The sequence below is a fragment of the Bacteroides pyogenes genome, assembly GCF_014196225.1.
Taxonomy (GTDB): Bacteria; Bacteroidota; Bacteroidia; order Bacteroidales; family Bacteroidaceae; genus Bacteroides; species Bacteroides pyogenes_A.
In genome coordinates, this window is record NZ_JACIDI010000002.1 from 173,014 (window position 1) to 230,684 (window position 57,671).

The 57,671-nt window shown below is 48.4% G+C and carries 33 protein-coding genes (2 of these 33 only partly in view); 19 read left to right on the plus strand and 14 right to left on the minus strand.

Features of this window, described 5'->3' with window-relative positions; genetic code table 11:
- The 3 genes in view from GGR07_RS01825 to GGR07_RS01835 are tightly spaced (at most 35 nt apart) and all read left to right on the plus strand, a layout consistent with a single transcriptional unit that may run on beyond the window.
- Window positions 1-1,136, plus strand: partial view of a SusC/RagA family TonB-linked outer membrane protein gene (locus GGR07_RS01825; RefSeq protein ID WP_034542306.1) — the 3' end only. 2,032 nt of this gene lie to the left of the window's left edge; only the last 1,136 of its 3,168 coding nucleotides appear in the window; its start codon lies off the left edge, out of view; the stop codon is at window positions 1,134-1,136.
- Between the two features lie 24 nt (window positions 1,137-1,160).
- Window positions 1,161-2,942 (plus strand): RagB/SusD family nutrient uptake outer membrane protein, encoded by a 1,782-nt coding sequence (locus GGR07_RS01830; protein WP_122056406.1) that lies wholly within the window; start codon window positions 1,161-1,163, stop codon window positions 2,940-2,942.
- Between the two features lie 35 nt (window positions 2,943-2,977).
- Complete coding sequence (locus GGR07_RS01835) at window positions 2,978-4,021, plus strand: DUF5017 domain-containing protein (protein ID WP_034542229.1); 1,044 nt, start codon at window positions 2,978-2,980, stop codon at window positions 4,019-4,021.
- 700 nt (window positions 4,022-4,721) lie between these two features.
- Here GGR07_RS01835 and GGR07_RS01840 read toward each other — a convergent pair.
- From GGR07_RS01840 to GGR07_RS01850, 3 genes are all read right to left on the minus strand, one after another.
- The gene (locus tag GGR07_RS01840) at window positions 4,722-6,344 is read right to left on the minus strand and encodes a sulfatase family protein (protein WP_034542304.1); all 1,623 of its coding nucleotides are present in this window, start codon (window positions 6,342-6,344) and stop codon (window positions 4,722-4,724) included.
- A 127-nt stretch (window positions 6,345-6,471) separates the two neighbouring features.
- The gene (locus tag GGR07_RS01845; RefSeq protein WP_122056408.1) at window positions 6,472-8,142 is read right to left on the minus strand and encodes a RagB/SusD family nutrient uptake outer membrane protein; all 1,671 of its coding nucleotides are present in this window, start codon (window positions 8,140-8,142) and stop codon (window positions 6,472-6,474) included.
- Between the two features lie 22 nt (window positions 8,143-8,164).
- On the minus strand, window positions 8,165-11,362 hold the full coding sequence (locus GGR07_RS01850; protein ID WP_122056409.1) for a SusC/RagA family TonB-linked outer membrane protein: 3,198 nt from the start codon (window positions 11,360-11,362) through the stop codon (window positions 8,165-8,167).
- A gap of 624 nt (window positions 11,363-11,986) precedes the next feature.
- Here GGR07_RS01850 and GGR07_RS01855 point away from each other — a divergent pair.
- Together GGR07_RS01855 and GGR07_RS01860 are read left to right on the plus strand one after the other, a co-directional pair.
- Window positions 11,987-12,940: a tRNA-dihydrouridine synthase family protein gene (locus tag GGR07_RS01855; RefSeq protein WP_034542302.1), complete on the plus strand. Its 954-nt coding sequence runs from the start codon at window positions 11,987-11,989 to the stop codon at window positions 12,938-12,940.
- Window positions 12,941-13,615: 675 nt separating this feature from the next.
- Entirely contained in the window at window positions 13,616-14,866 is a 1,251-nt protein-coding gene (locus GGR07_RS01860; RefSeq protein WP_034542300.1) for a hypothetical protein, read from the plus strand.
- Window positions 14,867-15,233: 367 nt separating this feature from the next.
- Here the strand turns inward: GGR07_RS01860 and GGR07_RS01865 are convergent, their stop codons facing one another.
- From GGR07_RS01865 to GGR07_RS13850, 3 genes are all read right to left on the minus strand, one after another.
- Window positions 15,234-18,311, minus strand: coding sequence for a chondroitinase family polysaccharide lyase (locus tag GGR07_RS01865; protein WP_395954812.1), 3,078 nt, complete (start codon window positions 18,309-18,311; stop codon window positions 15,234-15,236).
- Between the two features lie 581 nt (window positions 18,312-18,892).
- Window positions 18,893-19,453, minus strand: coding sequence for a hypothetical protein (locus GGR07_RS01870; protein ID WP_034542228.1), 561 nt, complete (start codon window positions 19,451-19,453; stop codon window positions 18,893-18,895).
- 514 nt (window positions 19,454-19,967) lie between these two features.
- Window positions 19,968-21,530 (minus strand): DUF2851 family protein, encoded by a 1,563-nt coding sequence (locus GGR07_RS13850; RefSeq protein WP_256680537.1) that lies wholly within the window; start codon window positions 21,528-21,530, stop codon window positions 19,968-19,970.
- A gap of 83 nt (window positions 21,531-21,613) precedes the next feature.
- Here GGR07_RS13850 and dapB point away from each other — a divergent pair, with 83 nt between their 5' ends.
- The 4 genes from dapB (at window position 21,614) to GGR07_RS01895 (ending at window position 25,616) form a co-directional block, all read left to right on the plus strand.
- Window positions 21,614-22,345, plus strand: a complete 732-nt coding sequence (gene dapB, locus GGR07_RS01880; protein WP_034542226.1) for a 4-hydroxy-tetrahydrodipicolinate reductase — start codon at window positions 21,614-21,616, stop codon at window positions 22,343-22,345.
- Between the two features lie 15 nt (window positions 22,346-22,360).
- Window positions 22,361-23,842, plus strand: coding sequence for a signal peptidase I (gene lepB / locus GGR07_RS01885; protein WP_122056411.1), 1,482 nt, complete (start codon window positions 22,361-22,363; stop codon window positions 23,840-23,842).
- Window positions 23,843-23,915: 73 nt separating this feature from the next.
- On the plus strand, window positions 23,916-24,878 hold the full coding sequence (lepB, locus tag GGR07_RS01890; RefSeq protein ID WP_122056412.1) for a signal peptidase I: 963 nt from the start codon (window positions 23,916-23,918) through the stop codon (window positions 24,876-24,878).
- Window positions 24,879-24,980: 102 nt separating this feature from the next.
- Window positions 24,981-25,616 carry a WbqC family protein gene (locus tag GGR07_RS01895; protein WP_027325754.1) on the plus strand — a complete coding sequence of 212 codons (636 nt, stop codon included), beginning with the start codon at window positions 24,981-24,983 and terminating at the stop codon, window positions 25,614-25,616.
- Between the two features lie 295 nt (window positions 25,617-25,911).
- Here GGR07_RS01895 and bglX (GGR07_RS01900) read toward each other — a convergent pair whose 3' ends face one another.
- The 7 genes from bglX (GGR07_RS01900) to GGR07_RS01930 all read right to left on the minus strand — a co-directional run bounded on the left by bglX (GGR07_RS01900) (window position 25,912) and on the right by GGR07_RS01930 (window position 39,743).
- Window positions 25,912-28,164: a beta-glucosidase BglX gene (gene bglX / locus GGR07_RS01900; protein WP_021646709.1), complete on the minus strand. Its 2,253-nt coding sequence runs from the start codon at window positions 28,162-28,164 to the stop codon at window positions 25,912-25,914.
- 11 nt (window positions 28,165-28,175) lie between these two features.
- A complete protein-coding gene (locus GGR07_RS01905) occupies window positions 28,176-29,282 on the minus strand; it encodes a family 16 glycosylhydrolase (protein ID WP_021646708.1) in 1,107 nt (368 codons plus the stop codon).
- Window positions 29,283-29,347: 65 nt separating this feature from the next.
- Window positions 29,348-31,246 (minus strand): hypothetical protein, encoded by a 1,899-nt coding sequence (locus GGR07_RS01910; RefSeq protein WP_021646707.1) that lies wholly within the window; start codon window positions 31,244-31,246, stop codon window positions 29,348-29,350.
- 18 nt (window positions 31,247-31,264) lie between these two features.
- On the minus strand, window positions 31,265-32,779 hold the full coding sequence (locus tag GGR07_RS01915) for a RagB/SusD family nutrient uptake outer membrane protein (RefSeq protein ID WP_021646706.1): 1,515 nt from the start codon (window positions 32,777-32,779) through the stop codon (window positions 31,265-31,267).
- Window positions 32,780-32,806: 27 nt separating this feature from the next.
- Window positions 32,807-35,980 carry a SusC/RagA family TonB-linked outer membrane protein gene (locus GGR07_RS01920; protein WP_021646705.1) on the minus strand — a complete coding sequence of 1,058 codons (3,174 nt, stop codon included), beginning with the start codon at window positions 35,978-35,980 and terminating at the stop codon, window positions 32,807-32,809.
- 611 nt (window positions 35,981-36,591) lie between these two features.
- Window positions 36,592-38,298 carry a DUF6377 domain-containing protein gene (locus GGR07_RS01925; protein WP_021646702.1) on the minus strand — a complete coding sequence of 569 codons (1,707 nt, stop codon included), beginning with the start codon at window positions 38,296-38,298 and terminating at the stop codon, window positions 36,592-36,594.
- A 224-nt stretch (window positions 38,299-38,522) separates the two neighbouring features.
- A complete protein-coding gene (locus GGR07_RS01930; RefSeq protein WP_021646701.1) occupies window positions 38,523-39,743 on the minus strand; it encodes a M16 family metallopeptidase in 1,221 nt (406 codons plus the stop codon).
- Between the two features lie 105 nt (window positions 39,744-39,848).
- Here GGR07_RS01930 and GGR07_RS01935 point away from each other — a divergent pair, with 105 nt between their 5' ends.
- The 6 genes from GGR07_RS01935 to GGR07_RS01960 all read left to right on the plus strand — a co-directional run bounded on the left by GGR07_RS01935 (window position 39,849) and on the right by GGR07_RS01960 (window position 46,203).
- Window positions 39,849-40,382 (plus strand): LOG family protein, encoded by a 534-nt coding sequence (locus tag GGR07_RS01935; protein WP_021646699.1) that lies wholly within the window; start codon window positions 39,849-39,851, stop codon window positions 40,380-40,382.
- Window positions 40,383-40,386: 4 nt separating this feature from the next.
- Window positions 40,387-40,992, plus strand: coding sequence for an SIS domain-containing protein (locus GGR07_RS01940; protein ID WP_021646698.1), 606 nt, complete (start codon window positions 40,387-40,389; stop codon window positions 40,990-40,992).
- Window positions 40,980-41,903, plus strand: coding sequence for a carbohydrate kinase family protein (locus GGR07_RS01945; RefSeq protein ID WP_021646697.1), 924 nt, complete (start codon window positions 40,980-40,982; stop codon window positions 41,901-41,903). Before GGR07_RS01940 ends, GGR07_RS01945 begins: the two co-directional genes overlap by 13 nt.
- A 114-nt stretch (window positions 41,904-42,017) precedes the next feature.
- Complete coding sequence (locus GGR07_RS01950) at window positions 42,018-43,085, plus strand: tyrosine-protein phosphatase (protein WP_034542225.1); 1,068 nt, start codon at window positions 42,018-42,020, stop codon at window positions 43,083-43,085.
- A 331-nt stretch (window positions 43,086-43,416) separates the two neighbouring features.
- Entirely contained in the window at window positions 43,417-45,270 is a 1,854-nt protein-coding gene (locus GGR07_RS01955; RefSeq protein ID WP_034542224.1) for a DEAD/DEAH box helicase, read from the plus strand.
- 18 nt (window positions 45,271-45,288) lie between these two features.
- A complete protein-coding gene (locus GGR07_RS01960; protein WP_034542223.1) occupies window positions 45,289-46,203 on the plus strand; it encodes a glutaminase in 915 nt (304 codons plus the stop codon).
- Window positions 46,204-46,603: 400 nt separating this feature from the next.
- Here GGR07_RS01960 and GGR07_RS01965 read toward each other — a convergent pair whose 3' ends face one another.
- Window positions 46,604-49,468, minus strand: coding sequence for a helix-turn-helix and ligand-binding sensor domain-containing protein (locus GGR07_RS01965; RefSeq protein WP_256680539.1), 2,865 nt, complete (start codon window positions 49,466-49,468; stop codon window positions 46,604-46,606).
- A gap of 641 nt (window positions 49,469-50,109) precedes the next feature.
- Here GGR07_RS01965 and GGR07_RS01970 point away from each other — a divergent pair.
- The 4 genes from GGR07_RS01970 to bglX (GGR07_RS01985) form a co-directional block, all read left to right on the plus strand.
- Window positions 50,110-53,142 (plus strand): SusC/RagA family TonB-linked outer membrane protein, encoded by a 3,033-nt coding sequence (locus GGR07_RS01970; protein ID WP_021646690.1) that lies wholly within the window; start codon window positions 50,110-50,112, stop codon window positions 53,140-53,142.
- A gap of 66 nt (window positions 53,143-53,208) precedes the next feature.
- Window positions 53,209-54,675: a RagB/SusD family nutrient uptake outer membrane protein gene (locus GGR07_RS01975; protein ID WP_021646689.1), complete on the plus strand. Its 1,467-nt coding sequence runs from the start codon at window positions 53,209-53,211 to the stop codon at window positions 54,673-54,675.
- Between the two features lie 920 nt (window positions 54,676-55,595).
- On the plus strand, window positions 55,596-56,951 hold the full coding sequence (locus GGR07_RS01980; protein ID WP_395954814.1) for a glucoamylase family protein: 1,356 nt from the start codon (window positions 55,596-55,598) through the stop codon (window positions 56,949-56,951).
- A 345-nt stretch (window positions 56,952-57,296) separates the two neighbouring features.
- Window positions 57,297-57,671, plus strand: the 5' portion of a protein-coding gene (gene bglX / locus GGR07_RS01985; protein WP_122056670.1) for a beta-glucosidase BglX. Its footprint extends 1,911 nt past the window's final position; only the first 375 of its 2,286 coding nucleotides appear in the window; the start codon lies at window positions 57,297-57,299; its stop codon lies beyond the right edge, outside the window.

The window sequence follows — 57,671 nt, forward strand, 5'->3', positions numbered from 1 at the left end:
TCGAGAACAATACCGGCAATGTAGGCGTAGTACCCATCTCACTCAGAAACAGAGACCTGAAGTGGGAAACGACCGAACAATGGAACGTAGGACTCGACCTCAGCTTCCTGCAAGAACGTATCGGTGTGACTATGGACTGGTATCGCAAAACAACCCGCGACTTGCTGCTGAATGCCATACTTCCTTTCTCTTCAGGCTACACAAGCTCCATGAAGAATATCGGAAAGGTGCGCAACCAAGGATTCGAGTTCACGCTGAACACTACCAATATCAAGAAAAGGGACTTCAGCTGGACAACCAATTTCAACATCGCTTTCAACAAGAATAAAGTATTGGCGCTATCGGAGAATCAGACTTCGATGCTGAGTTTCGGCAAGTTCGACCAAGACTACAATTCGCAATACAACTACATCGCCAAAATCAACCATCCGATGGGTATGATGTACGGATTTATCTACGAAGGCACTTACAAATACGAAGACTTCAACAAAGAAGGAGACAACTATACGTTGAAGCGCAACGTTCCCCGCTATACGGCAGAGAACAACACGAAGCCCGGCATGCCGAAATACGCCGACCTGAACAAAGACGGAGTAATCGATGACAATGACCGCACGATGATTGGCAACGGACTACCGAAACACACGGGCGGTTTCACAAACTCGTTCAATTACAAAGGATTCGACCTGAACGTATTTATGCAGTGGTCGTACGGCAACGACATTCTGAATGCCAACCGCCTGATATTCGAAAGCTCCAACAACCTGAAACGCGACTTGAACCAGTTTGCCAGCTATGCCGACCGCTGGACACCGGAAAACCCGAACAGCAACATTCCGCGCGCTACAAACTCAAGTTCAAACCGGGTATTCTCAAGCCGTGTCATCGAAGACGGCTCATTCCTGCGCCTGAAGACGGTGACGCTGGGATATTCGCTTCCCGGCAAGCTCACCAAGAAATGGAATTTGGACAAAGCACGCATCTACGTGGCTGCCCAGAACTTATGGACCATCACCGGCTATTCAGGTTACGATCCTGAAGTTTCTATCCGCGAAGGAGCCTTGACTCCCGGATTGGACTACTCTGCTTATCCTCGCGCTTACTCTGTCAGCCTTGGTGTAAACATCGGTTTTTAATCATTCATCAAACGAAAATCCATTATGAAACTTATCAAGATATTCATTGTATTGTTTACTCTCGGACTGGGCGTTTCTTCCTGCGACTTCCTCGACAAAGAACCGTATCAGATTACTCCGAAGAACTTCTTTAAGAACAAGGACGACGCTTACTCTTTCCTCACGGGAGTATACGCCACGCTGCAACAAGCACCTTTCTATGGAAACTCCTACCTTTTCCTCGTCGGAGGAGACGACCTCGGACACTACGGAGGTTCCGGACGCCCGCCTTATAAAACGGGATTGATTTGCAACAATGCCAACAGCAGCGACCCGGACGTTACTGCCCTCTGGTTCAACCTTTATGCAGGCATCAACCGTGCCAATCTGTTTCTGGCGAATATTGATGCCGTGCCTGACATGAAAGATGAAGAGCGCCTGCAATATAAATCGGAAGCCCGCTTCCTTCGCGCTTTCTATTACTTCACGCTGGTGCAGTGCTGGGGCGATGTTCCCTTCAAGACTGTTTATACCGAAGAGGCAAAGAATCTGTCGATACCGCGGACTGACAAACAGGAGATTTATGATTTCATCCTCACCGAAATGGCAGGATGCGCCAACAACCTGAGTTCGGCGGCAGAGTTAGGATACAAGCCCGGACGCATCTCCAAATCGGCTGCATGGGGAATGATGGCAAGAGTATATCTGTTCAGAGCCGGCGAGCACTACCGCGACAAGGTAGCCGCCAATCCGGAGGCACAGAAAGAATACTTCAAGCAAGCAAGCCATTACGCGCAGTTGGTGATGAAAGAAGGCCACTCGCTCGCCCCTTATTATTGGAGCTATTTCATCGACATCTGCTCCGACCAGTACAATACAACGGCTAACGAAAGCATCTGGGAAGTAGAGTTTGCGGGCAATCGCTCCAACGACATCCGCTCGGAAGGACGTATCGGGAACACCATCGGCATAAACTGCTGGGACTACTCTTCACAGACCAATGTATTGGGGAAAGAAGACCCCGGATTCGGATACGGATTTATCTACGCTACTCCCAAGCTGCTCGAACTCTACGAAGCCAACGGAGACATCAACCGTTGCAACTGGAGCATCGCGCCGTTCACCTATACACGTTCCTCCAACAGCGGTACGGTAGACGGACGCTACTTTGAGTTCGGCAAGTTGGCGGAAGTAAAGAAACAATACTTCGACGAATCTTACAGCTACGGACCGGCAGACGATAAGCAAAAAAAAGGCGACCGCGAAAAGACCAAGCAAGCTTCGGACAACAACCGGAACAGGGTATGCGCGAAGTATCGCCGCGAATACGAAAACACCAAAAGCACCACGCTTGTCAAGAAGAGCAAGAACGATACATCCATCAACTTCCCGCTTCTGCGCTACTCGGATGTGCTGCTGATGATTGCCGAAGCCGAGAATGAGCTGAACGGCGGACCGAACGCTTTGGCTTACGACTGCATCAATAAAGTAAGAGAACGCGCCCGCCGGAACAAGAATGGCATGGAAGCTACTCCCGCCGATTTATCAGGACTCGACCAGGAAGGCTTCCGGAATGCGTTGAAAGATGAGCGTGCCATGGAGCTCTGTTTTGAGTACACCCGCCGATTCGACCTCATCCGCTGGGGAGAGTACATCGAAAAGATGAACGAACTTGCGCCCGTTGCGCAAGCCGGAGGTTCGTGGACATTGGGAGCATCGAACGTATACACGTACTTCCAAATTTCACAGGCTTACAACTACTTCCCTATTCCGGCAAGCGAAATAGCGGTGAACAAACAGATTAACCGCAACAACCCGGGATGGTAAACCCAAAAAAGAATACTTAAAAAAAGAAGCAAAAGATGAAACGATATAAATTAGCAATCTTAGCAGGTGTCATGGGAGCCTTTGTCGCTTCCTGCGACAAAGAGCTGAAAGAAGACACCAAGCTGCACGTAAGCGTGGCAGCGGAAGAGAACGTCGGTTTCGACGGAAAGACCGTAACCGTAAAGAAGGGTACGCCCGTTACGTTCAACTTCAGTGGCGACCCCGACTTCATCACTTTCTTCAGCGGAGAAACCGGATATGAGTACGCGCACAAAGACCGCACGGAAATGACCGAAGCCGATGTGTTGAAGTGTAACCTTACATTCAGCATATGGGCGCAGAACGGCAAGGCGGAGAATATTCTATCGATGTATATAGCCGACTCCTTCCCCGGCATTGCCAAAAACAATTTCGAGGCAGACTCGACATTGGTAGAGAAGTTTGCATGGTCGGAACTGATTCCGAAACACCAATTGCCGCAGAAAGTGGTGAACAGTGCCGACAAAGCGACTCCTTACGACATAGATTTGAAGCCTTATCTCGGCAAGAAGATTACGCTTGCCATTTGCTATAAAGGGGTATCCAACACCGACCCGCAATCGAGATTCAACTTCCTTGACATGCAAATAGAAAAGGCTTTCAACAACGGACAATCTGAAGCAAAGCCGGCAAACAGCTTCGGGTTCACTCCTGTCAACATGGATAACAAAAAGAATTTCAAAGATCAGGAGAAAGCTTCATACAAGCCGAAGAAAGAAAACAAAGAGTATGGCTACGTGACCAACAATATAGCCGGTATCTGGAATCTGGCCAACCTGACGAAGTTCTTCATCCATTCGTCTAATAAAGGAACGGATTTGAAGTACAGCTGGCTGGTATCCGACCCCATCTCTATCGACAATCTTTGCAATCCGGACATGGGTGTAGGCATCAAGAACATCACCCAGTCGCTGACGAGCTATACACATACCTATAAAGAAGCAGGTACATACACCGCCACGTTTGTAGCCAACAATGCGAACTACCTCCACCACGGCGGAGAAGTGGTTCGGGAGCTGACGATTCATGTAACTGAATAAAGATATATTTTACCCCCAAGCAGATTAAAGAATCTAAAAAATCGACTTTAATCAAATTATCGCAAGAGAGGAACCGTGAGGCTCCTCTCTCTTTTTGACGGCAGGCCGGATTGACAAATCTGCACGAAGGTTTATAAAGCAGGCTTACCGTGAATAGACCTTCGCAAGTAGGAGAGCGCCCCCCGTAAAAACAACTTGATAAGATTTGGCTCTTTGTTTCCTGCGCGGCTATTTCCCACGCGCTTCATCCGCTAACAACCCAAATCGTTTTTTATCCGGCAAAAGATGGCACAGAAGAAAAAAGTTCTTTACATTATTCTGCCGTATGAGGTACTTATTCAGCCATCCGGCAATATAGACTATCCGGCAAAACATTTCTTGAAACTGAATGAAAAATACCCGCCTTTTTGCATATATATATCCACCACGCTGGACATATATGGCTACCGTGGTGAGTATATATGGCTACCGCGGTGAGTATATATGGCTACCACGGTGAGTATATATGCACACGGAAACAGCAAAATATGCGTACTGGATCGAAAATATAAACCACTGAACAACAACGAAATAAGAAAATCGAAGAAAAAGGATACGGGAAGGAGAAGACGCACATTTGCTCGCGGGGGCCGCTCCGGCTATCGGTGTATGAAGAGAACGGAAAAGCCGTAACCGGAAGCGGCGAGAAGCGATGAACATCTCATGGAAGGAAACGATTTTTATTTACAAAACGTCTATCGCCCTTAAACAGTTCTTTTACTTTCTCATCGGGGTCGTTGTCGTTGTATTGCTCCTGAACATCTTTCAGCAGCGATATAAGTTCCGCCTGTTTGTCCGCATATTCCGGTTTTCCGAATACATTATTCAGTTCGCCCGGGTCGTTCTTCAAGTCATACATTTCCCATTCGTCTACATCATTGTAGAAATGAATCAGCTTAAACTCCGCCGTCCGGATTCCGTAATGCCGCTTTACCGAATGCTCTGCCGGATACTCGTAATAGTGGTAATAAGCCGCTTTTCTCCAGCCGTCGGGTATTTTGCCTTCATTGGTCAGAACAGGTTTCAGAGATTCCCCCTGAATGTCTTCCGGTATAGCCGCTCCTGCAAAATCCAACAGCGTAGGAGCGAAATCGACATTCATGGCAATGGCCTTCGAAACACTACCGGCTTTTATGGCCTTCGGATAACGGATAATCAGAGGCATACGTTGCGATTCTTCATACATAAAACGTTTATCGAACCACCCGTGCTCACCCAGAAAGAAACCTTGATCTGATGTATAAATGACAATCGTATTATCCAGTTCTCCGGTTTTCTCCAGATAATCCAGCAAACGCCCTATATTCTCGTCCACAGCGACTGTCGTAGCCAGATAGTCACGCATATATTGCTGGTATTTCCAGCTTACCAGTTCCTTTCCTTTCAACTCGCCGCTACGGTATTCGGCGATTCGCTGCACATAAGCGGAGTCCCATCTATCCTGCACATGAGCGGGCATACGCTTATAAACCCGATACAGACGGTTGGTGGTATCTTTCAGCATATCTTCACGGGTCAGCAGTTTCAAATCCCAATCGTCGGTCAGCGTATGTTCAACAGACATATCCTGCCCTTTGGCCGCCGACCCTCTGTTTGCGTACGTATCGAAAAGCGTGGCAGGTTCGGGAAAGGTTGTATTGTTGAACATCCCCAAATGACGGGGCGCAGGCATCCAGTTGCGATGAGGAGCTTTTTGATGATACATCATACAGAACGGTCTACTCCTGTCTCTGTGTTCCAGATACTCAATAGCCTTGTCTGTAATAATATCTGTGACATAACCCTGCTCCACAATCTGCCGTCCATTCTCATTGAAGTCGGGATTATAATAATCTCCCTGTTCATGCTGCCCGGTCAGGATACACCAATAATCAAATCCCTGAGGCTCTGTAATTAAATGCCACTTCCCGACAATCGAAGTCTGATAGCCTGCCTTTTGCAGCAACTTGGGAAAAGTCTGTTGGTTGCCGTCAAAAATGCTGGCATTGTCGGTGAACCCGTTGACATGGCTGAACTTACCGGTCAATATACAAGCCCTTGACGGCCCGGAGAGGGCATTGACCGCATAGCAATGATCCAAGCGGATTCCTTCGTTGGCAATTCTATCCATATTCGGTGTTTGAATAAAGCGTCCTCCGTAGCAGGACATGGCTTGCGTAGTATGATCATCCGTCATCATAAAAATGATGTTCGGACGCTTCGCCTCCTCTTTCGGTTTGCTCGAAGCACAAGCACCCACACCGACGGCTGAAAGGGGCAGGAAGAGCAATGACAGGCGGTTCATTTCATGTAGCTTTAATCTGTTATCCATCTATGATTTTTTTTTCAAAAGTACGATGGAGAGAGTATAGACCCGGCGCTACAACCTCTCCATCCATGCTATATGATAATCAATGCAGTATTTCGTAGCTTTATTCGTAGCCCGGATTATTCCGATTGTTCAATGCCGGATTAGATTGCAACTCTCCCAAAGGAATCGGAAAAAGCTCGTGCTGACCTTTGATAAACTTCTCGCCGGCCACATATTTTCCTTTAAGCGATTTATCCATCTTTTCTTGGAAGAGCTTTAATGTACTATCCAAGATTCCCCAGCGCAGCAGGTCGTACTTGCGCTGCCCCTCGAAAGCCAATTCAAAGCCGCGCTCCCAATAAAGAGCCGTACGGAACTTGCCGGCAGCATCTCCATCGTCGATATAGGGCAGATCATACACATGAGGAGCTTTCAGCAACGCGGCGTAGTTGGCATCTGTGACAGGAGTCGCTTTTGCGCGGACACGCACCGTATTCAGCAAATTCCAAGCCTCCGGAGTATTACCGGTTTCATTATACGCTTCGGCAGCCATCAATACGACGTCAGCATAGCGTAGCGGACAGTAGTTCACCCCTGTATTATTAGGATCTACAAATCCTCCGGGCATCCACTCTCTGCGCCACTTGCCCGGATACCAATCGGCGGATTTTGCATTCTCAACTTTCTTATGGGTTGCATTCTTCGCATCCCATTTATATTGGTAGGTACATACCATTACATCTCTTCGTTCATCACCGGCTTCGAAGAAATTCTTCCATGCGGGCATCACACGGAAAAAGGCATTGGCACGCCCCCATGCATTGGAAGCAGCGTTCTTTCCCGGCGCTTCCACTTTCGGACCGTTATACGTTCCCCAAGTACCGGCATTATCCCTGTATGCCGTTCCGGTCGGGTTAAAAGCAATCTCCCATAAGCTTTCTTTCGAATTCAAAACACCGGCCGAATAATCCATAAACAATTGTTTGAAACCTCCTCCATAAAAGCCATGATAGCCTTTACTGCGGAAAGCGCTCCATTCGGCAATTACAGCATTGAAATATTCGTTTCTCTTAACCTCGTCGGGACGGGTCAGGCTGCCGTCCTGCTGCAAGCTGTAACCGGCGCGCTGCAAGTAAACACGCATCAGTAATGCATGGGCGGCTCCTTGTGAAGGAACTTCGGGCGAAAGTGAAGCGCTTCCTTTCTGCAGGTTTTCTTTGGCGAAAGTCAAATCGGCAATAATCTGATTATAGATTTCCTCACGGCTCACACGCCCATTAAAAGCGCTCTCGTATCCGGAAGTATAGGTCGTTTTAAACGGTACGTCGCCCCAATACTTAATTAAATCGAATGCCAAGAAAGCGCGCAGGAAACGAGCTTGCGCCACCAGTTCCTTTAAATAGGCGTCTCCCTCGAAGCCCGGCATCTTCTCGATTCCTTCAATAGCAAAATTGGCACGGTCGATGCCCAGATACTTGTATTCCCAAAGAGTCGCAATCCACGTATTGGTCGGTTTCACCATATAATGAGCGATGTCGCGTCGGGTATTGTCCGTACCTGTTCCTTGTATATAATAGGTATCGTCCGAAGCGGGCATAGCCATCTCAAACTGTCCGTAATGCTTGTCTATAGACAAACAATCGTAAATACCTGTCACAGACATTTTCGCCTGATCCTTGGTTCGGAAATAAGTATCTTTCTCGTAGTAGGAAACAGGTTTTTCAGTCAGTTCGCAAGCGCCGAATCCTACTGCTAACAGTGCGCCGAGCGCAATCATTTTATATTTTTTCATTGTATTCTCCTTTTAAGGTTCATTAGAATGCTAAATTAACACCAAACACAAACGAGCGACTCTTGGGATAAGCACCGAAGTCAACGCCCGGAGTCAGACTATGCCCCATTGTGGAAACTTCTGGGTCGAAGCCTGAATATTTGGTCCATGTCAGCAAGTTAGCTCCCGTAGCATAAATGCGCAGTTTGCTTAAGCCGGCTTTACCGATCACTCTCTTAGGGAAAGTATAACCTAAGGTAATATTGCTCAGCTTCAGGAAAGACCCGTCTTCCACAGCCCATGAATGAATATAGGTATCACCCACTTCGTTGTCATAAATGGCGGCAACGGTCTTTCCTCTGTTGATAGCGGCCATCTCCTGCGGATCTGTAATCAATTCACCGGATTTGTTGACCAGCTCCCAGCGGTTCTCAGACGCGGCCACAGACAAAACGTTCTTGTTCTGCAAGGCTGTTTTGGTATTGGTCAGCTTGGTTGCATTGAGGACATCATTACCGAGACTGTAAGTCAGGAAGATGCTTAAATCGAAGTCTTTGTAAGTAAAGGTATTGTTGATACCGCCATAGACTTTCGGATAAGCGTTGCCGATGACGGTTTTGTCTGCTTCGGTAATCTTATTGTCTTCACTGCCGTCTATGTTCTTAAACTTCCACATTCCCGGTTTTACATTGGCTTTATCACCGGCATGCGCAACACCGTCTTTAAGATGATAAGTCTTGGTTGCCGCATCATAATCGAAGTCGGATACCTCGTACAAGCCTTCTGTCACATATCCGTACATTTGCCCCAATGGCTGGTGCACACCGATGATGTGGGTATTCTGATTGTACCCGAAATTAGCTTCCCACAACTGTACATCTTCACCGGTCAGCCTCTTTACAGAGTTCTTGTTGTGAGACAAAGTTACGGCAGTATTCCACGTAAAGCTTTTAGTGACGATATTGGCCGAATTGACAGTCAGGTCAATACCCTTGTTTTCCGTTTCACCGGCATTGATCACCATACTGTTATATCCCGATGAAGTGGGCAGTTTCGCATTCAGCAGCAAATTGCTGCTGCGATTTATGTAGAACTCCGGAGAAATTGTCAGGCGTTGGTTGAAGAATCCGAAGTCAAGGCCAAAGTTAAACGTCTTATTGGCTTCCCATTTCAAATCCGGATTAGGGATTTGTTTGGAGACATAGCCCGACTGTGTGGAGTCTCCATTGGGATAAGTGACCGAATTCAAGACCGCCAGGCTAAGGTAATTGCCAATACGGTTGTTACCTGCCATACCATAACCCAAACGAACCTTCAAGTCAGAGAACACGTTCAGTCTTTTCATAAATTCTTCTTCTCCCAAGCGCCAAGCGGCGGAGAATGCCGGAAAGTAACCCCATTTATTGTTCTTGCCGAATTTAGAAGAGCCGTCGGCACGAACCGAGGCAGTAAGCAAGTATCTATCTTTGAAACTATAGTTGAAACGGGTAAAGAAAGAAAGCAGTTTATCATCGTAATTTTCGCCCGATGCAACTTCGGTAGGCAATCCCAATGAAAGGTCTGCCAAGCCTATGTCGTCGTTCGGGAAGTTGGCAGCCGCTGCTTTAAAATGGCGGTTCCAACGGTTCACATACTCCTGACCTACCATAACAGTCACATCGTGTCCTTTCCCGGAACATTTATAGTTCAATACATTCGATGTTTGGAAACTTCCGTTCTCCAGATTTTGAATACTGCCATTAATGCTGGAACGCTTGGCTATTATCGACTTGTCGCCATAGAAAATACCGTTGCGACGTGTCTGATAGCGCATACCTGTGGTATTACGGAATGAGAGACCTTTAAGCAGTTTCCATGTAAAGCCTCCGTTAGCTTGGAACGTACGATATTCACGATCATTTGTCTCCTCTGCCGCAGAAAGCAAGGGATTTTGCATTACATTCCCCGCATCGTCCAAGAAAATAGGGTCTTCATCCTCCAATAACATATCATCCGTTCCATTGATTCCTATGGTAGGACGATACTGTAAAATATGCTGCATCTTATTGAAGCGGTCGCCTCCTTCGGAAGTACCCATACCGTAAATCTTCATCTGGTCGTAGCTGATACGGGCATTAACGCTTAAACGATTGTTCAATTTGTGATTCATATTGAACGAAATATTATGCTTTTTGCTCCCGCTATATACCATGGCTCCTTCTTCATCGTAATAAGAATATCCCAGATTATAGTTCAGTTTATCCGTACCTCCGGAAACCCCTACGCGGTAGTTCTGTGTCAATGCCGTACGCCCCAAAGTCTCTTTCTGCCAATCCAAACCTTTACGATCAGCATAATTCGCTTCAATCTCACTATATTTCCCGTAAAGATTCTCAAAAGCCTTTGTTGCTTTATCCCAGTCTTCGGGGGTAGTAGCGCTGTAAACGCGACGCTCATAATCCAGCATGGCAAATTCGGAAGTAGAAAGTACGTCCAGCTTCTTCGCTATCTTCTTAAAGCCTATGTAGCTGTCGAATGTTACCGTAGATTTACCGCCTTTGCCTCCGCTCTTAGTGGTAATTACCACAACTCCATTGGCGCCCCGCGCGCCATAAATGGCTGTGGCGGAAGCATCTTTCAATATGTCGATGGTTTCAATTTCCGCCGGATCGAGAGTTGACATGCCATCTTCACTAGGAAAACCGTCGATGATGTACAACGGCTCATTGCTTTGAGTAATAGAAATACCTCCACGAACACGGATAGAGATAGAGGCTCCCGGGCTGCCTTCAGTCTGCATAACCTGCACTCCTGCCATACGTCCGGCCAATGCTTGGGTTATATCGGCTGTAGGGACTTTGGAAAGTTCTTTGCTATTCACGGAAGCTACCGAGCCGGTCAAGTCTTTACGCTTCACTGTGGCATAGCCGATGGCAACGACCTCATCCAGCATCACAGCATCAGCCTTCAATGTCACGTTAATAACACTACGCATGTTGACTTTCACCTCTTGCGAAGTCATTCCCACATACGAAAACACCAGCACATCTTTCGATGCGTCATTCACCTTCAAGGTATAGTTACCGTTAATGTCGGTAACTGTTCCGATACCGACAGCACCTTTAACAGTAACACTGCTCCCAATCACTTCATATCCTTCGCTATCGACTACCTTACCGATAACTGTCAAGCTTTGCGCATACACCGACATGTTGACAAAAGCGAGGATAAACATTAAAAATAATTCTTTTAATTTATACATAATAATAAATTTAGGGTTAGCTTTATATTTTGGGTAAAACCAATATTCTACAAATACCAAGAATTGCGGAATCAAGTCTTGCAGATAGTTAAAACAAGAATTCTCTCTTATTTAGGATTCACTCAATAAATACGTTATTCAGATATAATATTTTATCCGGATATTTTCCGGTCATTTCATTTTTGCTGACAAGCATAAACGTATAAGACAGCAGAGCTATTGAATAGACCATGTTCTGCCATGATTAGATTTCAACATTCAAAAATAGCTTTCCACCGCTGATCTTCCATTCATTTTTATACAACATTCTACCACATACGTTCACGCCGCCTGCAATTTTGTTGATTCGATATTAATTTTGTTGAAAAGACATCTTTCGAAACGATTTTAGCACATTTTAGAATGCGGAAACCTTCCTGTCAAGCAAAAAAGTATTACTTTAGCAGAGCAATAAACGAACATCCTTTAATTTGTGTTTTATGAACCGCTTATGATCGTTGAAGTACAACAGCACCTTTCCCGATTATGCCCCACACCGGAGAAACCAACATCTCGCCCCGCTGATCCCCTTGACACAGTTCCGCTCCGGCCTCGAGCAGAAGCGGAGACGAAAAATATAGAATGATGCAACAAACTCTATCCATACAGTTCGCCCCTTTGCAGGGATATACCGAGACCGTTTACCGAAACGCTCACGAAGCCGTTTTCGGAGGCGCAGACATCTACTACACCCCTTTCGTGAGGGTAGAGAAAGGAACGTTTCGTTCGAAAGATGTACGGGACATCAGCCCCGAAAAGAATCGCGTATACCGTCTCATCCCCCAACTCATCGCCCCTACACCGGAGAAGGCGGAGGCTGTTTTAGGGCTTTTCATCGAGAAAGGTTACCGCGAAGCCGACCTGAATCTGGGTTGTCCGTTCCCGTTACTTGCCAAACGGCATAACGGTTCGGGCATCCTGCCTTATCCGGACGAAGTAAGAGAGTTACTCCGCATCATCCGCCGCCACCCGGAAATCAACTTCTCGGTCAAGATGCGTCTGGGATGGGAAGACCCGAAAGAATGCCTCGCATTGGCCGACCTGCTGAATGAGATTCCGCTACGACAAGTCACGATGCACGCGCGAATAGGAATGCAACAATACAAAGGGAAGCCGGACATGGAGGGGTTCCGCACTTTCTACGAAGTTTGCCGTCACCCGCTGGTTTACAACGGAGATATCACCGGCACTGCTGACATCAGGTATCTTTCCACGCTTTTCCCGCATCTGACTGGCGTCATGATAGGACGCGGGCTTCTCGCACGCCCGGCATTGGCGCTGGAATATAAAGAGAACCGGACGCTCGGAGAAGATGAATACTGGGAAAGGATGAAAGCGCTGCACACAGCTGTTTTCGAAGGATATGCCTCGCAGTTGGAAGGCGGAGACGCTCAATTGTTGAACAAGATGAAGACTTTCTGGGAATATCCGTCGGCAGGAATAGACCGGAAGGCAGCCAAAAGCATCCGCAAGAGTACCAGCCTCAGCAAATATGAACAGGCTGTTTCGGCTTTCTTCAACCAACCGTTGCACCGATAAAAGGAATTGAAAAAACAGATAGAAGCGAACAGCCCTGCTTCTAATTCCGGGTTTCTGCATCGGTAGAAAGAAGCCGGGAAATAGGTGAGAATGAATAACCCTCTCTCTTACTCCGAATCATACCACCGGTAGAAAGAAACGAAGAAATAGGTGAGAATGAAAAAACTTCCCCTTATTCCGAATCATACCACCGGTACAAAGAAACCGGAAAACGGATGAGAATGAATAGCCCTGCTCCTTATTACGAATCATACCATCGGTAGAAAGAAACCGGAGAAATAGGTGAGAATGAAAAAACCGACTCCTTATTCCAAATCACAGCATCGGTAGAGAGAAACCGAGGAATAGGTTAGAATCAAAAAACTCCACCTTATTCCAAATCATAGCACCGATAGAAAGAAACCGAAAAGTAGGTGAGAATGAAAAATCCTACTCCTTACTCCGAATCATACCACCGATAGAAAGAAGTCCGGGAAGCAGAAGAAAACAGGCATGCTACTCCTTTTTCGAGTCGATACACCGATAAAAAGAAGACGGGAAGCAAGGGGAAGATTCATAACCAAACCCATTGCCGCAATCGTTATTTTATGTACTTTTGCGGGCATTATGAAGAAAATGATGTTGACACTTGCGGCAGTTTTATTCACTGAAGCAGGAGATAACCACATAAGGAGCATAAGAAGTTTGTTGACACTTGCGGCAGTTTTATTCGTTGCAGCAGGAAGTCTGGCGCAAAAGAAGGACTTCAGCTACAAGTTTTACGGTCAGGTGCGCACAGACCTTTACTACAACAGCCGCGCAAATCAAGAGACGGTAGACGGATTGTTCTACATGTATCCGAAAGACAAGAACCCCGACCCGGCAGGAAAGGACCTGAACGCCACACCCAACAGCAACTTTTACACACTATACTCACGGCTCGGAGTGAACATCACAGGACCGGAGCTGGGCAATGCCACCACTTCCGCCAAGGTGGAGGCCGACTTCCGAGGCACGGGAAGCAGCTTCTCGGTGGTTCGTCTTCGCCACGCTTATTTCCGGATGGACTGGGGAAAAAGCTCCTTATTGGCGGGACAAACGTGGCATCCGCTGTTCGGCGATGTGTCTCCGCAGATACTGAATCTTTCGGTAGGAGCGCCTTTCCAACCCTTCAGCCGAGCTCCGCAACTGCGATACCGATATACGGGAAATCACATCCGGCTGACCGGATCTGCCGTATGGCAGTCGCAATACCTTTCGCAGGGGATTGATGAAAACAACCCGATGAAAAGCAAAAAGAGCCAGGAATATATAAAGAAGAGCATGGTTCCGGAGCTTTTTGCGGGAATAGATTATCATTCGAAACATTTTCTGGCGGGACTCGGCGTAGAGTTTCTCTCAATGAAACCGCGTACACAAGCCACAGGAGCCGACGGGAAAACCTACCGGGTGAGCGAGCGAATCAACAGTCTGTCTTATGAGGCACACGCCAAATATACCGCGAACGACTGGTTCATCGCCGCGAAAAGCGTATTGGGGTCGAACCTTACACAGACCTCCGGACTGGGCGGTTTCGGTGTCCGTTCGGTCGATTCAGCAACCGGAGCGCAAAAGTACACCCCGATACGTTTCTCAAGTTCGTGGCTGAACCTTGTATACGGCAAAAGGTGGAAACCGGGAATATTCGCGGGGTATGCCAGGAATCTCGGCACGCGCGAAGCGCTGCAAGAAGGCACTCCGCTGTACGGAACGGGCACGGATCTGAAAGATCTTGCTTCACTCGGCACGGAGCTTACCTATAATACGCCCCATTGGAAGTTCGGCGTGGAATACCTGTACAGCATTGCAAACTACGGGAAAGACATCGACCGGAAAGACGGGAAGATGCTCGATACGCATCCGGTGAAAAACCATCGCTTCGTGGCGGCAGCCATGTTCATGTTCTGATAGAAAAGCATACGCAACGGAACTTAGCCGTATTCCTTCCAAACCGTTGTGTGGAATACCATCGCGCTGAGCCTGCTTCAGTTACGGCTTAGCCGCTTTCCTTCCAAACCGTTGTGTGGAATACCGTCGCGCTGAGCCTGCTTCAATTACGGCTTAGCCGCTTTCCTTCCAAGCCGTTGCCGTTAGTTGCAGAATCAGGCATTGCGCCTTCATATCCACAAGAGCTTATCTCTTTTCTTCCCGAACCGTTAGTTTAAGAGCGGCAGTATGCCCCATATCCAATAAGGCTTGTACCGCATTCTTTCCCAAACCGTTTAAAAGCCGCCCTCTCCTTAATAAAGGCACGGCACAAGCCTTGCTCCGCCCCTTATTTCGTGAGCCTGACTTCGAAGCTGCGACCTTCCCGGCAAAGGAAGCGAAGTTGCGTCTGCCGTTTATCGGCGGAAACAATCCGGCAATACGGAGTCTCTTCCACTTTCCAGCGCCCTCTCAGTGTAACGGTCACCGCAATCTCCCCGCTTTCATTATTGATCCACGGACGCGAGTAGATACTGCGTTCGATACGCTTTCCGTCGGCATCGAATGCTTCGTCGCTCGCTCCGCGATAGAGCGCAAGGTCGGGCTGAGCCACCGTCAGCAGCCACTGCTTCGCCGATTCTTGGCGGGTCATCACCAAGCAGGATGTATCCGCACGTTGAAGCAACGCACCGGGCAAATCCGCCTGAGGAGTGTCGAACAAGACGTACGAAGTGACCCGATCGCCGCCAAACTGCACGATATGCGCCCCGCGATCCTTACGCAACACCTTATAAGGTATACGCTTCAGCAAAGCAGACATCCTTTGCGCATCCGCCTGAGGGAATACGGCATATTCGTATCCCGCAGCCTTCGGCGCTTTCCCATGATCGATGACCAGCGACACCCAGTCGCCTTTCGTCTCCGCGCCCGTATTCTGCATACGCGACAGTTGCGGGAAGTTTTTCTCGAAACGGGCAGCTACGGGCACATAGTATCCCGTCCCCAAATGGTCGGTCCACAGTTTCCGGTTTCCCGCAGGAGCATCTTTCCAGAACTCCCGTCCCTGCTTGTCGGTCACAGCCAGTTGGAATACGGTAGTCTCCGTAGGATACTCCGCATTCGCGTTTTCGATGTCCGACCCGAGACAGACAATCATTCCGTCGAGGAAATGGAACGATTTGCGCGCGCGGTGCGTACCGTTGTATTTATCATGCTCGTGCAGTATCATACCGAAGTTTCCATCGGCTCCCTGCTGCGAAAGCCCGCCCGCAAACGCCTCATCCGAATAGAGCATCTCCTCGATGCCCGAGTATCTGTCTACGTTCAGCACGTTTGCTTTCAGCAGTTCCCAAGGCAGATGAATGGAGGTTGTGCCCGGTATCCGGTTCCAGTCAAAGCCGGGTTGCACCCAGCCGCTCGTTGCGGGAGTCACTGTCTGTCCTGGCGCAGCCGTCAGAACCTGAAGGCTCCCGTGTGCCAGATAACGTCCGTAGAGGTTGGCTCCCAAGTAGTGCTCCGCCGCCCAGAGGTAGCGGGAATGCCCGCGAATCACAGCAGCCCAGTTGCTCCGCCGCTGCACCGACACGCAGCCGTAGCCGAGCGCAAGATTTCCCTGAGGGTCATTCTCCGCGCGGAATCCTTGAGCCGTGAGCCGCCGGGCTATCTCCCTTTCGCGGACATCGGATACTTTGGGCATGTATTCGGGTTCCTGTCCTGCCGCAGGGGCATCGGCAACCAGGCGAAGATAAGCCGAAGCCATCTCTCCGTCGACGGCTGACTTTCCGTCGGGAGTGCCTGCCATCGCCATCATGGCATAATGCATGGGAACGAGTTTGCCCTTTCCGTCGGGATGACGCCCCGACATAGAGAGCGGAAAGTGAAGTGTATTGCAATAAAAACGCATCGCGGACAAGACGTTCTTGACCGTGCGGTGCGCCAGTTCGGAAACGGCAAACCCGGTTCCGTGAAGCAGATAAATCATATTCGTAGCCCCGTCTAGCCCGCCTACGGCATAAGCCGGGTAATGGTTGCGGTGATGGAAAGCCGCTCCGTCGGTCTTGAACGAACCTGCCAAACCCGTAGCCGGACGGCAACCGTAGTCTATCCACCGCGAGAACGACCGCAGATATTGCAGCTTCTCCGGCGTGTCTTCCATCATCAGGATGCTGGCAATGCGCCCGGTGGTCTGCGTGTTGAACGAGTCCATATCGATTCCGTTACGTTCGGGTTTGGGATAGACTTCATTGGTGATGGCATACCACCGAAGCGTACGTTCGGCTTCGTGCAGCTTGCCCGCTTGTCGCAGCACGTCTTTCATCAGGAAGTAAGCCGGATAAAGCCCGCGCACGCTGTAGCCGTAGTGATGGATGTTTCCCCAGCAACTGCCGTATGCCACTCCCTGATCGGTGATGTGATCGTACATGGCGAGAAACTTGCTCTTCATCTCTTCCCTCACCTCCGGATTCCCGCCGCTGTTGTTGTAAGCCACAGCAATACGCTTCATCAGGTCGAAGTAAGCACGCATCTCCACCCCTTTTTTGGTCAGCATATCTTTGTCCCAACCCGGTATCAGCCGTTCGTAGGCTTCCGAAGCTCGCACCATGAAGATGGGCATGCCGCTCACCATGCCGTTGCGATAGGTAATGCCGTAAGCATCGTAACGCTTGCGGATGGCGGCTACCTCTTTCGGGGTGACGGCGGAGGGCGTATAAATCATGTCGCGGAAGCGCGCTTCAAGCAGTTGCATCTCCTCTTTCTCGCGATTGGTGACAGGCGTCAGCCCGATGTCGGGCTTCAGCAACGAATGCTTGTAAACCACCAGCCAGTGGTTCGTTGTTCCCGCATTGACGAAAGGAACCTGCAAGTCGGCGGTTTGCTGGCGGGCATCCACCTTCGTGGCCGTAATGAGATGATCGATGAACAGCTCTCCTTTCACAGCCGGAGCAACGATGCGAAGACGGTTCATCCCCTCTTCGGGCACGCCCTCCATGTCGCGCTCGTAGCATACCCAAGCGGCACGCCAACCTTTGAAATTGATGCCGAAAGGAAAGGAAGCGCACACACGCCCGTCTTTCAGAAACTCGAAGCGCACGGTGGCATCCTTCGGCTGTTCGTTGTATATCCACACGATGAAAGCGGAAAGATAGAGGTCTTTCCCCGTAGGGTCTTTCTTCTCGAACTTCAGATCTTTCTCCAACTCAAGCACTCCGCCCGGCTCGAAGCTCCACGCGAGCGACTGCCTGCCGTCTTTATAATGCGCCTGCGAAAGCGACAACCGGGAACCGGCAGCCGTAAAACAGGAAGGAACCGAAGAGTCTTCGAAAGAGAACATCCGTTCATGAGTGACCAATTGCGCGCCGGCAAATGCCGGGCAGAGAAAGAGGCACAGAGCGAGCGCGCCGCGCCGGAAAAGAGAGACTTGTTTCATCATGGAATATCCGTTTTTTATTTCGTACCTACAAAGATACCCCTCTTCCTTGCGGAGAAGGGGTATAAATTGTACAGAAAACCGTCTCTTATGGTTCAGAGCGGCAGACACTCCGGTTATTTCCACTGCAAAATCACGGCTATCTCCTCATGCCGTACGGAAGCCGGCGCCCTGAATGCTTCGGTTCGAAAGCTTTGCCGGCGCTTTGTTAAAAGGCGAATCACTGTTTCGAAAGGAACGAATTATTTTCTACCAAAATGCAAATCGTTGTTTATCAAAAGGCAAATCACTGTTAGCGGAGTCTGCTCACAGAATCGTAACAGAAGCAACATTGCGTCAGCAGAAATCGGCAAGTTGCACAGTCAAGCACGGAGACGGATTGCTTACCACTACAATAAAAACAGCAAGTATCTCGCAGCAATGAGCTATGCGGACTAAACGCGGATTGTTCACAGGGCACAACGTCGGCAGCAACCGCCTGCAACAACAGGCATGCCACCCAAGCAGAAAGTACCGGCGGACGCAAAGCAAGCTGGTATCACCCTGCAAGCCATAAGCTACAAAAACGAAACATAGATTGCTTACGGATGCAACTCTTTGAAAGCCTCGTTTTCCTCCTTCACCTCGCGAACGGTTGCCTCCAGCTCCTCCACTGGCAGGTCGTGCCCATACCAGCCGGTATAGCAGTCTACCACGTACCACTTCCCGTCCGCCATCAATTCGAACTCTACCCGCAAATCGTTCTCGGATTCTTCGTATCCCGCCTCGAACACTTTCCGCTTCGGCTCATTCACAATAAACTTCGAGACGTACACGCCGCCCTCTTCCTGCTCCACACGCTCCTCTTTCAGCGTTTCGGCATCCAGCAGCGGCCATTTTTCTTTCGTAAACGGAAATTTCTTCTCCGTTTCTCCATCGTCCAAAAGCAGTATAATGGGAGTTCTCAACGGAAACTTCACACGTGTGTATTGGAAAGCCGCACTTGCGGTAAACTTGCTCAGAAACGTGCGGAAGTCTTCGCCCGCCTGCGCAACCGCTTCACTGTTGGCCCGCGATTTCGAGCTGTTGCCGCAGGAGATGAACGATATGCCTGTCAGCAACACGGCTGCCAACAGACCGAATATAAACCTTTTTGTTGTCATAACCTGATATGTATTAAGGCTTTAATTTATACTGCAAATATAATCAGAAGTTGGATATACCGATAGAAGAAACCGTTTTTTTATTTTGCAGAAAGGGAAAAGGAAGGGGCAAAGGCAGCGAACAGAATCCGCCCACGCCACAGGAACGAAGGTCGGAAGCTGCCCGGCGGAAAGGATAAGGAGCTAAACCGGAGTTCTGCGGGATGCCGGATGCGGAATGGATTCCGGCATAAACAGAGGCTCTGTCCGGCGGAAACAGAGGCTCTGCCAGAAACAAACGGAGCCTCTGTTCGATGCAAACAGAGACTCTGCTCCAAACAAATGCCAAACCCATCTGGCAAAGCCACCAAACCAGCTACGAACTGACAGAAGCTCTGCTCCGAACAAATGCCAAATCCATCGGAAGCGAACAGAAAAACTGCATGATAAAAACAGGGCCTCAGGATGATGTAAACAAAGGCTCTGCTCCTCTTGAGCAAAATTACCGGTCTTTCGAGCCACAACAGGCCAACGTTCAACGTCGCATATATTCGTACCCGAAACGGCAGTACAAACACTTCCGTTGCTCGCAGTAAGCGGTGCGGAGTTGCACCAGCGCCTGACTGTCCGCCGCCGATGTAACCGCCAGTCCGGCAGCGCTCCACGAACGGACAATGTGGTTGTCTTCCGCCTTCAGCTCATCGAGAAAACGCAAAGCCCGGTCGCACATACGCTCGTCGGCCTTGTGCAACCCGTAGGCATACAAGAAAGGAACCACCGTATTAATAATGAGCAAATCAACGGACTTTGCGCCTAAAGCTTTCTCACGGCGAGGCGACGGTTTGTGAAACAGGTAATGCTCCGTCCAGTAGTCTGACGTGCGAGCGGCAAGCATTCCTCTCACCGTTTCGAGTGTTTCGCCCTCCATCAGGCGGGAGAACAGCGTGCTGCCCGACCGGTAGAGCCATGCCAACTGCGCCAGACGGATGTGCGGAAAGTTACCGGGACGAAGTCGGAGAAGCCGCCAGTCGGACGCTTGCATCTGTGCGTCAAAGCCGAATTTATGACGGAGATAACGGTACTCTTTCTGCAAGCGGAAGTAATATTCATCAGCAGGCAAATCCTTGGAGGATGCTTGCTGAAACGCCCTCTTCGGCAAACCGGCATGGACATCCTTCTCTGACAAACCGTCGGGAGACGTTGCCCGCAGCGCATCTTTTTGCAGGCAGGCACAACAGTCGCCCGAAGACAAGTCCTCCGGAACGGTTTCCAAAGTCGAAGTTGTCCGCGAATGAAGAGGAAGCCCGTCGGTTTTCGCTTCGGCACGCAAGGCATCGGCAGTGCCGGAAGCGGCAAGATGCGCCGTCTGTACCTGCGGCGTAGCCGGCCGATTCGAAACGTCCTCACGCGAAGCTATTTCGTCGAGCAATCCCGCCTGCCCGAAAAAGAAAGCTTCGATCTGAAACAAATCATCGCGATGTTTGTCGACCGCGCGGAACGGAAGCGTTCCCGCCCAACGTTCGAACGCGTCTCCGTTCAGTCCGAAACCGAAATTACGGGCAAGAGTAACGAAGAAAGCGTCTTCCCAATTCCGGTCGCATCGCTCCAGCCGTTTTCCTATTTGCAGGGCTTTCTGTTGCAGCCTTTCCGTTTGCAACGAAGTCAGCCACGAGTGTACGACAACCTTCGGCAGCGCTCCGATCACTTCCGTACAACAAGGGTACCGGTCGGCATTGCGCAACTCTTCGTAATGCGTCCGCACGACATCGGGGCAGTTTAGTTGCAACTGCGGAAGCGGTTCGCCGTCCGGTCGCACGATATCGGCATCCACTTTGCCCGCCACGTGCAGAATCACGGAGTCGTAAGCCCGGTCGCGGTCGTGCCCGTGGCGGAACCAGTCGGACGAAAGCGAATGCACTTCGACATTCCCCACCCAAAGCGTTCCGTCTATCTTGAGCTTCGCATTGAAAAAGTCAGGCCCTGCATTCGAGTTGTGTAAACCGGGATCGATCACTTCTACCGGCAATCCACCGGTGGTTTGCAACGGCTGCAAAGGGAATAATTTGTGTTTCCATACGTACTGGAGAAGGTGTTCCATGTTAAGAAGACGTTAATGTGCGCGGCAAATGTAATAAAAATCTTATCTTTGCGACTATTATTTTGAATATAAGTCAACAAACGATGAAAATAGCATTGATAGGTTACGGAAAGATGGGCAAGGAGATCGAACGGATCGCCGTCGGTCGCGGACATGAGATAGTCTGCGTCATCGACGTCGATAATCAGGAAGCTTTCGAGTCCGATGCCTTTAGAAACGCCGACGTGGCAATCGAGTTCACAAACCCTAAGGTGGCTTACCATAATTATATAAAAGCTTTCAAAGCCGGCGTGAAGGTGGTATCCGGAAGCACCGGATGGATGGCGGAACACGGCGAAGAAGTCAGGCGGCTTTGCTCGGCGGAAGGCAAAACCTTGTTCTGGTCGTCCAACTTCAGTCTCGGAGTAGCCGTATTCTCTGCGGTGAACAAGTATCTGGCGCGCATCATGAACCGCTTTCCCGCCTACGACGTGAGTATGACCGAGTCGCACCACGTCCATAAGCTCGACGCTCCGAGCGGCACTGCCATCACACTGGCGGAGGGAATCCTCGAGAACATCGACCGTAAAGACCGCTGGGTGAAGGAAGAAACCTCCGCCGACGACGAGCTTCCCATTCATTCTATCCGCGAGGGTGAGGTGTTCGGCATACACTCCATACGCTATGAGTCGGAGGTAGACAGCATCACCATTACCCACGATGCCAAAAACCGGGGCGGCTTCGCCCTCGGGGCCGTAATGGCAGCCGAATACACGGCAACCCACGAAGGGCTGCTGGGTATGAGCGACCTATTCCCTTTCCTGAAGAACATTTAAAAAAACAACAAAGCCATGATACAAGCTACACGCAAGCAATGGATCAAATTCGCCATCGTCACCGCCATCTACCTCGCTTTCCTTATTTGGGTGCGCAGTTGGTGGGGACTGATTGTGGTTCCTTTCATTTTCGATATTTACATCACGAAGAAAATCCCCTGGTCGTTCTGGCGCAAGTCGAAGAACGCGGCGGTACGCACGGTGATGAGTTGGGTAGACGCCATCGTATTCGCTCTGGTAGCCGTCTACTTCGTCAACATCTATATTTTCCAGAACTACCAGATTCCTTCTTCATCGCTGGAGAAATCGCTGCTCGTAGGCGACTTCCTCTATGTGAGCAAAATGAGCTACGGGCCGCGCGTGCCTAATACGCCTCTGTCGATGCCTCTGGCGCAGCACACGCTACCCATAGTAAACACCAAATCGTACATCGAATGGCCGCAATGGAAGTACAAACGCGTGGCGGGGTTCGGCAGGGTGAAGCTGAACGACATCGTGGTGTTCAACTTCCCTGCAGGCGATACCGTAGCCTTGAACAATCAGCAGGAAGATATTTACGCCATCGCTTATCAGGCGGGGCGAAGCATCTATCCGAAAGAGGTGGAGATGGACAGCCTTACACGCAACCGGCAACGGGATGTCTACAACCTGTACTATGCCGCCGGACGTAAATACATCGATTCGAATCCGCGAACTTTCGGGAAGGTGGTTTACCGCCCCGTAGACCGTCGGGAAAACTATGTGAAACGTTGCGTGGGGCTTCCGGGCGACACGTTGGAGATTGTAGACGGACAGGTGATGATTAACGGCAAGGCGACCGAGAATCCGGAAAATCTCCAGTTCAACTACTTCGTACAGACCACAGGCCCCTACATTCCCGAAAATATGTTCCGCGACTTGGACATCAGCAACGACGACCGGATATTGATACAGAACGGCGGATGGGACGGTGAACTGATAGCGATGGGACTCGACAGCCGCGATTCGTCGGGAAGGCTGAATCCCGTCTACCGGCTTCCGCTGACGAAGAAGATGTACGACACGCTGGCAGGCAACAAGAAGTTGGTCGGCAAAATCGTAAAGGAGACGGATAGCTACGACCGGAAGGTGTATCCGCTCAACCTGCACAACCGGTGGGAACGGAACAACTACGGCCCCATCTGGATTCCTTCGAAGGGAGCCACCATTACGCTGACGGATGACAATCTCCCTATGTACGAGCGTTGCATCACGGCATACGAAGGCAACAAGTTGGAAGTGAAAGCCGACGGTTTCTACATCAACGGCGAGAAAACCGATTCGTATACATTCCGGATGGATTACTACTGGATGATGGGAGACAACCGCGACAACTCGCTCGACTCGCGCTACTGGGGATTCGTGCCCGAAGATCATGTGGTGGGAAAGCCCATCGTCGTATGGCTTTCGCTGGATAAAGACCGCGGATGGTTCGACGGCAGAATCCGATGGAAACGGCTATTCAAATGGGTACACTAAAGAATAAGGAGCAAACGGGTTCCGTTTTCGGGAATAAACTTGCGGAATAAGACAAGAGAACAGATAGAAACAGATGTCGGCAGAAAGCAAAGGTTCGAAAAGAAAAACATGGATAAGGCTGGGGGTAAAGCTTCTGGCCATTATCGCCGTGGTGTTTCTCATACGAAGCTTTGCCTTCACATCGTGCCTTATCCCGTATTCGGGAATGGAGAACTCCCTCTTTCAAGGGGAGCGTATTCTGGTAAACAAGTGGAGCTACGGACTGCGCGTACCTTTCATGTCGCTCTTCTCCTACCACCGATGGCTGGCACGTCCGGTGGGTAAGCAGGAGATTGTGGTGTTCAACAATCCGGCAGCCGGCACTAAGTCGGCAATCGACCGACGTGCCGTGTACATCAGCCGCTGCATCGGAACTCCCGGAGACACCCTGCTTATAGACTCTTGTTTCTCTGTGGTTTCACCCGAAGCGGAAGTCAATCCGGACAAGAAACAGCTGTATGCCTATCCGGCTTCCAAAGAAAAAGATATCGAGTTGCTGCTCCGTTCGCTCTCCATCACCAACGAAGGTGTGATGGGCAGAAACGACAGTACGCACGTACGCAGCTTCAGCCGATACGAGTTTTACCTGTTGGAACAGGCGACGAAACCCAATCGGTGGATATCTCGGTTGCAAGAAGGAGATACCGGAGTGCCGAAGCCGCTCATCATTCCGGGTAAAGGAAAGGTGCTTCGCGTCTATCCCTGGAACATCACGCTGCTGCGCAACACGCTCGTGCTGCACGAAGGCAGGCAGGCTGAAATAAAGAACGACACACTGTATATAGACGGAAAAACCACGCAGCATTGTTATTTTACGAAAGACTATTACTGGATGGCGTCCAACGCCAGCTTCAACCTCTCCGACTCCAGACTGTTCGGCTTTGTTCCACACGATCACCTGATCGGAAAAGCCTCGCTTATTTGGTTCTCGAAAGAGCAAAAGAGCGGACCATTCAGCGGATACCGTTGGAACCGCTTCCTGAGGAAGGTCAGATGAAGCAGCCTTAAACGTCCGATGAATATAGAATAACAATACAGATTCTATTATTTAGAAGTAATAGCGATAACAACCAGTCAATCACCTCCCATCATTAATTTTATGAAAACAGCCTATTTGTCTTCCGCTTATCTTGCCCCCGTAGAGTACTACACGAAGTTCCTGATATACGACCGGATCTATGTGGAGCAGCACGATCACTACACCAAGCAGACGTACCGCAACCGGTGTACTATTGCCGCACCGGACGGCGAACTGGCGCTCTCCATACCCACCGTAAAACCGGCTCAGGCGAAATGTCCGATGAAAGACATCCGTATTTCCGACCACGGCAATTGGCGGCATCTGCACTGGAACGCTATCGAATCGGCTTACAACAGCACGCCTTTCTTTGAATATTACAAGGACGACTTCCGCCCTTTCTATGAGAAGCGATATGAGTTTCTCGCCGATTTCAACGAAGAAATATGCCGCTTGGTCTGCGAACTGATTGACCTTCATCCCCGCATCGAGCGGACACCGGAATACAAGACGGAGTTTACAGCCGGAGAAGCGGACTTCAGGGAGGCGATCCATCCGAAGAAAGACTTCCGGACAACAGATTCCGAGTTCATCCCCCACCCCTATTACCAGGTATTCGAACCGAAGCTGGGATTCCTTCCCAACCTCAGCATCATCGATCTGCTCTTCAACATGGGCCCCGAAAGTTTACTGGTGCTTCAGCAGAGCATCAGATAAAACACAGCGGGCAGATATGTTCGGCACGGTGGGTATATATGGTCATCACGGTGAGTATATATAGTCAGCTATGGTGAGTATATATGGCCAGCATGGTGGATATATATGGCCAGCATGGTAGGCATATATACCCACCGCAGTGCACATATATAATTTATAGGGCAGGCATATATACCTGTAACGACAAAGCATGTTTTATTCCGCCGTCAGAGAAATTATGCCGGACAAAAACTGCATAATAAAAAATAGAAGCTGCATCGTAGCATTACGATACAGCTCCAAAATGCATCCTGAATCATTCGATCACTTCGAAATCTGCCGAAAGTCCTTCCTCACTATTCGTTCCTACCCATAAAGTAAAGTCTCCGGGCTCCACGACCTTCTTCATGTCCCGATTCCAAAAAGCCAGATTCTCAATCGGTAACGTGAAAATGAGAGTTTTATGCTCTCCCGGCTCCAAAGAAACGCGCTGGAATCCTTTCAGCTCCTTCACCGGGCGAGTAACTGAACCGACATGATCTCGCACGTACAACTGTACGATCTCTACACCCGTATACTTACCCGTATTGGCAAGTTCGAAACGAACCGTTAACGTATCCCGAGTATTTAACTTTGCTGCGGAGAGCTTTAAATTACTGTACGCAAATGCTGTGTACGACAATCCGTAACCGAACGGGAACAAAGGGCCAAACCCCGCATCCATGTGGAAAGAAGTACATCCCAGCGAAGTTTGTCCTGCTTCCAAAGGAATATTGTCAATCAATGTTTCTTCCCCGGTGGGAGCGCGTCCAGTACGATTATGCGCATAATAAACCGGTACCTGCCCCACCATCTTTGGAAATGTTACGGGAGTCTTACCACTGGGAACAGCTTTGCCGAAAAGCAAGTCGGCAATGGCGGGACCACCCATCGTGCCCGGATGAAACATATATAAAACAGCAGCAGACTCATCTACCTCCTTACCAATGGTAAGCGGACGCCCCGCCATCACCACAGTTACAAGAGGCTTGCCTGTCTGAGCCAAAGCTGTAATCAAATCGGACTGTGCACCGCGTAAACTCAAGTCGGCCAGTGAATGTGCCTCGCCCGACAAAATGGACTCTTCACCAACAAAGGCTACAACTACATCAGCCTGACGGGCAGCGGCAATCGCCTTATGGAAGGCCGCCTTATTGTTATCGCGGCTATACATCAGTCCCGGTTCGTAAATCACTCGGATTTTATCTCCATACAGTTTGCGTAAGGCATTCAAAGGAGTCTGTGTCTGGTTCTTCTCACCATCAAAACACCATGTTCCGAGCTGGTCGTGGGGAGCATCCGCCATCGGCCCCACAACAGCGATAGTACGCACTTTCTCACTCAGGGGCAAAACGTTGTCTGCATTCTTCAGCAAAATAGCCGACTGCTCTGCGGTTTCCTTAGCTTTTTCCAAATGCACCTCTGTGTACTTCACGGCCTGAGGAGTAGCAACATAAGGGTTTTCGAATAAGCCTAACCGAAATTTCAATCGCAAAATATTACGAACAGCATCATCTATCGTGGTAATTGAAACTTTTTTCTCATCCACCAACGCCTCCAGACTCTCTATGAAAGCACCACTCACCATTTCCATATTCACGCCAGCATTAACAGCTATGGCAGCCGCCTGTTTCCTGTCTTTGCAAAATCCATGCGCTATCATTTCCGTTGCCGATGCCCAATCGGTAACAACCATTCCATCGTATTTCCACTCATCACGAAGTATATCTTTCAATATGAATGAGTTTCCGGTAGAGGGTACTCCGTCATTATCGTTGAAAGAAACCATAAATGTGGCACACTTAGCTTTAGCTGCCGCTTCGAAAGGCGGAAAGTAGACATTCCTCAGCAATCGCTCCGGAATGAATGTCGAGTTATAATCTTTGCCAGCTTCTGCAGCCCCATATCCTACGAAATGTTTAGCGCATGCGGCTATGGCAGAAGGATCGCTTAATTTTTCTCCTTGGAAACCACGGATCATCGCCTCTCCCATTACCGCATTCATCAACGGATCCTCACCAAAACTTTCGGCTATACGCCCCCAACGCGGATCTCTCGAAAGATCGACCATAGGTGCAAAAGTCCATCGAATTCCATCGGATGAAGCCTCAACCGCTGCTATACGAGCCCCTTGTTCGACTATCTCAGGATTGAACGTAGCAGCTTGTCCCAACGGAATGGGAAAGATTGTTTTATATCCGTGGATCACATCCCGGGAAATCAGCACCGGAATCTTCAAACGAGACTCTTTCAAGGCTATTTCATGTAACTTGTTGACTAATTCCGGATCTGTGAGATTCAATAAAGAACCTATTTTCCCTTCTTTAATCAATCCGGCAATCTCTTCCACATTACCGGAATAGTTCATTTGATTCATCTGACCGATTTTCTCTTGCAAAGTCATCTTGGCCAGCAAAGCCTCTACTCTGTTTTCTGTTTCTTTATCTCCTTCCTTAGCCGCCTTCGGAACACAAGCCCAAACTGCAAGCAAGCACAGGCACATAGATAAAGGTTTACCAAACTTTATCATCTTTTTTTTATTTATTTTTTCTGAAACACACGTACATAATCTATCTCATAGGTAGCAGGCAGGCACGATTCGTCAACCCCCTGGGCACCACCCCAGTTTCCTCCCCAAGCCAGATTCAATTTCAAATAAAAAGGAGTATTGAAAGGCCAGGTATTTTTATTGTTCTTCTTATCGTTCTCAAAGAAGAACAGTTCTTTCCCATCCACATAAGTACGAATAAAATCCTCTGTCCACTCCAATGCATACACATGGAACTTTTGCTGAGCGGTAGGCAGCAAAATCTCTCTTGTTTTCTGCGTACCTATCAAATGGTTATAAGCCTTACAGTGAATAGACGAAGAGACATAGTTAGGGTTATAACCAACCTCTTCCATAATATCGATTTCCCCATCATCAGGCCATGCAGTAAAGTTCTTCGGCATCATCCAGAAAGCAGGCCAAGTGCCTTTTCCAACGGGAAGTTTCAAACGAGCTTCGAAATAACCGTATTTCCAGCTTTTTATCGTATTCATGCGAACGGAATAAACCTCACTACCCACTTTTTTAGCGATAATTTTCAAGGTTCCCTTGTCTACTTTCGCACAAACTTCTCCATTCAGCTTAGCCGGAATATAAGTTTGCAATTCATTGTTTCCCCAGCCACCGGCACCATTCTCATACCACCAGAGCGATTCATCGGGCGTAGAAATGGCTTTATCATTAAACTCATCCTGCCACACCAGTTTATATCCTTCAGGAACTTGAATATCCGGATCCGGAAGAGCTTCAGGCTTCCCTTCCTGACGGACAGGAATTGCTATCCGGCTCTTTCCGGACTTTACAACGACTTTACCCTCTCTCACTTCTGTTTCCTGATTGGGAGAAACAGTTACGGTAAAAGTTCCTTGAGGGTCAATAGACCCTGTCGGTTGACAACTGATCCAATCTTCATCACTATATACGGTCCACTCACGAATTGCCGTTACATTTACCGTAACACTGTTCGACAGACAATCCACACTAATTTCAGAGGGAGTACACGTCAAATCTTTATCTGTAAACACTCCTTCACTCTCTTTATCTCCACAGCTTGCAGAAAGTAAAGTCAAAACCCCAAATAACAAATTCATTTTCTTCATATCAATAGTTTCAAACAAGGGGAAACACACAATCGCATATATTGATCGTCCCCATAAATCCACACTTATTCATTACATACCGACTCTTTAAAGATGATACCGCTTATGGTAACTTCGGTATTTTCGGGATTTCCTCCGAAATCAAATACCAGAGAAACTCTGTCCATATCTTTAGCCGCTCTTATCGCCGGCATTTTGAATACGAAATCCTCATACGCAGTCAAGTCCACTTTTTTGTCAAAAAAGAAATTACCGGCATTGTCTGTCCCATCATCTCCATTCCTGTGCACCAATTTTACAGTGACTCCTTTCAGACTCTTACTGGAGTTAAGCACGCAACGAAAATCATAATCCGTCACGGTATTGGCATCCAAGTTTGTATGAAAAGCGACTTGTGCCTGCCACATCTGTACGGTAGCCAACGGCAATGTCACCTTATAAATATGATCCTTGACCTCAAAGCCAGGCGCTTCGGAATAGGGAGTCCAGTTGGCATCGGCATAAAAGAAAGTATTCGTAATACTTGCAACGTTCCAACGGTTGCAGGCAGAAGCTTGGTTCCAGTTCACACCATCCTCTTCGGACTCTTCCACGACAGTGCCGTCATCACAAGCATGTTCTTTCAGAACCACACGACTCACGATAACTTCTGTACCCTCTGCATTTCCACCGAAATCAAGAACCAAATCTACCTTATCCATGTCAATACCAGGCATATCTGTCTTTATAAAAACATAGTCCTCATAAGCTTTTAAAGAGACATTTTCCACGAAGTAGTAAATATTATCATTGTCTCCACCACCATGCTTCACCAGTTTTACGGTAACATTTTTATGAGCTTTATTCGCATTGAAAACGACAGAAAAATCATAGTTTGTAACGGCATTAGTCGCTATATCCGTAAAGAACTTTACTTGTGCCTGCCACGTTTGAACCGTAGCTACCGGCATTGTAATTTTATACGAGTTTCCGTTTGCTTCAAACCCGGGATTCTCAATAGGTGTCCAATTAGCATCGGCAAACCAGAAATCATTGGTAATTGTTGCAGACTTCCACAGGTTGCAAGCATGATCCGGATCATATCCGGCAGGTTTTTCGACTTCGGCGCTTGTCAGAATATAGTGCCATGCAATACTGCCATTATCTGAAATCAACTCCAGTCTGGAAGGCGTAATACCTACAATCTTATAACGGGGAGATGCATATATCTCGTCGTTGGCGACATAAGGAAAAAGTGTTTTTGAAGGGAAAGTGATGTACACATCTTCTCCATCAACATCAAAAGCATAGGTCGTGTTCTGTACAGCTACAGAAGCCATATAATCTTCCGTCAAATCAGGAGCATATTCGGGGAAAAGTGTGCAGCCTTTGTTGACATAAACCGTGCCGCCTTCACCGGGATTATAACTATAACTCATATCTGTTCCAAAGATCAGACGGTCATCATAGATTCCCTTAGCAGCTTTCTCGTCCGGCTGGGCCATCCACCATCCCAATCCTTCGCTTCCGGATTCTCCGCAACCCAGATGACCGGCTTCCGCGCTTGCCACTCTCCATTCCTTTCCTGAAATCTTTGCAATATACTCATCAAAATTGACCAGCGTGTTATTTATTGTAAACTCTTTTGTTACCACTCCGTCACTGATGCCGTTAGCATTCATCAATCTTGCCTCTACCGAATAAACTCCGGCCTTTGAATAAACCTTCGTAAATTTGAACTGTGTGGAATACCCTTTATCTTTCTTTTCACTCTTGTCAAAAGTCCAAAAAGGGATACAACCTTTCATTTCATTCATAGAAAACGTCACTTGATTTGTTTCCTGATCGACCGTAACCTCTACACTAATATCGGATGCCAGTGGTAAACCAGTTTCCGAAGGATGGGTGAAATCCACCGGCGAGCATGCAGTAAATACCAGTACCTTCACCAATAAAATACTTAAATAACGATATATTCGTTTCATCTCTTGCTTTTTTAATGGTTAATAATTATTCTGGACCAACGTACCTTGCGCAGCGTCAATCTCACTTTGCGGAATACATAGATACTTCTTGTTGTTGCTCCACGTGTTCGTGCGATATCCGTACTGATCGGGCACAAGTACCGTAGCTGCTTTCCCCGTACGTATCAAATCCCAGTAACGCTTACCTTCACCGACAAATTCCAAATGTCTTTCTTTAATAATGTTATCCATAGTAGGCTCCGCTTCTCCTTTCAATCCGGCACGATTACGCACGCGATTCAAATATTCCTTTGCATTGCCCGTTCCCGCTCCACGAACGATGAGTTCTGCTGCATTCAGTAATGTTTCGGAAAAACGATAGATGCGTAAATTATTATTCCAATTCAACTGCGCACTGGCTTTCTGATCAACGTTATTGCCTGTCAACGCAGCATATTTCTCCAAGAAGAAGCCTGTGTCTTGATAACGTTTATTGTAATTCACACCTAATGCACCGGCATTCCAGCATGTAGCGTCACGGCGAGCGTCATCCTTTGCATACCGTTCATAAGTTTCCACTCGTACCGGACAGAATCCCCATCCCTGATCGTGACCGTGGGTTCCATCAGGCCAACTATGCGGACTAACCAAAGTTGGCAATACAGTACCGCCTGCAGCCAAAGGGTTTCCCCAGTCTCGAATAGCGTCGTTATCTTTGTAGTTGATCTCAAAAATCGACTCTATCCCCCACTCTCCCGACTCTTTAAATATATCTGCATAATTTTCCACTAAATCATATGCTCCGCTATTAATAATCTCCTGCATATATTGCAAGGCTTTGGCAAAACGGGATTCATCATTCTGATACATGACAATCTCGGCATAAAGCATATATACCATCGCTTTTGTCACACGACCATAGTTTTCGGCTTTCTCTTTCATCGGGAGAGCATTCAAAGCAATCACACTTTCCAGATCGGTTACCAATTTCTCATACACCCGTTCTGCCGGATACTGCTCTGCCAAATAAGGGGTGGTGAGATTGGTGTCGAAGTAAGGGATATTCCCCCAGAACTTCCACAGCCAATTGTAATAGAACACACGCAACGCTATTGCCTGCGCTTTGTAGTAAGCATGTCTTTCTTCAGTCACATCCTTTGCCCAACCCAGATAAGTGATAACATCGTTACAGCGCTTTACACCACTATAAGCTTCCGTCCACAAACCCGAAATGACATTACTTGGAATGGCCTCGTAGTTCATCATCAAGTGCCACTTCTGATTGTCCGTTTTATCCTGACCACCAACCCAGAAGTCGTCAGCCATGATGTCGCTCATAATATTGACCGGGTTATATTCACCCATTCCCCAATCTGGCCAATGCAACGGATCATACGCAGCAACTACGGCTTCCTGAATATGTTCGTCTGTAGTAAAATAACTTTCAATAGATTCATCTGTAGGCGAGGATACTTCCAAAAAAGAATCGGCACATCCGGTTACCATAAAAGCAAGCATCAAGCCTCCTGTCATTATATACTTATATGTTTTCATAATTCTTCAGTTTTATTGTGTGATAAATCAAAACGTCAGATTGGCTCCAACTGTCCAAACCTTTCCTTGCGGATATACGCCATAATCGATACCAAGTGATGTCCCGCCCGATGATATCTCCGGATCGAATCCATGATATTTGGTAAACGTGAACAGGTTTTCCGCAGCCACATATATACGCAATGAAGAGATAAATGCCTTCTTTGTCAGAAATGCAGGCAAGGTGTAGCCCAGTTGGATGTTCTTCAACCGCAAATAGCTGCCATCGTATACATAAAGATCGGAAGATTGCCAGTTAATGTTATCGCCCACCATGAAGCGAGGGATGCGCTTGGAAGTCCCTTCGCCCGTCCAACGGTTCAACATCCACGAGGGCAGATTGGTTGAAGATATGTCGGTACGGCGGGTAGCATCAAACACATCATTGCCCACGGTACCCTGCCACATCATACTGAAATCGAAATTATTCCAATTGACGCTCAGATTCAGTCCGAAAGTCCAGTCGGGCATTCCCTTTCCGATATCCGTACGGTCGTCCGCATCAATCAATCCATTTCCATCTACATCTACAAAGCGCACATCACCCGGAACTGCTTTGGGCTGCAGGAGTTTCCCTTCGGCATTGGTATATGCATCTACCTCATTCATATTCTGGAATACACCAGCCGTCTTGTATCCATAGAAATATGGAAAGGGTTTACCATTTTCAGCGCGACTAATAGAGCCTGTTCCATGAAAAGAATCGAGATTCGCCCATCCGGAATCATTTCCGTATTCAATCAACCGATTCTTCAAATAAGTCAAATTACCACCAATTCGGAAATTCCAGTCAGATAAACGGAATTTATAGGCAGCCTCCATCTCAAGACCGCTATTTCTCATTTTACCCACATTGCCTATCGGCTTCGACTCTCCTACATAAGAAGGAATATTCATTGTCATCAACATTCCGTTTGTTGTTTTTCTGTAATAATCGGCAGTAAAAGTCAACGCATTATTAAAGAGACCCAAATCAAGTCCGAAATCAAGCTGTTCCGACTCCTCCCACTTCAAATCAGGATTAGCAAGTCCGCTGGCTTTTACACCGTTAGTCAACTTCTCATTGACTCCGAAAATAGCGTTATTCCCAGTTGAAGTCAACACGGTATATCTAAAGTTGCCGATATTTTCATTCCCGTTTTTACCCCAGGAAAAACGAAGTTTTGCAGAGGCCAGCCAATCGGGTCGCTTTTGCATAAACTTTTCGTTCGTCACATTCCATCCCAAGGAAAAAGAAGGAAAGACAGCGTAATGATTGTTGGGGCCAAAGCGCGAAGAACCATCGCGGCGTACAGTAACCTGAAGCATGTAGCGTTCATCGTAGTTATAGCTGGCACGGGCAAAAAGCGAAGCCAGAGTCGCCACTTCGGAGGGTGCTCCTGCTGAATCGCGATCACCGTTTTCCGCCAATCCGCTACTTGCGCTGATGTAAGGTCGGCTATAATTAATAATATGATTGCGCGATCCCCAAAGATAAGAGCCTGAATTCTTTTTGGCCGATTGCCCCAGAATGACAGAGAAAGAGTGTTTATCGATCGTTTTGTCATACATCAGTACATTCTCCAACTGCCACATCGTTCCATCGTGTTTTTCCGAATAAGCGGTAGACCGCACGGACGAACCTCCGTTTCTCAGATAATAAATAGGAGTATAACCATCACTCCCCCAAAAAGCAAGGTCTGCTCCATAAGAAGTCTTAAACTTCAACTGATCCCACAGTTGCAGTTCTGCCGAGAAGTTTGCCACAAACTTATGGCTCCAGTTCTTAGCTCCGGGCAAAGACAGATTGGCTATCGGGTTGGTCATTTCTCCAAATTCGGATCCCGGGATACTGAACAGTTTTCCGTTACGCGGGTCGTATCCGGGTGTATAGTCAGATGTTCCGGAATATTTATTGAACTGGGCTTCCATCGCCTCTTTCGTTTCGTCATAAACCGTCAGTAGTGGCGATAATGCTAATGCAGACCCTAAAGGCGCCCCCCAAGTAGAATTCGTTTCGATTCCCGTGGCTTTGATGCGGGCATAAGAGAGATTAGAAGTTATCTTGAGATTATTCAGCCAATTTCGGTTTTCAGACTCATCCATAATGGTGTAAACTGTATTACTACGCAATGTAAGACGTTCATAATTAGACCGTCCGAAATTACCCCCCACAATACCATCCTGCGTATAATATCCGGCAGAAAACAAAAAACCAATTTTTTCACCTCCACCGCTCACACTCACTTGATGATTCATGACGGGAGCATTGTCATTGAACACCTCTTTCTGCCAGTCGGTCCCTGCTCCATGAGAGTAAGGGTCATTGTACTTAGAAGCTAAACCTGCATTAATATAACCCTCATTTATCATCAGAGCATACTCCGAAGCATTCAACACATCACGTTTTCTCCATGCATTTTGCCATCCATAAGAGAAGTCATACACTACTTTTGTCCTGCCTGTTTTACCTGTTTTAGTCGTTACCAGAATAACTCCGTTGGCAGCACGAGCTCCATATACAGCACCTGAAGCCGCATCTTTCAAAACTTCGATAGACTGGATATCATTCGGATTCAAATAATCCAGCCCTCCCTCTATGGGCATACCGTCTACGATATAAAGCGGATCGGAATTGTTTATAGTACCGATACCACGCACGCGGATACGCGCTGCTGCTCCGGGTTGGCCTGAGGAAGAGGTGACTGTAACTCCGGAGGCTAACCCTTTCAAGGCATTATCCATGCGCACCGGAGAGGTAGTCGCCAAATCGTCCGCCGAGACTTTAGCGATAGAAGCAGTTATCACACTTTTCTTCTGAACTCCGTATCCTACTACAACAACCTCTTCCAACAATCCAACATCCTGTTTCAAGACAAAAACAAGCCGTTGATCACCAACAACTTTTTTAGACTGGGTTATGAATCCTACATAAGAAACCTCAACCTCAGATCCTTCAGCCACATTCGAGATATAGAAATCTCCATTAAGATCAGTAATAGCTCCATGCGCCGTACCTTTTATTGAGACGCTTGCACCAATAACGGCCTCTCCGGTCTCATCCGACACATTTCCTCTTACCGCTATGATTCGCTGAGCGAAGACTTGCATAGAAAAAACAAACAGCAAGACTGTAAGCAACAGACGTTCAATTCCTCGTATTTGCTTTGAACTGTTTATCATAATAAATAAAAAATTAAAAAGTTAACAATTTAATTCTGTCTATTTACAACTATACAAAGATAGAACAAGAAGAAACACATTATATATGCAAGTAACAAAAGGAAGTAAGTCCATAAAAGTAATAAACTCCTGAAAACAAAAACATTATGATTGAATAGCACTTGTAAAAAGGAAACTTTTTCGATGATAAAAGGAAAGAAACATAGACTTTTCTCTATAATAAGAGACATGCAAGACAAACATAACCTCTCCCACTGTAACAGCTTAGATTTTTTATAGCACAAATTCTTCGTCTGCCGTTCGCGTTCTATTCGTCTTTCGGTTGTGTTTTATTCGTCTCTCATTCGGCAGACGAATAAAACACAACCGAAAGACGAACAACTGTTTAAAACACAATCCATATTTTATAAATACCCGGGGAAAACGATCATCAATACTTCAATTTTTCCTTAAATAAACATCAGCTTTCAATTGTTCCGAATTTCAAGGATCAATATTTCCTGTAATTTCTTATCTCTAAAAAGAAAATACCCGCCCGGCGATTCTTACAATTCGAAGAATCGCTTTTAAAAGTTGCTTTTTTCGCTTGAGCAGCAACAAAAAACAAAGTTTTATATCTGCATTGTACCTAATGAGCGTACAGTATTGGCAAATTCCTCTTTGGGAATAATAGATTTATTGCGCGTTTTCAATCTGTTGTTATAAACTGTTTGCGGAGAGCAATGAAGAAACTCAGCAATCTTCACGCTATCATTAATACCCAAGCGTACCAAAGCATAAATACGCAGCTCAGTATTCAGCAGCTCTCCCTCTTTCAACACAATTTGTTCTTCGGGGTGCAACAAAGCATTAAAATCGCTGACAAAATCGGGGTAAACATGTAGAAAAATGGCATCAAAGTTATGATAAAATTCTTTTAGCTCGTTTTGAGCCATAGAGGGCGTATCCGTCAATATTTTCACTTCTTCTACCCTGTTAGCTTTTATCTTTCGGTTGATATTTTTCCGAAATTCATCCAGCTTGCTGATATAGTTTGAACAAATAGCGAACACATAGCCAATGTACTCCTCCTTCACATAATTCGACTCCTGAAGTTGCCTGTTAGTATCCTTCAGTTGTTCGTTGAGAGATTGGAGTTGGTTGTTGACATCAGCCAAACGGCGATAAGTTTCGGATAATTCTTCTACATGAACATTCAACAGCTGATTACTCTTATTGAGTTGCGAACGCGAAGCGGACAAACGCTTCATCTGCCTGAATATATAGAAAAAAGCGATCAGGAGTACGACAGAAAGTACACTGACCATCACCAGAAAAAAATGTAACCGCTCTTCTTGCTGCCGGTTACGTTCCTGATAAGCACGATGGATTTTATCTTGTATTTCGGAAATTCCTAATACGCGGATGCGGTTACGATACAATTGAGCATTTTGCAAACAATAATTAATATAAGTATAGGCATGATCAATATCGCCCATCTCATACAATGATGCGGAAAGTTCTTCCAATGAAGCAATGTCTTTATTGACAGCACGTATGTCGGCCATTGCCGAATAAATCATATATTTCAGATAGTCATTCCATTGCTGCTGATCACGGAACAACACAGCCAAGACATAAGCATTCATCGCATCTCGCCGAGTTTCTAAAGGAGATTCATCTACCACAGCTTTCAACTGCTCTATGGTTTCCTTTGCCCCATTGGTCTCTCGAAACCGCCATCCTTTATACCATAAAAAATAGGGGTCCTCCGGAGTTATAACCTCATAAATGGAGTCCCGGTAAAGAAGTTCTTTCTGATAGTATCCTTCGCGAAGATTCACATTGTCGTCGCCCGAATATTGTCCAAAGTGGGAATAGAGATACATCATTTGACCGTAATACTCTACTTGCAGTTCAGCCGTAAGCTCTTCTTTGGATATGTTTTTTAATTCTTTTAAAGCCTCAGTCAACATTCCCGTAGCAGAAAGCAAGAACGATTTTTTTATTTTCCATTCGGCCCGCCACTCTTTATTATTTAATTCGTAGGCAATCGCCAAGTTTCGCTCTACATAAGCCAAGGCCGAATCGGAGTTATATACATAGTACTCATCATAAAACATTTTATTGAGCCAATAGCTTTCTTCGCGTGTACGAACATGCTGCCGTTTTTTATACAACTCTCTTATCTTAGCCTCTTTAGTTGCCGTAAAATAGTCTTTTTGCATAATCAAAGAATCCAGCTTCGATAAAAGCCTTTCTATCTCTTCATTATAAGACGGTGATGCAAATAAAGATATAGACAAGGTTCCAAACAAGATAACAAATAAATATCTCATAGTATTACTCTAAAAAACACAAAGACACACTTCTGTTAACAATCCCATCACTCTATCCGCTTTTAGTCTCACTAAAAGGTATTCATATCTCATTCCGGTCTAAACGAGATGAAATTAATCCTTGAGGTAAAAGAATAAAACAAAGATAAAAACAATTCGGGAGAAGTAAGTCATCGACAAAAGCTTTTCAAAAGATTTTCATCTTCATTTCACATCTTCTACCTTTACCGGTAAATCAATGTAGAAAGATACTCTTCCGCAAACATTTCATTCGCCACCTCCAGCAGTTGTTCTGACGTCAGCACCTCAATCCGTTTGAAAACCTCTTCCGGAGATTCAATTTTATTATAATGGAGAAAAGTCTTCGCCATTCCCAAAGCATTATTCTCGTGATTATCCGAAGCCACTCCGATTTGACCGATCAGTTGCTTCTTGGCAGCCGCCAATTGCGAAGGGGTTAATTTCACATCGCGTAGCCGCTTCAGCTCTTTGTGTGTCAGCCTCAGACAAGTAGACAGATCTTCGGGGTCGGTACCGAAATAAATGCAAAAGGCTCCCGTATCGGTATACGAGGTAAGGTTAGACTCTACGGTATAAACCAGTCCGCGCCTTTCACGCAACGACACGTTCAGGCGACTGTTCATGCCGGGTCCGCCCAGAATATTGTTGAGCAGGTAAAGTGCGGTACGTCTATCATCATAAGCATTATAACCCCGACTGCCCATCATCACATGCGCCTGATGGGTATCTTTAGAAAGAACCTGACGCTGCGGCACGTAAAGAGGAGGAGGATTCCGATGATTAGAGATTTGCAGACAAGGAAGTTCCATAAAATGTTTTTCCGCCAACCGGCGTACTTTCTTGAAGTCCATCTGTCCGCTAACAAAAAAGACCATGTTTGCCGGTTGATAAAAACGGCGGGTAAACGCAAGAACATGCTCCGTACGAAAGCTTCTCAACAAATCGGGACGGCCCAGAATATTTCTTCCCAGAGGATGATCGCGAAAAATAAGATCTTCAAAATCATCAAATATCAATTCCGAAGGAGTATCTTCGTACGACTGTATCTCATCGATAATCACCTCGATTTCCTTATCGATTTCCTGCTGCGGAAAGGTGGAATGAAACACAATGTCTCCCAGCAACTCCACCGCCCGTTCCAGATGTTCCGAAAGGAAAGCGGCATACACCACTGTTTCCTCCTTATTAGTGTAAGCGTTCAAATCCCCTCCCACGTTCTCCATGCGGTTCAGAATGTGCCAAGCCTTTCTCTTCTCGGTTCCTTTAAATATAAGATGTTCTACAAAATGAGCCATTCCCTGCTCATCCTCCGCTTCGTCGCGCGTGCCTGCGTCTATCGCAAAACCACAATAAGCCACTTTCGAAACAGTGGGCCTGTGAATGATACGGAGCCCGTTGGGCAATGTATATTGGTTTAATTGCATTGATTCCTATCTTCTTGGTGAATTAATGCTGCAAAAATACAACAAAACTTATTGCTGTTTATAGAAAATTGCAGATATTTGTAGGCTATAACAACAACAGTGTATATGAGAAATATTGGAATATTCTGTTCCGCCTCTGAAAATATTGACAAAATGTTCTTCGACAGTGCTCGCAGAATCGGGCAATGGATGGGACAAAATAACAAAACGCTGGTATACGGAGGCGCTAACCTTGGGCTGATGGAGTGCGTGGCCGCTGCCGTGAAAAAAAACGGAGGCAAAGTAATCGGTGTAGTTCCCTCCAGACTGGAAGAGAAGGGAAGGGTAAGCACACTGTTGGATGAAGTAATACACACGCATAATCTGAGCGACAGGAAAGACGTGCTTACGGAGAAGTCGGATGTGCTGGTAGCGCTTCCCGGCGGAGTCGGTACGCTCGATGAAATCCTCCACGTAATGGCTGCCGCTTCATTGGGCTATCATTCCAAAAAGGTGATCTTTTACAACGAGCACGGGTTCTATACCCCGCTGCTTGAAGCTCTCCGAACCATAGAAACCAAAGGATTTGCACGCAAGCCCTTTTCTTCTTACTATGAAATAGCCAACTCTTTCGAAGAACTGATTGAAAAAATAAATTGAACCAATGATAGAATCGATTAAACAACTCTTGCAACAAGAAGCACAAGCCGTGCTCAATATTCCTGTGACCGACGCTTATGAAAAAGCTGTGGCGCTGATTGTAGAACAGATACACCGAAAGAAAGGAAAGCTGGTAACTTCCGGCATGGGAAAAGCGGGGCAGATCGCCATGAACATTGCGACCACTTTCTGCTCTACCGGCATACCGTCAGTCTTTTTGCACCCGAGCGAAGCGCAACACGGAGACCTCGGCATTTTGCAAGAAAACGACCTGTTACTGTTGATCTCCAATTCCGGCAAGACACGTGAAATTGTAGAACTTACCCAATTGGCGCACAACCTGAATCCGAATTTAAAGTTCATCGTCATCACCGGAAATCCGGATAGCCCCTTGGCACACGAGTCGGATGTATGCCTCAGCACAGGGCACCCTGCAGAAGTCTGCGTTCTGGGAATGACTCCCACTACATCGACCACTGCCATGACCGTAATCGGAGATATATTGGTGGTGCAAACGATGAAACAGACCGGATTCACGATCGGCGAATACTCCAAGCGTCATCACGGAGGATACTTGGGAGAAAAATCAAGATCGCTATGCGAAAAGTAGTAGGAATCGGAGAAACTATTCTCGATATCGTCTTTCGGGGAGGGCAGCCTTCGGTAGCCGTTCCCGGCGGATCGGTGTTCAACGGCATCGTGTCTCTAGGACGAATGGGAGTGAATGTCAATTTCATCAGCGAGACGGGAAACGACCGCGTAGGAAACACTATTCTGCAATTCATGCGCGAGAATCATGTGCCTACCGAACACGTAAACGTGTTCCCCGACGGGAAATCGCCCGTATCGCTTGCTTTTCTCAACGAGCAAAACGATGCGGAATATATATTCTACAAGGATTATCCCAAACAGCGTCTGGATGTGATTTATCCTGTCTTACAGGAAGACGACATCGTGATGGTAGGCTCATACTATGCTCTCAATCCTGTTCTCCGCGACAAGATACTGGAACTACTCGATCAGGCGCGCGAGAAGAAAGCTATCATTTATTACGATCCGAATTTCCGGTCTTCGCATAAAGACGAGGCTATGAAGCTGGCGCCCACCATTATCGAAAACCTTGAATACGCCGATATCGTACGCGGTTCGGCGGAAGACTTCTTCTACATGTACGGCATGCGCGATGCAGACCGGATATACAAAGACAAAATCAAGTTTTATTGCCCCCGGTTCATCTGCACCGCAGGCAGCGACAGCATATCACTCCGCAGCAATACCGTGAGCAAAGAGTATCCGGTAAAACCGTTGGAAGCCGTCAGCACCATCGGAGCAGGCGATAATTTCAATGCGGGACTGATATACGGACTGCTGAAATATGATGTCCGATACCGCGATCTGGATAATCTGAGTGAAGCGATCTGGGACAAAGTGATTCAGTGCGCGAAAGATTTTGCCGCCGAAGTTTGTCGCAGTTACTACAATTCGGTGTCCTTGGATTTTGCCCGCAGCTACTCCGGATGATTGAAAAGAAAAGAATATATCTATTAACTTTGGCTAATTATCAGTCCGAAATTACCGGTTTTGCCGGTAATTTCTATCTTTGCGCAAAGAGATGAACCAAACAAAGAAACTTTTATGCGCAAGAACCTTCTAAGCCGGCTTACCGCTCTACTGCTTCTGACTTCATGTACAGACAATCGCCCCAATATAACCGTGGTTTGCGAAGAAAACAGTGTAGGCAACTGCATCATTAAATGGGAGGTGAAACCTGCATTGAAAGGATTAGTCAAAGTCTATGCCTCCACCACTCCCGATTTCATCGCTGAACGTATTCCTGTAGCCATAGCCCCCATCTCGGGCGAGAAAATCACAATCATTCCCGACGATCCCACCCAACGCTACTATTACCTGATGGTGTTCGACAACAAATACCGGATTAAGACAGCCACCCGCAACATCAACATTCCCGGTGTTCAAAACTTTCGTGACTTGGGAGGATACCCATCGTTCGAAACGGGCAAGGCTGTGCGTTGGGGCATGATATACCGGTCGGCCCAAATAGAAGACATCACGCCTTATGCCATACAAGAGCTCAAGAATATGGGAATACGGACAGTGATCGACCTGCGTTCCGACGAAGAGCGTCCCGCCACTACCTCGCTGCAAAAAGAAGGATTCAACATGGTGCACATCCCTCTTCCTACCGGGAATATAGATTATCTTCTGCAGGGAGTCCGCGAAGGGAAGATAGAAGCGGATACCATCTATCGGTCGATAGAACAGATAAACCGAGGGTTGGTAACCAACTACCGGAAAGAATTCAGGAGATTGTTCACGATTTTACTCGACCGCAACTCCTACCCTGCCGTGGTTCACTGCACATCGGGCAAGGGACGTACGGGAGTGTTTTCCGCCCTACTTCTTGCTTCTTTGGGAGTAGACGATGACATTATCATGAAAGACTACCGGCTAAGCAACGACTTCTTCAACATCCCCAACGTTTCCAAGTACGCTTATCAGCTGCCGCCCCATTCACAGGAAGCCATCACCACCATCTACTCGGCAAAAGAGGATTTTCTGAACGCGGCCAAAGAGCAGATAGAAAGCGAATACGGAAATGTGAAAAACTATCTGGAAAAGGGTATCGGGCTTTCGAAAGAAGAAATCAAGCGTTTACGAAGCATTTTATTAACCGAAGACTGAAAACGCGAATGAAGCAAACCGATAGGCAACGCCCGCTCGTTGGATATTGACCGCTCGAAGTTCAAGGCTTGCACATGGAGCAAGACAACATGGAGCAAGACAAAGTGTACGTGGGGGGCATACCCGAGCGGCTGTTGAAGATCAGGGCTGCGCATGGAGCAAGTGAAGAGGCAAAATACGTATGAGGCATACTTACACTGCTTTCAGCCATACATTCCCACCTCTCCGTCATTTTTTTCACTCTCCGCATTCAAATCTCTGCCCTGTACCCTCTGATTTTCAAATAATTTATCTATCTTTGCGCCCGAAATAAAAGATATACAGAGATTTAATGAAGACATTTGAAGAGCTTGGTGTTTCTCCGGAGATACGCAAAGCAATTGAAGAAATGGGATATGAGAATCCCATGCCGGTACAAGAGGAAGTGATTCCGTACCTTTTAGGAGAAAATAATGATGTAGTAGCTCTTGCACAGACAGGAACCGGCAAAACAGCCGCCTTTGGTCTGCCTCTATTGCAGCAGGTAGATATAGAGAAGCGGGTTCCCCAATCTCTGATCCTTTGCCCCACCCGCGAGCTTTGCCTCCAGATAGCGGGCGACCTGAACGATTACTCCAAATACATCGACGGACTGAAAGTGCTGCCCGTGTACGGCGGCTCTTCCATCGACAGCCAGATACGCAGCCTCAAAAGAGGTGTGCACATTATTGTTGCCACACCGGGACGACTGCTCGACCTGATGGAGCGGAAAACGGTTTCCCTCTCCACCGTCTGCAACGTGGTGATGGACGAAGCGGACGAGATGCTGAACATGGGCTTTACCGACAGCATCAACGCCATTCTCGCCGATGTGCCCGAAGAACGGAACACGTTGCTGTTTTCAGCCACCATGAGTCCGGAAATCGCACGCATCTCGAAGAAGTACCTGCGCGACGCGAAGGAAATTACCATCGGACGGAAGAACGAAAGCACGAGCAACGTGAAACACGTGGTGTACACCGTGCAGGCGAAAGACAAGTACGAAGCACTGAAGCGTATCGTCGACTATTACCCGCAGATATACGGCATCATCTTCTGCCGCACCCGCAAAGAGACGCAGGAGATTGCAGACAAGCTGATGCAGGAGGGGTATAATGCCGACTCGCTGCACGGAGAGCTCTCTCAGGCGCAGCGCGACACGGTGATGCAGAAGTTCCGCATCCGCAACCTGCAACTGCTGGTTGCCACCGACGTAGCGGCGCGCGGCCTCGACGTAGACGACCTGACGCACGTAATCAACTACGGGTTGCCCGACGACACGGAAAGCTATACGCACCGCAGCGGACGTACGGGACGTGCGGGAAAGACGGGAACCTCCATCGCCATCATCAACCTGCGCGAAAAAGGCAAGATGCGCCAGATAGAACGCATCATCGGCAAGAAGTTCATTGCCGGAGAAATGCCGACAGCCGCCGGAATCTGCCAGAAGCAGTTGATTAAAGTGATAGACGACCTTGAGAAGGTGAAAGTGAACGAGGAAGAGATCGCCGACTTCATGCCAGAGATTTACCGCAAACTGGAATGGCTGAGCAAAGAGGACTTGATCAAGCGGATGGTGTCGCACGAATTCAACCGCTTCTCCGAGTATTACCGCGGACGTGCGGAGATAGAACAGCCTTCCGACAGCCGTGGCGACCGGAAAGATGGGGGACGCGAAAAAAGAAGCCGTAAAGCGGAAGCGGGGTTCACCCGTCTGTTCATCAATCTGGGGAAAACTGATCATTTCTTCCCGAACGAACTGATCAGTCTGCTCAACAACAACACGCGCGGACGCATCGAATTGGGACGCATCGACCTGATGCAGAACTACTCGTTCTTCGAGGTAGACGAACGAGAGACGAACAACGTTCTGAAAGCACTGAACCGGGCAAAATGGGGAGGACGAAAAGTAGTAGTCGAAGTAGCGGGCGAAGAGAATGAGAAAAGCCGCGAAAAAGGCAGAAGCAAGAGCACGCCCAAAGCAGAATCGCCGAAAAGAACGAAGAAAGAACCGAAGAAGGAAGGAAAGAAAGAAAAACCCAGCCGCGAAGAACGGGGATATACCAGCGCGCGCGGACCTAAGAAGAAAGACGACTGGAAACAGTTCTTCAAAGGCGAAGATCCCGACTTCAGCGAAGAGGGATGGGCACGCCGGAAAAAGAAGTAAAACCAATATCATACAGCGATGGATTACCAGCAAATACTTTCTGAAATCTACCGGGAGATACAGCCTTACGCCAAAGACGGGAAAGTAGCGGACTACATACCGGCATTGGCGCAGGTAAATCCCGACCGGTTCGGAATATGTATCACCACCACAGAGGGAGAGACATTTACGTTGGGACAGGCAGACACACGTTTTTCCATACAGAGCATCACGAAAGTGTTCGCCCTTTCCATGTGCCTCAGCATCCTGGGAAGCGACCTATGGAAAAGAATCGGCAAGGAGCCTTCGGGAACAGCGTTCAACTCGCTCATTCAGCTGGAAGTGGAGAAGGGGCATCCGCGCAATCCGTTTATCAATGCCGGAGCCATCGTACTGGCAGATATCCTGTTGTCTCACCTGCCGTCGCCGGAAGAAGACTATATCAGTTTCGTCCGCTCCATCAGCGGCAGCCGCACGGTGGACTACAACCGGGAAACGGCTGTATCCGAACGCGAAAAGAGCTACATCAACGCGGCGATAGCCAATCTGTTGAAATATTACGGCAATCTGGAGAACGATATCGAAAGCGTTCTCCGCTTCTATTTCCTCCAATGCTCCGTAGAGATGAGCTGCACGGAGCTTTCGAGGGCATTCCTGCCCTTTGCCGACCACCGGTCGCCGTTCAGCTTCAATGGTGTCGATCTGACCTCCTCGCAGGTGAAGCGCATCAACGCCATCATGCAGACATGCGGTTTCTATGACGAAGCGGGAGAATTCTCCTACTTAGTAGGATTGCCCGGAAAGAGCGGAGTCGGAGGGGGCATTGCCGCCATCCATCCGAGACTCTACTCGGTAACGGTATGGAGCCCCAGACTGAACGCCAAAGGCAACTCCATCATGGGCATGAAAGCGTTGGAGCTGCTGACTACACGCACGCAGGAATCTATCTTCTGAATACACTCCGGACTTCTGAATACACTCTGGTCGAACAATTGACATGTGCAATGACGGACCTCTGTGCGGCAGGTGCTTTTTGCCGCTGAAGTGCCTATATACAGGGCACTGCAATATACATATATGGCTACCGCGGTGTACATATATGGCTACCGTGGTGTGCATATATGGCTACCGCGGTGAGTATATATGGCTACCACGGTGAGTATATATGGCTACCGCGGTGAGTATATATGATTATTGCGGCAGGTATATATCGCAGTCCCGACGGGCATGCACGAGCATCACGACGGGGTATGTATGCGCATGCTCGTCGAACGTATCTTACCGTCAGGCAGACAGTCTGTACATAGATCGTCAGAGAAGGATGCCGGAAGAAGCAAGGAAGGGGCTGCAACCTCTATTCAAAGTCGATAAGAAAGTCGACAAGAGTGCTTCCTTCGGGAATGGAGAGTTTTTTCCGCAAGCGATAGCGCGCCGCCTCGACACCGCGGACAGTGAGATTGGTGAACTGCGCGATATCCTTCGTGGAGAGGTTGAGCCTCAGCAGCGCACAGAATTTCAGGTCGCCGGGAGTAAGCGTGGGATACTGTTTCCGCAGGTTGCGGAAGAAGTTCTTGTGTATCAGGTCGAAGTTCTTGCGGTATATATCCCAGAACTCCTCGTCGTTCACGCTTCCGCTGATCTGGCTCAGAATCGCTTCCACATCACGGCGGCTCACGCTTCCCTTCCGCTCCTGTTGCAACATGGCTTCCCTCAGGCTTTCCACCGCTTTGTTGGATGCTACGGCATCGAGCGCAAGACTTGCCAGTTCTTTTCCCTTTGCGGAGAGTTCGGACTCGAGTAACTGCTGCCGCTGCCGGGCGATAATGTGTTCCTGTTCCAGCATCTTGAAGTCTTGCTTTATTTTCTCCTCTTCATACTCTTTATTGCGCTTGCGCATCATTCTCGACGTATGCCAACGAGAGTAAAGAAACACAAGGACGAGGGCGAGAAACAGATACGCCGCCCAGGCATATACCGACAGATAGAAGGGTCTGGGCTTGCAGAAGTAGTATTCCGCAAAGCCCAATTCCCTGCCGTCGATGCTTTTCACCGAAGCCGTGAAACGGTAATCGCCATACTCCAGACTGCCGTAAGTGACGACCGGCTGGGCTGATATCGACTCAAGAGCAGGGGATCCGCCCGCGAGGCAATAGTGGAAAGTCAGCGACTCACCGTTAAAGTCGGGATAAGACAATCTGAAAGTGACATCGCCACGCACCTTCTCATTCGCTTCCTTGCCGCTTGTCACGGGCAGGAGGTGCAAAGAATGGTCGCGCGACAAGGAGGTGACTGCGCTTATCTGCAAAGCGCGCCCCTCTCCCGCCTCAACTTCCGCATGCCGCATATCGAGACGCCCGACGCCGTTGTTCAGGCAGAAGTAAACGATGTCGTCATCCACATAAACGTGGCTGTTGTTCTCGTTGCATTCGAGTCCGAAGAACGAGGCGGGCACAAAACGCACCAGAACGAACCTGCCCTTATCGTACCTGATAAGGCTGTATCCCCGATGATCGGCAAGCCAATACGTATTGTCATCTACGGAAGCCGCAGAGTTAATCCCGCCATGGAGTATAGCGTTCAACTGCGTGAAAGGAACGATGGCTTGCTTGATGTCGTCGTACGTATAGGTCTTTTCACTGTCGGAGAACACCACTCTTCCGCGTATCTTCACCACGTGCATCAGGCTGCGCCCCTTTGCGTTGTCCGAGAGCGACTTGATGTAGTCGCACCCCGCTACTTTGTGCAAGTCTTTCGAAAGAGTTATCTTATAGATACCGAGACTCATGTGGGCAGCCCATATCGTTCCGCTATGGTCGACCTCGAACTGCCGGACAGGACTACGGAAACCGTCGACCGCATGAGAGAAAGTCCACTTCCCTCCCGTCTTCCTGTAGATGCGAAGATCGTAGTACGAAGACTCCAGCAGCACCTCCTGCTCGTTGATCACGCATTTCCTCAGGCATGTGCTGCCGGTTTCCACTCCCGGAATGCCGTAAGCCACCGCTCCCTCTATCGCTTTGGTTCCGAAGTTGTTTCCCAGCAGCACCTGCGAATCGAAAGCCGTGACATGCCAGTTGTGCCCTTCCGCTCCTTGTATGGGAACAATGGTTTCCGTCGTAAAAGGATATAGCCAAGCCGATTGGTTGGTAGCGATATAGAGGTTGCCGTTAAAGGCATTGACTCCGTATACCATTCCCAGCGATTGCGAATTACGGCCGGGAATGAGCGCTGAGAAAGGCGATCCGGTATGAATGAGAGCAATGCCCGTATCGAGCGCGGCCCATACGTTGTTGTCGCGATCGCAGAACAAACGCAGTACGGAGTTGTTGCACAAACGGTTGCTTACGTTGCAGTGCCACCTCTGCCTGCCTTTGCTGTCGATGGCATAAATGCCGTTGCGGATTGTTCCTATCACGATGGTAGAGTCCGACGGAATCATCACAGCCCTGTTTACCTGCCGGTTCTTCAGTTCGCCGTCGATACCCGTAAGGCGCGGAGTCAACTTCCTGCCGTCGTAATCGAACAGTCCATGCCACTCGGTGCAGAGTATCATCCTTCCGCCCGATGTGGGGATAAGCGCTACAACAGCGTCTCCACCCAACTCTTCACGCGTGATGAGAGGTTTATATTCATCATTCTCGAGAAGACAGAAGTCTCCGTTCACCAACTGCACATAGATATTGCCGTGAGCCTGATGGAAGTATAGCGGCAGCCGGTCGGGATCATAGTGTGCGGTTACCTTTTGCCCGTCGTATCTGAACCATGAGCTGAATGACTGGAAATAGATGGAACCTCCGGCTTTGAGTATATTCCATATTTCATCATTATGTGTCTCTCCGTTCTCCGGGCGGCTCCATAGCGAAGTATACTCGAGCGATCCGAAAGAGTTCCGGGTAAAGTAGCCGAAGTCTTCGTAAGCTCCCACGTATATGCGGTCGCCATCCACCAGCACCGAACGCACCGTCTGGCTGCCGGGCATCGGGTATTTAGTCCACATGTAGCCGTCGAAGCAAAGCAATCCGGTGTTATTGCCTACATACATCTCTCCGTTCGGACCCTGCGCCAGAGCCCAGTTCTGCAATCCCGATCGGTAATCCTTAGCCGTATAATTGGTGACAACAGGCATAAATGCAGTTGCCCGGCATACGGAGGGGCAAATGCAAACCGCCGCTATAACGGCCAGTGAGAATATCAAGCTACGCCATCGCATCAAAGCCATACGCTTATAAAGTTATTCACCGCAGAGACATGAAAGAATCACGTGGGCAAGTTATCAAGAAATTCCCGAAACTGCAAGACAAGCCCCCTAAAAACCTCAGAACACGACAAACGTAGTAAAAACGTAGTGCTCTATAACATAAAAGTAGTAGCATGGTACGGAAAACCTTGCAAATATTTCAAAAGAAACATTTCTTTGTGTTATTCATTAGCGGTGCGCCAGTTTGCGGCAGCGCGTTACTTGTTACTTTACGATGCCTTAGTTTAGATACGTCAGTTTGCTATGAGCCGGCCATTGCCATGCAATTCGTTCACATAAAGCAGAATAATCTTAATCGCAATAGGTTAGACTTCGTTGCAACAGATTGAATCTAAGTATAGCAGATTAATCTCATCGCAAAAGATTAAACTTCGTTGCAACTGATTAGACCTAATCGCAGCAGATGAAATCTAAGTATAGAAAGGTTAATCTCATCGCAAAAGATTAGACTTTGTTGCAGTAGATTTAGACCTAATTGCAGCAGACTAAATCTAAGCATAGCAGGTTAAACCTCATTGCGAACCCATTAAACCTTTTAAACCTTAATTGCAAACCGATTGTATCAATTAACCTTATTATCAACCAAATCTATTTGAGAAACAATGAAAAAGAGAATTTTCTTTCTATTCCTATTCGCCGTCATCTGTCTGGGAGCGGTATTCGCACAGACCGGAACGGTAAAGGGCACAGTCACCGATCAAACAGGCGAGCCGGTGATAGGCGCCACAGTGCAGGTGAGTGAAACAAAGGCCGGAACAGTGACCGATCTTGACGGGAACTTCACTCTTGACAATGTTCCGGAGAATGCAACCCTGATCATATCTTACATGGGTATGCAGACCCGGCAGATAAAGCTGGACGGAAGAAAAACGGTGAACGTGGAGCTGAGGGACGACACACAGAAGCTGGAAGAGGTGGTCGTGATCGGCTATGGAGCAGCCAAAGCGAAAGACCTCACCTCGCCCATCACTGTGCTGAAAGGAGAACAGCTCACATCCGTTCCCTCCGCTTCGCCTATGGCAGCCATGCAGGGCAAGGTAGCGGGCGTGAATGTTGTGAACAGCGGAACTCCCGGAGACGGACCGAAAGTGACCATCCGCGGCAAGGGGTCGTTTGCCAACAGCTCCCCGCTCTATGTGGTGGACGGTATGTTCTACGACAACATCAACTTCCTGAACAATAGCGACATTCAGGACGTATCGGTGCTCAAGGATGCTTCGGCGGCTGCCATCTACGGTGTGCGCGCTGCCAACGGCGTTGTTATCATTACTACGAGAAAAGGACAACGCAACCAAAGCGCGAAGATCAGCTACAACGGATACATCGGTATTCAGCGAGCCACCAACGTGCTGGAGATGTGTAACTCGAAAGAATATGCCACCATGCTTCTGGAGGCGAACTACGATGCTTACGTGTCGACCATGAAAGCATCTGTCGACAGGTTCGGAGGCAGCTACTCCGACCCCGACTTCCACAACTGGACATTCGCTTCCGATACGGACTGGTATAAAGAGCTTCTGCGCAAAGCCGCCATCACCAACCATAGCTTAGACATCAGCGGGGGAGCGGAAAAAGCAGTCTACTCATTAGGAATGAGCTATCTCTATCAGGACGGAGTAATGGATGTGAAGAACAACTACAAGCGGCTCAACTTTCGCGCGGCGTTCGAATATGATGCCGCAAGATGGCTGAAAGTGGGATTCAACGGCGTGTTCAGCAACTCAGACCGCATATTGCCCAAGAATGCCGCCTGGCAGCAAGCCTTCAATGCGCCGGGAATCTATCCGGTCTACGATACGAAGAACGAAAAGACGTTTCCGGATAAATACGCCTCACCCGATGCCGTAGGCTTTACCGCCAACTTCTACAATCCGGTTGCCACAGCCCGATACTTCGACTCGAAAAGCGAGAATTATCAGGTGCTTACCAACTTCTACGCGCAATTCCAGCTCGTTCCGCAGAAGCTGAACCTTAAGACAAGCTACAACTACGACTACTCGTCGATCCGCATGCGCGAGTATATTGCTCCTTACTACGTGAGCAGTTGGCAGCAACAGGCTGTTTCGAAGCTGACGAAGAAGAACATCAATTACTACAACTACATCTGGGACAATACGCTGAGCTATAACGACCAGTGGGACAAGCACAGGCTTTCCGCCATGCTCGGATACTCCATGCGCCAGCAACAGTTCAGGGAGTTGTGGGGAACGGCCGACAATGTGCCGGGAGACAAAGAGGAGTGGCTCTACCTGAGTCAGGGGAACGCCGAGGGTGTGCGACTGGGAGATGGCGGTCTGTGTTACCGTGGGCAGTCGTACTTTACCCGCCTGAGTTACGACTATGCCGGCAAATACCTGCTGACACTGACCATGCGCGCCGACGGTTCTTCGAAATATCAGGAGAAATGGGGGTATTTCCCATCGGTGGGCGCCGCATGGGTGACCAGCGAAGAAGAGTTCATGAAAGGCCTGAAGGGCTTCGACTACCTGAAACTGCGCGCAAGCTGGGGGCGTTTGGGTAACGACCACGTCAGTGCAAGCGACGGCTTCGCATCTATCGCTACGGGCAATTCGGCATCGGGCGTATTCGGCAACGTCACTTTCCCGGGATATCAGAACACGACTTATTTCAGTTGGCTGAAATGGGAACTGGTAGACGAAACGAATATCGGGGTGAACTTCATTACCTTGAACAATCGCCTGAATATAGATCTGGATTACTTCTACCGCATGACCAAGAGAGCTGTAATCTCTCCCCGCCTGCCTTTCAGCAACCAGACACTGGCGGGCAACTACGGAAAGATACTCAACCGCGGGGTCGACCTGTCTGCAAATTTCACCGACCGCATAGGGAAGGACTTCAAGTATAACATCGGTATCAACCTCTCTTTCCTGAAGAACCGGGTGAAAGATCTCGGAGGGATAGACTACATCAGAGGCGGAAAGACCATTAATATGGTGGGAAAAGAGATGAACTCGTTCTACGGCTATAAAGTAGTGGGAATCTACCAGACGGAGGCCGAGTGCGCAGCCGACCCGATTGCCGTAGCCAACAAACTGGTGCCGGGCGATTTCAAATATGAGGATGTAAACGGCGACAAAGTGATAGACGGCAACGACCGGCAGGTACTGGGCGCTTACCTTCCCAACTTCATCTACGGAATCAACGCCGGGTTCAACTGGAAGAACTTCGACTTCGAGCTGACAACCTACGGGCAAGCCGGCGCCGAGATGTATAACCGCAAACGTGCCTTGCGCTACGCTCAGTCGAATTACAACTTCGACAAAGAGCAGTACAGAAACCGATGGACAACGGCAGGCTCCACCAACAGCCACCCGTCGGCGGCGGCTCTCATCAAGGGATGGAACGTGTCCGACCAAAGGGTTAACTCTTACTTCGTAGAGAGCGCGGACTTCTTCCGGATACAGAACATTACGCTCGGATACAGCATACGAAACATCAGAATGGGCAGCTATATCCTACCGGGCATTCGGCTGAGCCTGACTGCCGACCGTCCGTTCACGACGTTCAAATCGAACTCGTTCACTCCCGAATTGAGCGACGCCGAAGGATGGGATACGGAAGTGTATCCGCTTACCTCTACCTATACGTTCGGTGTACGAATAGACTTTTAAGATGAGAGATGGACTTTCGAGATGACAAAGACAAAGATAAGAACCAATAACTAATACATTATAACGATGAAAAGCCTGAAGAATATACTGATATATGCGCTGCCGGCACTTATGCTGTGCGGCACGTCGTGCGACTTCCTCGATAAAGAACCCGAAAACAAGGTTCCGGAGAAGAACGTAGACTTTACAAAGACCGAGAACATGTACCAGCCTGTTTCGGGCGTATATGCCAAACTGAGAACCGGAGGCATGCACTGGGTGATATGGCCGCTGTCGGTGGTTCGCGACGACGATATCTGGTCGGGACGCATAGACGACCAAGCGACGCTGGTGGCTATGGGCGAATATAACTACGATAACACATTCTGGGGACTGAACGAAATGTGGAACCAGTATTACGGAATCATCAAGGTGGCCAACGCCGCCCTCGTCTCGCTCGATTCGTATGCCGAGCACATTACCCAAGAGGAAGACAAGGCACGCTACCGCTCTTATTGCGGAGAAGTAAGGTTTCTGCGCGCTTACGCCTACTTCCGGCTTGTTCAGGCATTCGGGGCGGTCACTATTCTTCGCGACAATGCGCAGACCGACATGACCCGCTCTACGATAAATGCAGTATACCGCTACGCGCTCGAAGACCTGAAGTACACCGAAGAACATACCCCCAAGCTCCGCCCCAACGAAATGGCTCATTTCGGCGCTGTGACAGCCTTCTCGGCGCAACATCTGGCTGCAAAGATTCATCTGAATATGGGGCGGTACGAGGAGGTGGAAAAGCTTACCGACAACATCATCAACAGCAAGAAGTTCGAACTCTATCCCGACTTCTACCAGTTGTTCAAGATTCCGGGCAAAGTATGCGACGAGTCTCTGCTCGAGTGCCAGTGTACCGATTTCGGCAAAGGTTCGGGCGATATTATAGGACCGGGTGAATGGTTTAGCTTTCAAGGTCCGGCAAATAACGGAAATATCTCCGGATGGGGATTCATCGGCATCTATAAAGAGTTTCGCCACTGGGCACGCCAACGCGGTGAGAAGGTACGCGCCACGACCTCATTTCTGGAAGCAGGCACGACGACTCCGAGCGGTGACGTCATCCGCCCCTTGCAGAACCCTACCCAAACCGATTGTTGGAACGGGAAGGCATATACTCCGCTCAACCAACTGACCGAAGGGCGTACCAAATATGGCTCGAACAACAATGTGCGTATCCTCCGCTATGCAGACGTGCTGCTGATGAATGCCGAAGCGAAAGTCCGTCTGGGCAAGAATGGCGATGCGCCCCTGAACCTTGTACGTGCACGCGCCGAGATGCCCGCAATAAATGGGGCTACCATAGAGCAAATTCTGGACGAGCGGCGTATGGAACTGGTTTGCGAATGGGGAGAGCGTTACAATGACCTGATACGTACGGGCAAAGCCTCATCCGTGCTCGGAGCCAAGGGGTGGACGGCGGACAAAACCTACTACCCTATTCCCTATGAGCAGCTTTCAAACGTACCGAGCCTGAAAAACGAACCCAAAGACGAATAGCCTTTCGAAAGCGATTTATCGCAAGGTTCCGCTTCTTCCGCCCAAAGTGGCATGACACAGCATGAAAACCATCGCTTCGCTTCCCAGTCTATATCTGTCTTTTTACTTGCAAAGAGACATGCAAAGGAAGGAAACACCTGTGAAAGGTTTCATTCATAACACGAGCATCGAGAGATGGAGGCAGGATGTCGTAGCGAATAAAGAATCATCTTTCAGGATTGAAACAGAATCATACTTCGAGTTCGAAATTGTTATTTTCATCTTGCATCTTTTTAGAGGCGCAAGAATTGAAACAGAATCATACTTCGAGTTAGAAGCAGAATCATACTTCGGGTTAGAACCTGCTGTTGTTGCTTTAAATGTCACTGCTTCGGTATGTTGAAACAGAATCATACTTCGGGATTGAAACAAATACTTTCTTTCTCTGCCCGGGAGCATCATCCATAAATCGATATCTGGCGATGGATTGGTAACGGGCAGTGTGATGATACCGTCATCGGCAAGGCGATGATATCGTCATCGGGAAGGCGATGATACCGTCATCGGCAGAGCGATCATACCGTCATCGGCAGAGCGATCATACCGTCATCGGCAAGGCGATGATATCGTCATCGGCAGAGCGATGATTACGTCATCGGTCAGGCGATCATACTGTCATCGGCAGAGCGATCATACCGTCATCGGCAGAGCGATCATACCGTCATCGGGAAATAAAGAGGAAAGGAAGCCTTTTGTTCCGGCTTAAAGTTTAATCGATTATGAATCGGAGACCGACAGGAGTTACAACAATTATTCACTCCCTTTTAATCAAGAAATGTGCGGAAGGAGTGCGGAAAGGGCGAACATGAAAAACCATAAAGAATAATATATGTAAGATTATGAAGCGAATAAAAGCAAGTGTGCTGGTAATGATAGCGGTAATGGCCTGCTCATGCACGCAACAAAAAACAAAAACAGTCATCGACTCCGCTCCTGAGCGTCCCGAAGCGTTCGCAAATGATGAGGAGTTGCTCGACTACATTCAGAAGACACACTTCAACTATATGTGGGAGGGGGCTGAGGAGACTTCGGGCCTGGCACGCGAACGGATACATCTCGACAATATCTATCCGCAAAACGATAAGGACGTGATTACCACTGGCGGCAGCGGATTCGGCATAGCAGGATTGCTGGTCGCTATCGAGCGCGGATTCATCGGACGCAAAGAGGGTGTGCAAAGGCTGCATAAGATAGCCGACTATCTTGCAAGGGCAGACCGCTTCTACGGTGTATGGCCTCACTGGCTGCACGGACCTACGGGAAAGACAAAACCCTTCGGACAGAAAGACGATGGCGGCGACCTCGTAGAGAGCAGCATCCTGATGCAGGGTCTACTGTGTGTGCGGCAATACTTCGGAGAGGGAAATGAAACGGAGAGAGCTTTGGCTGCGAAAATAGACAAGCTATGGCGTGAGATGGAGTTCGACCGATACAGGAAAGACGGCAAAGAGGTTCTTTATTGGCATTGGTCCCCCAATTACGGATGGGAGATGGATTTCCCTCTGGAGGGCTACAACGAGTGTCTTATCGCCTATGTTCTGGGAGCCTCTTCGCCCACGCATTCCATACCTGCCGAATGCTACCACAAAGGATGGGCGCGCAGCGGAGGTATCCAAAGTGATGCCCGCCCCTACGACTGCCCGCTCCGGCTCAGGCACAACGGAGCCGAAGCCGAAGGAGGGCCTCTCTTCTGGGCGCACTATTCCTATTTCGGGCTCGACCCGCGCAACCTTACCGATCGCTATGCCGACTATTGGGAGGTGGTTCGCAACCATGCGATGAGCAATTACCTGCATTGCGTATACAATCCCAAAGGATACAAGGGATACGGAGCCGACTGCTGGGGACTGACTGCCAGCTATTCGGTAAAAGGATATTCCGCCCACATGCCGGGCAACGATCTGGGAGTCATCGCTCCGACCGCCGCCCTGTCGTCATTCCCCTACACACCCGAGCAGTCGATGGCGGCCCTGAAAGGGTTCTATAAGCAGGGCGCATGGATATGGGGGAAATACGGATTCTACGACGCCTTTTCTCCCACAGACCGATGGACGCTTCCGCGCTATCTCGCCATCGACCAGTGCATCATTGCGCCGATGATCGAGAACTACCGCACGGGACTTTTATGGAAGCTGTTCATGAGCTGCCCCGAGATACAAGAGGGATTGAAGAAACTGGGATTCGGCATAAACGGCAAGAACAAGAGCGAAGATAAAAGAGCGGAGGCGATTCGGTGAGCAACGGGGATTGAAAGAAACTCTTTATCGACACCCGAAACAGATGAATCAATCCCTCTCCCTCAACGTCCCGGTCATAGGTACTCTCCTGACCGATACTCGGAACAGATGATTCAAGCCTCATTCAGTGAACAACAGCGATTCAATGAAACGGATATAACATAAAAGAATAACGGATATTAAAAGCACAATGGCATGAAACTGAATATGATAATACGAAAAGACCGGCAACGTGCAACAAACAATACAAGCATTTTCTCCGGCATGAAACCCAATATGATAATAATACGAAAAGTGGGAGGAATCATCGGAGGAATCGTCGCCGCCAAAGGTAGGAAACCTAATATGATCATACGAAAAGGGCTGCTCACAGCCTTGCTTGCAGTCTCTGTCACGACGATACAGGCTGCACGGCAAAATGATGATGACCGCATGAACAGGTTCGTCGACAGCCTGATGAAGAGAATGACGCTACAGGAAAAGATCGGGCAACTCAACCTGCCCGTATCGGGCGATATTGTTACGGGAGAAGCAAGAAGCAGCGACATCGCCGGAAAAATAAGGAAAGGAGAAGTAGGAGGGCTCTTCAATGTGAAGGGAGTGGAGAAGATACGCGAGCTGCAAGGAATTGCCGTCGGGCAAAGCCGCCTGAAGATACCTCTGCTCTTCGGCATGGACGTCATTCACGGCTACGAAACGGTCTTCCCCATCCCCTTGGCT

Bases quoted from the DNA above. Each gene is read 5' to 3' on its own strand.
- GGR07_RS01830 (WP_122056406.1), top strand. From the start codon at position 1,161: ATGAAACTTATCAAGATATTCATTGTATTGTTTACTCTCGGACTGGGC.
- GGR07_RS01835 (WP_034542229.1), top strand. From the start codon at position 2,978: ATGAAACGATATAAATTAGCAATCTTAGCAGGTGTCATGGGAGCCTTT.
- GGR07_RS01840 (WP_034542304.1), bottom strand. From the start codon at position 6,344: ATGAACCGCCTGTCATTGCTCTTCCTGCCCCTTTCAGCCGTCGGTGTG.
- GGR07_RS01845 (WP_122056408.1), bottom strand. From the start codon at position 8,142: ATGAAAAAATATAAAATGATTGCGCTCGGCGCACTGTTAGCAGTAGGA.
- GGR07_RS01850 (WP_122056409.1), bottom strand. From the start codon at position 11,362: ATGTATAAATTAAAAGAATTATTTTTAATGTTTATCCTCGCTTTTGTC.
- GGR07_RS01855 (WP_034542302.1), top strand. From the start codon at position 11,987: ATGCAACAAACTCTATCCATACAGTTCGCCCCTTTGCAGGGATATACC.
- GGR07_RS01865 (WP_395954812.1), bottom strand. From the start codon at position 18,311: ATGAAACAAGTCTCTCTTTTCCGGCGCGGCGCGCTCGCTCTGTGCCTC.
- GGR07_RS01870 (WP_034542228.1), bottom strand. From the start codon at position 19,453: ATGACAACAAAAAGGTTTATATTCGGTCTGTTGGCAGCCGTGTTGCTG.
- GGR07_RS13850 (WP_256680537.1), bottom strand. From the start codon at position 21,530: ATGGAACACCTTCTCCAGTACGTATGGAAACACAAATTATTCCCTTTG.
- dapB (WP_034542226.1), top strand. From the start codon at position 21,614: ATGAAAATAGCATTGATAGGTTACGGAAAGATGGGCAAGGAGATCGAA.
- lepB (WP_122056411.1), top strand. From the start codon at position 22,361: ATGATACAAGCTACACGCAAGCAATGGATCAAATTCGCCATCGTCACC.
- lepB (WP_122056412.1), top strand. From the start codon at position 23,916: ATGTCGGCAGAAAGCAAAGGTTCGAAAAGAAAAACATGGATAAGGCTG.
- GGR07_RS01895 (WP_027325754.1), top strand. From the start codon at position 24,981: ATGAAAACAGCCTATTTGTCTTCCGCTTATCTTGCCCCCGTAGAGTAC.
- bglX (WP_021646709.1), bottom strand. From the start codon at position 28,164: ATGATAAAGTTTGGTAAACCTTTATCTATGTGCCTGTGCTTGCTTGCA.
- GGR07_RS01905 (WP_021646708.1), bottom strand. From the start codon at position 29,282: ATGAAGAAAATGAATTTGTTATTTGGGGTTTTGACTTTACTTTCTGCA.
- GGR07_RS01910 (WP_021646707.1), bottom strand. From the start codon at position 31,246: ATGAAACGAATATATCGTTATTTAAGTATTTTATTGGTGAAGGTACTG.
- GGR07_RS01915 (WP_021646706.1), bottom strand. From the start codon at position 32,779: ATGAAAACATATAAGTATATAATGACAGGAGGCTTGATGCTTGCTTTT.
- GGR07_RS01920 (WP_021646705.1), bottom strand. From the start codon at position 35,980: ATGATAAACAGTTCAAAGCAAATACGAGGAATTGAACGTCTGTTGCTT.
- GGR07_RS01925 (WP_021646702.1), bottom strand. From the start codon at position 38,298: ATGAGATATTTATTTGTTATCTTGTTTGGAACCTTGTCTATATCTTTA.
- GGR07_RS01930 (WP_021646701.1), bottom strand. From the start codon at position 39,743: ATGCAATTAAACCAATATACATTGCCCAACGGGCTCCGTATCATTCAC.
- GGR07_RS01935 (WP_021646699.1), top strand. From the start codon at position 39,849: ATGAGAAATATTGGAATATTCTGTTCCGCCTCTGAAAATATTGACAAA.
- GGR07_RS01940 (WP_021646698.1), top strand. From the start codon at position 40,387: ATGATAGAATCGATTAAACAACTCTTGCAACAAGAAGCACAAGCCGTG.
- GGR07_RS01945 (WP_021646697.1), top strand. From the start codon at position 40,980: ATGCGAAAAGTAGTAGGAATCGGAGAAACTATTCTCGATATCGTCTTT.
- GGR07_RS01950 (WP_034542225.1), top strand. From the start codon at position 42,018: ATGCGCAAGAACCTTCTAAGCCGGCTTACCGCTCTACTGCTTCTGACT.
- GGR07_RS01955 (WP_034542224.1), top strand. From the start codon at position 43,417: ATGAAGACATTTGAAGAGCTTGGTGTTTCTCCGGAGATACGCAAAGCA.
- GGR07_RS01960 (WP_034542223.1), top strand. From the start codon at position 45,289: ATGGATTACCAGCAAATACTTTCTGAAATCTACCGGGAGATACAGCCT.
- GGR07_RS01965 (WP_256680539.1), bottom strand. From the start codon at position 49,468: ATGGCTTTGATGCGATGGCGTAGCTTGATATTCTCACTGGCCGTTATA.
- GGR07_RS01970 (WP_021646690.1), top strand. From the start codon at position 50,110: ATGAAAAAGAGAATTTTCTTTCTATTCCTATTCGCCGTCATCTGTCTG.
- GGR07_RS01975 (WP_021646689.1), top strand. From the start codon at position 53,209: ATGAAAAGCCTGAAGAATATACTGATATATGCGCTGCCGGCACTTATG.
- GGR07_RS01980 (WP_395954814.1), top strand. From the start codon at position 55,596: ATGGCCTGCTCATGCACGCAACAAAAAACAAAAACAGTCATCGACTCC.